Consider the following 57,671-nt stretch of genomic DNA (forward strand, 5'->3'; position numbering starts at 1 on the left):
GCCGATCTGGAGGGTGCCGCAGCCAGGCAGCGGAGTGACCCCGAACTGCCTGACCGCCGCCAAGTGGACGTCAGTAAGTCACTGTCTGGGTTTGCGACTCTGACGTCACAAAGTCGTACTCCGGCTTTTTCTCTACCTCATTCACCTCACTGCCCTCCGGCCGAATACGCTTTTCAAGATCTTCACACGCACGACCTTGAAACCCCTGAAAATCAGCACTCACATTTCCGCCTTTGACGTTCACGACAACACGCTTCACCACACCACCTCCTCGGCCACAACCTCAAGAGATCCATCGGTCTGAGCCACGATAGACACCTTGTAATTTTCCGCTTCCAGTTGCTTGGCGTAGTGATAGGCCAAGTAACGGTCCACAATTTGCGAACTCACGGAGTTGGTCCAGGCACCGGACGAACCGTAGTTCTCGACAAACTGATTGAAAACACCATTCTCAAGATTGAACCCCAGGCGATGCTGGGAGTTTGCTGGATCAACCAGTACCAATTGGTATCGTTCGGAAGTGAGCCCTACGCCAATTCGGTAGAGTTGCTCGTTTTGGTAGAGGTTACCCAGGCCTGATAAGGCCTTCATAAGAACATCGATGTCGGTGTAGGACACAGCGACTTTAGCTCTGACAATATGACTCACTGCAATCTCCTAATATCAATCGACGGTCAGTTGGCGTCCGTTGTGTAGCGGCTCGCTTTGATCCTGGGTGTTGGCTCTGTAGAAGCCCTGATCGCCCAATTTACGAATCGCGTCGATATCTGCCTTTCTCGTCTCGCTGGCAGGACTGATGTCTCCCAAAGCATCAAGGAGGTTTCCTTGGTTTAGCTGAGCATCCATCGACAACGCGAGGTATTGAGCATCGACCACCGCCTGCTCAATTTCAGCACCGGTGTAGCCAGTGCTTGCAGTCAACAATTCGTCCATCTTGAAGTTGGAAACGGTGACACCTGCTTTCTTCAAGTGAATCTGGAAGATTGCTACGCGTTCATCCTTGCTGGGTAGATCGATAAAAAAGCTGCGATCCCAGCGTCCAGCACGCATTAGCTCAGGCGGTAAGGCACTGATCCTGTTGGCGGAAGCGACAATGAAGACTTTGCTCTTTCGCTCTTGAAGCCAATAAAGGAAAGCACCTAGCAAACGACGCGATACCTCGTTGTCTCCTTCGCCTTGTGCAAACGCTTTGTCGATTTCATCCATGAGAACGGTAACGGGCGCAATCTGGTCGATTGTCTGAAGCGCACGCATGAATTTGGCCTCAGTCTCGCCCTGGTACTTCGAGTAGAAGCGGTTCATGTCGAGACGAACAAGAGTTGTTCCGAACACACCTGCAGCTGCCTTGGCCATCAGCGTTTTACCACCACCAGGAACACCCGCCAGTAGCACCCCCTTTAATGGCAAGTCCTTATCCCAACCTGCCTTACGGATGTTGAGGAATGACTTCAGTGGCTCGAGCCCACCAACAGTTTGAATGTCGATCGGTTCCAAAACATCCAGACCCACATCACGCAGAATATGGCCCTTCTCACGCCGAACCTCTGAAAGATAGTCAAGCGCTTTGTGTTTGCGATAAGCCGAAAGGATGAACACGTTACGCATTTGAGTGTGGCTCAAGCCCATGGCGTGGTTCGCAATAACAACCCGCTCACGCTCATCAAAAATAGTCGGCACTTGGGCAGATTTACCAATCGATCGCTCAACGTCTCGCTCGGCGCTCATCAGAACTTCAATAATTTCGGCCTGATCCATGGCTGGTAGATCGATGTGATAAACGAACTCTTCGGCCAAGGAGTCGCGGCCGGCAATAACGTAGGTAATGCCGTGTTGCTCAAGAGCGGCAAGGGAAGCTTTCAAACTGGGAAGGGTTTCTGCATTTAGACGCTGACGGTCAAAAAAATACTGGTCAAAAATAACGGCACCACGGCTGTCTTTGGGTGCTTCGCCAGCGACCTTGGCGATAAAACTTGGGTCCGGGACCTGTTTAAAAGGCATTGCTAAGAAATGCTTTTTCAGGTCAGTTGCTGCTGCAGAGATGACTTGAGCGGCCCTGGCCAACTCAAAGGTTTCGATTGCAACGACCGGAAATGCCAGCTTCAGTGGCGTATTTATACGGTCGTTTAAAGCTTCATTCTTGGACATGGCAATCCCTTACGATTTCGGCAAATTCATGGAATTAGTGTTTCACGAAGGAGCGCGCTGACCCTGCCCTATTGGGACCACGAACTGGGGCAAATAGGCTCAGTAAGCACCGCATTCGAGTGGAGACATGGCCGGTATCTGGAGCCGGCCAGGAGGAGCTCCCACGATCTATCTTCCGGAGATTTGCGGAGATGCAAGGTCTTGATCAGAAAAATGATCCGTCAATCAAGATGTAGTTTTCGGCTGCCAGTTTCCCCACTTTCTGAACCAGGCACCGATGCCGGCTGTTCCACAGTCGTGGGGGCAAGGACAGAACGGTGATCTTCTGTACCTGCTTTTGGAGCCTGCAGCACAGGCGGCGTTACGAGTGGGGCTCTCGGTGCCACTTCGTTGATCGGTCTAGACGAAGTTCCAGTGTTCATCGCTCTCACGATCTGAAGAATTACCATGAGGATCATTAACCCGAAGGTGTAAGGCATTATCTTGAACACCAGATCCATCATGTCATCGAGGTTATCAGCAGCGCTGTTAAAGTTGCCGGCCGCATGAGAGCACTGAGGCAGGATGAGCAAGCTAAGGCAGCTAAGTGTCAGCAGCGTTTGAAGGGATACATTGCGCATTTGATTCATTGATCTTCTCCTGGTGGGGATGATGCAATTCTCCCCAGACCAGGAGCAATTCAGCTCCGGATCCGCCCCCCAAAACGGGGCCAATCTCTGGTAAAGCGCCACAAAAAAGCCGCCCCAAGGACGGCTTCAATAACCAGTAGTTTAACTAAGTGGATGCTGCTACTTCAGCTGCTACTAGACCTCGCCTGTATTCCTTCAGAATGGGTTTGAGCAACGCCGCAGCTTCGATCGCGTCGTTCGCAACACGCTCATTTCGAGCCACCCAATACCCAAACACTGATGCCTTGCCCAGCGGATTTGTTGGTGTTTCTCGTCCTCGAATGAGCGCCTCGAGATCCCAGCCAAGTGTGTAAGTGCCATAGGTGTGCTTATCAACGTCGACCCAAAAGCTTGCAGAGTCGATTTTGAACATCATCGTCAGCACCTGAAGTGTGAGCGCCGCGAGCGGGTCACTTTCGGATTCTGAGGCCATTCGCTTCATCACCGGGCCCAATTTACGCAACTGCGCGATACGAACCCTGTTGCCCCAAGATATGAGATTTGGCGAACGGGAAACCAGTTTGGGGAGATCGACCTTATAGAAACCGGGCTCAGATTGTTCAAACCACACTCGAATCACACCAGCGCATTCTGGGCAGAGCGAGTTCGCAGCGTATCGATTTTCCTCGGCCTGCCCTTTGCGACCCGTATAGTGAAAAACGTGCATACCCACATGCCCACAGATTCGCTGAGCAGGGGAATGGTGATGGTTCTTTGCCATTGAATCGTCCTCGACAATTAATGACCCCATCATCCGCACGATCTTGAAAGTGCAAGCCCTGAAAGAATCTTTTTACCCCTGAGCCCACCCTGTCAGTAGCAACAGTCGAATATTGGAATAAACGAAACATCTGACTGGCGAAAGCCTCAAATTCCATATGGAACTTTCCACCGCTCCGTGCCTGCGAATAAGCTGATCAGTAGACCCAATGACAACTCTATCAGGATCGACCTCAATCTCTGCCAAATCCTGACTGAGTGCTGACGGGGGATCCGCGAAGCTGCATCCCTAGGTCCACGATACTCCGAACACCAGCGCCCCGACATTCGACTCCGACGCCTTTGAACGACTAACTGCTCCTTTGAGCGGGGCAGTCTTCAGGGTTGCATTATTTCTCCTCATGAGATGATTACATCAAAAGTGAAATCCTTCAGCCAAGTCCAAAGCCAACTGACCTCGAAAACCGCGTGGGAAAAGGGGTAAACCCATGAACGACTATCAGCTCATTCAATGCTCAGGTGAAGACCTGCAAGAACTCCAACGGCTTGCCCTCGCTGTCCGCGCAGCCAGCGACGATGATGATGCGCTGGGCAATGCTCTCGATAATTACGATGAGCACGCAAACCCCGACCAGGTTCTTTGCTTGTTTGAGGCAATTGATCAGGTAACCGCCGAGCGCGATACCCTGCGTGCCCAATTGACCGAGCTGGTCAATGCTGTGCGCTCGATCAGTCCTAGGCGACACTTTGAAGTCAAAGTGTCGGGCGACGATGAGCCTCAGTATCGGCAGCGCAAGGAGTGGGTGGACTGCGTGTTGAGCCTTTGCGATACGGCATCCGCCAGCGTAGAGCCCCGTAGTCCAGGCGTCGGCTGTGAGGCGCGCACCGGTACTGGCGTAAGCAAACCCCAATCTTGACCGCTGCCAATCACATGCCCGCCCAGTGCGGGCTTTGCTGTAGGAACAGGGCATTTTCTGATGCTGCCCGGTGGCGACTTTTCCGCACCAGGTCACGTATTGATGAATTGGCTGGGAGTGATCACATGGAAATCAATGTGCGACAGGGGAGCGTTTTCCCTATCAATCAACCACAACAGGTCTGGTATGGCTACCGCCCGGAAGTAGTGCAGGACGCACGGTTCGCGGGTCAGGAAATGGTAGCGATAACCGATAGTACCGAGTCGTTTGAGTTGCATTACTTAGGCCATATTGGCAGCGGTTTTTCCAGCATCGAGGATGCTAAAGCGGCAGCGCCTGAGTTTGCTCGGGCCGTGTTGGACCGGCTACGCAATCTCATTCAAGACGTTTAAGAAATCGCGGTACCGCCAAGCCCAGCCACCCTCAGTTGATTGAAACAGAATGCATATAGGCACTCACTATGAAATATCCAATTTATTCGACGCACGTCCTCTCATTAGCTCGGGCTTATGACCGCGCGCTCATGCTATGCGAGGCTGGTTTTTGGTATTTTCTCGAAATTAAAGAAGTCCATCCAAAGGATTTCGGTACGTATGAAAATGGGGATTACCCAGCTTGGATTAACCATCATCTAGAGATGTTAAATCAAAGCTTGGAAGGTATGCGTAGAGCTTTAGGTGCTTTAATCGTTCAAGAGACGCAATCACTCTGTCTCGTTGAATTAGATGAAAATGGCGATGTCGTGGTGCCAGATGCGGTAAGGGCTCTTTTGCCAGACCATTGGGATGATTCAGTGTATCTGGGGAAACTAAATGGACCCGTTGACAGATCGGTAATGGCATCGAGGGTGGCTGAGATAAGTGACGGCAGAAAAGCCATTGTTTGGGACGATGACGTTCACTTTTTTCCACACGACATGCCGGACGCCTTCATTGAGATTTGGTGGCGGCGATTATTTGGTGGGCCTGGGAAAGACGATACCTTGTACCCGCTTTACCTTGAGGCCAATAACTCCTACGGCTGGGACTGCATAGGCATTGAAAGGTAAGTTGCAGCTGCACACCAAGCCCCGGTAAACAAAAGCTGGGGGCGACGACGTTGAAGCACGTCCGGAGAGGCCAGCAGCGCAGGAACATACCAATGCACAACCGAGACAAAGCAGCGAAGTTGCCCGTGATCGATAGTCCCTGCAAAGGCCAGCGGATGGCCAATGCAGATGACCAGTTCACCTTTGAGATAACCAGTAGTCGGAGCAAAACAAAAGAGCAAGTCACGTACTGCCTGCGTCGCCATCGTCTGCTTGGCCTGGTTTGGGCTTTGCCGTCAAACAAAACCGTGTGCGGGTAAGAAAGGAGCGGCCGTGGCGCAACTGATCTAGGTACGCGCAACCGACACGAAGTGACGTACAGACAGCTGTAACCCCTCAAGCCAGCTCATACAGTCGTGTTTGTTGCAACAATTTCCATGATCTCGCATTTATTTCAAAGCCGAGATCAGCCCCTATTTCTACTGCCTTGACGGTGTCCAGAGCCCCAAGAGCTTGAGAAGCGCGCGCACGGCCCCGTCAGCCTTCTGTTCACTTGAGCTGGGAGAGGTAACATCACGGTATGTGGAACAAAGCGACGGATCTCGTCGAAGCAACCTGAGCACTGTCTGATTTGCATCAGGTGTTTCTTGCTTGAGGTCGTAACCATGTCGCTCGGAAATGTACTTGGCTACTGCGGCGCTGCGAGAGCGACCCGCCTGGCAGTTCACAACGATATCGAGCCCGGTTGCGGCTAATCGATCCACCAATGACCGTACTGAGTCAGCCTGAGGTGGTAACAGGTAGTCCTGAAATGAAACAGGAAATTTAGCGCCAAACATGAGCATCCGTGTCTCGTCGTACTCTCCATCGACGAAGTACTCGAAAGCTACGCTAGCCCACCGCGATTGGACGATTTGAGCCTGATCGTCCTCACCGTCTGAAATCGAAACCAGATGCGTCGGCGCCATTGGACAATGCGTTTCTACATCTCTTCGCCCCATGAATCGAACTGTAGGCATTTTGGCTCTCCCCCTAGGTTGGTAAGAGAATCATGTGGCCTAGCACCATTTGGATGTTCCCAATCCGGCCCACTTTTCGGGCGAGTTGGCGAGACTTGCATATTCACGTCTTCGTGGAGGATTCGTTTGCATCCATTACGAAAGGTTCGAGAACATGAGCTTGCAAACCTCCTCCACACTTCCGGCCAAAGCTGAGGCCGACATCAACAAAGAGCAGTGGCATCAGGCCTACCAAAGTGCGCGTATTGAGATGCGCCGCAACCCCGAACCTGACGCCACAAACCGCGGTATCAAATGGACGGCCTTGCTAATCATCAGTAATGGGCGGGCTCAATCCATTGATCCGCTCACCGCTCCCATTTCGCAACGACTTGCGGCATCACGAGTGGCTAACCAGTGTGCCGTCTCAAGCCTCAGCAGGGTATCCAATGGACGTTGCGCCGGCGGCGACCAGGCGGACAATGTTGAAACCATCCTCCAGGGTTAGGGGATATCAATTCGCGTCATGTTCTGCCAGATGAAAGGCACTTCCTGAACGGCACAGAACTCACTCCACTTATCAATGAGTATCAACTCCATGCCCGTACGACACGCGATAGTTCACCTGATCGAAAAGAAACCAGACGGCTCCCCGGCAATCCTGCACTCATCAAGCACTGAGTTGACCGAATCAAGTGCTCTTGACCATTTGATGTCTGACCTGAACGAAAACTACAACGCCAAACAGGGGAAGGCTTGGGGATTTTTCCATCCAGAGTCTGGAGCACATCCGCTGAGTGGCTGGCTCAAAGCATACCTCGGCGAGGGCAGGACCTTCACTGAGCTCAGCCTGATCGCTGTGGAGCATTTGCAGCAGCTGATGGAAGAAAGCAACCTCACGTCCGGTGGATATGTTGTATTCGCACACTATCAACAGGGGATGACTGAGTATCTGACGATCGCGCTTGTTCACCACAGTGAAGGCGTTGCGGTCAGTGAAAGCCTCGAAGTCATCCCGTCTCGGCATCTCGATCTCAGCCAGCTACACCTGGCAGCGCGGATCAACCTTTCGGAATGGCAAAATAACAAAAACTCAAAACAGTACATTTCGTTCATCAAAGGGAAGAACGGTAAGAAACTGTCTGACTACTTCCGCGATTTTATTGGGTGTCAGGAGGGTGTCGACGGGCCAGGTGAAACCCGGACACTTCTCAAAGCTTTCAGCGACTTCGTAGAGAGCGAGGACCTGCCGGAGGGAACCTGCAGATCGATGACAAACACCCTAGTCGACTATGCAGCGAGCCAGTCTAAATTGGGAGAACCCATTGGCCTGGAGGAGTTGTCCGAGTTGATTGATTCAGAACATCCAAAGGCTTTTTACGATCACATACGAAACAAGGACTACGGCCTGTCGCCAGAAATTCCTGCCGACAAAAAAACGCTCAACCAATTCCGTCGTTTCACAGGTCGCGCCGAGGGTCTTTCCATCAGCTTTGAAGCTCATTTGCTGGGTAACAAAGTGGTTTATGACGAGGCTAGCGGTCAACTGACGATTACTGGCCTGCCTACTCAGCTTAAGGACCAAATCAAACGCCAAGCAATGTGAGCTCGATACCTATTTCATGCGGCTGTAATCAGCCGCATTTTCATCATGCTCTGCATAGCTCAACTCCCCCTCTCAAGCTTTCACGCCAACCTCGACGTCAAGCCCCCCGTCAATCCGAGTATCAAAGCGGATCCTGTCCATGAATTTGGTGCCCATTTCAAGGGTCGAACTGCCCGCTCAAGTGACAATCAACTTGGTAATTTCGTATCCAATCAAATAACTCTGTTTGGGCATCGGAGCATTAAATGGATACGAAAAAGGAAATGGTTCGACGCCTAGTCGAACCCTTCAGACCATTTTTAGCCATTACGAAATTCTTTATGGCAGCGTCCATGCTGCTGATCAGTGCTTATTCATCCATCGCCCTGGCGGACAGTGGTGGTGGTGCTGGTAGCTGGACCTACACCGGCGCTTGCCCAGCGGGCCAAGTAGGTACCGCAAGATACGTTTGTCGATCCAACACGAGCGTGGATTGGTGCAACATGATTTCGCCAAGTGTTCCACTGCATCCGGAACGCTGGACGATGCTTGAAGGGAACTGTACCGCCGCAGTTTACTATGTTTCGACCCAGACTGAGACGCAGTGGCTTTCGTGCCCGGCAAACACACCAAGTGGCAGCATCAATCAGACTCGTACCTATCAACTTTGGTCCGATGGAAGCAAACGCAATTACTCAGGGTTCACCGTTAATAATAGTTGCTACAACATCACCCCAACTGCTAGCAACTTTACACTCACCACCGACGAGGACGTCACTGGCTACGCTGCTTTCGCGATCTCAGACGATGGACCTGGTCCATACACGTTCCAGATTCTTTCATCCCCTGCAAATGGCTCAGCGAGCATATCTGGTAACACGTTGGTATTTGTACCTTCTGCCAACTGGAACGGGACAACATCTCTCACCTATCGAGTTATGGACGCGGCCGGCGCTTGGTCCGGGGCTGCCACAGCAACCATAGTCGTACGTCCTGTAAACGATGCGCCAGTTGCCTATGCAAAAACCATGGTCATTGACGAGGATACGCCTGGTACCGTTACGCTCACCGCGACAGATATTGATTCACCTGTGCCTAACGTTTTTCAGATCGTTAATCCCTCACCAAATGGCACCGCTACGATCACAGGATCGACACTCTCCTTCACCCCGAACCTGAACTGGAACGGAACCACCACACTGACTTATCGCGCGCAGGATAGCGCTGGCGCATGGTCCGCACCGGTGACCGTCACAATTACCGTAAACCCAGTGAACGACGTGCCCACACTGACCGGCACGACGCTGACCATTAAAACCAAGGAGTCGACTCCAATAACCGTCCGCACGGCAGTTTCGCATTGAGGACTAGCGTTACAAACATCGCTGATAGAAGAACCTTTTAAAATGACCTCCTGCCCACACGGCGTTACCTCCTGTGGGCAGGTACCGTTCCAGACCTTGCATATCGACAATTCATGAAACGATCTTCCCAAACTTGCATTGGGAATGAGACATGTCTGAGAACTCCTCCTCCCCGGCCACTGCAGTGGCCGCGGTTGAACCCACCATTGAACGCATCGAACGATTCCAGTCGCTACAAGCCGGCCAATATTGGCGAGCGAAAGAGGCCATCCATGAAATGGCTATCGAGGAGCGAGATGTTCACCTTCTTCAATCGATTCGCTGGGTCGATAACTCTCCCCACACGATCATCATTCGGGCTCACCCATCCAAATACGACACCCAGGTTCGAGTTGAAATACCCAACGCTGAAGGAAACATCACCAGTCGCTACATCACCTGCAAAGAGCATCCATTCCTGCTCGCAGACTTCCTCGCAAAATTCGAATTCGAGCCCGACCACCAGCAAGTCAGAGCTGATGAGATCAAGCGCATTCAGGGTCGAGTGACAGAGCTCCAAAACGACCTAATGGAAGCTCAAGCTGATCCACAGATCCTCAATGGTATCGTCGAAGAGCGCATGGCAGCAGATCGCGCCAAAGAAACCTCGAGCGAGTCCGCCAGCGAACAGACCATGCTGATTTCGGCCAGCGAGGAGCGGTCGCTGGCCAGTGTAGCTACCGGTAGCGTCGCTGCCGCGATCGGCAGTGGAATTACCCCTGAAAAAATCCAAGCGTTGAAATCGGTGGCCGCTCGCGAGCACAAGGTAGCGACCATAAAATCGGATTGGATTCAGGCCAAGACCACCGCGATTGCAGCCACCGTTAAGGCGATGACGCCCTACTTTCAAGAAACTGCGGCCGCGGCTCTTGCTCAAACAGAAGATGTGCGCACCTACGTGGCCAGCCTAATAGAAGGGATCGAGTCATTGGATCTCTACACAGGGAAAGATGTTTCTGTGCAGACCATTAGTACTGGTAGGTCCGCTGACAGTCATATCCCCCTCAGCATCGTGCAGCGCAAGTTGATGATGGACGAGGAGCTGGCAATCTATGTCGATCTGGACGAATGGTTTGACTTCAGCAACGAAGATCTATTCTTTAAGGCGCTGACCAAACACGAAGAGCTGGTGAAGCAGGTCTTTCCCACCGAACGCTGCATTCTGGTCATGGCCACCAGTCGGCGAGCCATCGATTATGGCAACGCGGCGACGAACCTTAGTCGCAACCTGGAAAACCGGAAGGTGTTCCTCCTGGTGCGGGATGGCGAGAACCTCCATAGGGTCTGGTCACCCATTGAGTCCCATCTGGGCGCCAGCCGGCTCTTCCCATCCAAGGACGACCAGAACAACATTTTCAAGGGTGTTGACGGGTCCGATATCAAATTCCAAGACGTGGCATACACATCGCACCTCAAGGCTCATGAAAACTTCGCCCTGCACTACAAACGTTTCCTGCTAATGATCTGTGGCCTGGATCATCGTTTAGGGCTGTTTGGTAAGTTCTATGACGGAGAGCAGTCTCTAGAGTTCATGACACAGCCCTTTCAAGACCGGTGGCTCAAGTTCATCCACGACGACGATGGCGCGGGCATGCTTCCAACGCAGAAACGTAAGCCCTTGCATACATGGATCAGCGAGAAAAACGCTTATCTCAAGTCAGGCTCCCGCGTGTTATGCAACTGGAAGACAGTAATGAATCCCCATACTGCACCGGGCGCATGCAGGAAAGAGGATCACCGCCATAGTGGTTTCTCATTCAGGTTCCAGCCAACCGAGCGGATAGGCCTACGCGTTGCCGCTCGAGGGGGAGACTCTCTGCACGTGTTTGTAAACGTGCAGGGATATGGTCGAAGAAAGGAGCGTGAATTCAGCACCAAGGTTACGCTCAGCGCATTCCGACCTGGCTACTGGAGTCATGCAGAGCTGCCCTTCCTCGTACTGGATGCCGTTACACCCGAGGAGCTTCATTGGTACATCCATGATCGAGATACCCGCGTAGATCATGTCGAATATGTCCGATTCTTCAAGCATGCACTGAAGCACCTAGAAGTCGAGAGAGTACGGGAGGCAGCTACCCGAGACAAAATGCGCATGGCGTTGCTGGAAGGAGGATTGGCGACCGCATCTGAGGCTTCAATCATCGTTGACCAAGCTGTGGTGGCATGGAGATCCGTGAATCGAGGTAAGGAACTGCCAACTTTCGAGGGAGCCAAAATGGGCCCTGTTTGGAAAACCCTACTCGATCAGATGTACCTTCTCGCCGGCGCCGGCAAGGAAATGGCCAGCACTGTTCGAAGTCACTACGAGGCACTCGAATATGAGGTTCTACGCATTACTGTCACTGGCACCAGCAAATGCCATGTTTACCTGAGTCCGAAACCGGAGGAGCAGGACAATCGTTTGGAGCGGCACGCGTGGGTCCATCGTATCGTGTTGGAGCAGGATCACGAAAAACTCATTGAGAGGGATCGCAGCTGGGAAGCCTTACGCTCCCAGGACGCGTCGGAGACCGAGCTCTACCAGTCCGACAGCGTTAAAAATTGGCTAGCAAAATCTGTATTCGAATCATTTGAGGCGAAGCAACGACTGATGACAGTCTGCGAGGATTACTCAAGCGTTCTGGCGATGCTGCAGGGTAAACAAGAAATCAGCGCGGATCAGCACTGGGACCTCTTCGAGCAATGGATTGATGTCAGGGAGAAACTCTCGACGAGCCAGGTCGTAGATCCAAGCATTTCGGTCCCCTTTGGCCTGAAGTATCAGCGTGACCAAAATGTGAGTTTCTTCTGTGTGACCACGTCGGCTGCTTACGCCCTCCTTCACCGCCTCGCCCCCAACGAGCACGTGAAAGACAGAATGAAAGCCAAATTCCTCAGCACGTACAAACACGCTCATCAGGCGCTGTCATGCTATCGCGATGCCATAAACGAGGTTCCATCGTGGTACCTCGGCTACCGGGATGTAACGCCAAAGCGAAACGAATCAATCTTGACTGGCCGTCTGTACAAAGGTGACTTTTCACCTTCTATATCCGTTAACAATTTGCTCACCTATCACTTCAGTTCCTGGGCCGAAGGCGATGGCAAAGAGTCAAAATACTGGATTGCGGGCAACGCAGTATTTCCAGGTGCTCGTGAGTCTCTTGATGATTGTCTTGGATTGTCACTTCCAGAAAATTTTGATCCGGTGAACCTTGTCGAGGTCACGGCAGAGGATAACGGCAAACCAGTGAAGAACGGCCATTGGTTCGACGTCGCCCCAGTCAAAATTTCACTGCAAATGCGTGATGCCAGCCCGATTAAGGCATCACAATTTTCGTATCTGCGTATGCAGTTCGCCTCACCAGCGGAAGCCCACGAACACATTCGCGCTAGAGCCCGCACTCTTGGCCGAAAGGCCATTCCTGAGGCCGAGGTCAAAGACGTTCTACTGTCACCAGATGGGGTCGAACGGTGGTTCACAGTCGAAGCGAAAAACTAGACCTACTTTTGGGGTGTTGTCGAAACGCTCTAGAAGTACGATCCGGTCAGTCAAACCACTGTGATATAGGAGACCGCTGCATGAACGTTGCGAACGCCGATACAAACGAACAAACGCTGAGGGAGCGCTCAGTGACATTACTAGGCAAAATTGTCCAGGAGATCGCCAGTTCAGAAATTCAAGATGAGAGGCATGCCAAGCTGCAGCAGGCGAAAGGTATGGCCAGGGCATATCGTGAACTTCAAGTCGTGCCCGCAAAGCTGACCTTTTCGTTCGAAGGCCACGTCGAAAGGGTTTACCGCCGCCTGGATGCACCGCAGCACGTGCCAGCATCTGAGCTCGAATGGTAACAGTGCTCGGGGGCCGACAGCCCCTTGCGCTTTTGGTATCACCGGTATCGTGATCGGTGATTACTAAACGCAAGAGCTTCCAATGGAAAACCTGAACGAACTGAAAATACTCGATTTCCGCACTGCCCGAACCGGGACCTTGGTTCGGCGCAGTGCGCACTTTCTTCAAGACCGTTGCGGGCGAGCAAAGACACAACTCGGGGTGATAACTGGATTCGCAGTCTTCGAGGATAAAAAGAAAGCTCCCATCGTCTGGCCCGTTGTCTTCTGGGAGGGGAATGCATCTGAAAGCACCACGCATCCCGCGCTCATCTCACCGTTCCGCGCTCACACTCTGCCCACTATCAGCATGTTCGAATAATCTGCTACCTCATTGCCTATACGCTGAACACTCCCCCTCCTGTAGGTCGCGCACCTCAACTTCGTGCAGTACGACAGGCAAATCTATGCCCTCCAGTGGGCCCAATGTGGTGCCTATGATTCTTTTTGGAAAGCATCATTGGACCATCTACTAAACATTGAGGTCTGCGATGTCTACCAAAGAAACGGAACACCAGGTGCTTGGCGAATTGGTTGCCGACCTGATCAAAGAGCGAAGAGCAACCCGCCGTATGCGCTACATCAAATACGGACTTTTTGCCGTCATCGCTGTTGCCCTGGATATCGCAGTGTTCTCCTCAGCCACCGGACAATTCGGCGGCGATGATTCAAAAGACAAAGAAATCACTGCCGCAGTTAACGTTTACGGTGAAATTTCTGAAGGAGGGCAAGCAAGCGCCGAGGTGATCAAGAAAGGTCTACGCCAGGCGCTTGAGGATAAACGCACGAAGGCGGTTGTCCTGCGAATCAACTCGCCAGGTGGCAGCCCAGTGCAGGCTGGGGAGGTTTACGACGAAATCAAACGTCAACGCGAGCTACACAAGGACACCAAGATCTACGCTGTCATCAGCGATCTGGGGGCCTCTGGCGCCTATTACATCGCAAGCGCTGCAGATGAGATCTACGCCAACAAATCCAGTTTGGTCGGCTCGATTGGTGTGACTGCGGCTTCGTTCGGCTACGTTGATCTGATGCGTACACTGGGGGTGGAGCGCCGTGCTTACACGTCTGGCGAACATAAGGCCTTCCTTGATCCGTTCCAACCTCAAAATCAAGAAGAGGCCGCATTCTGGTCGAACGTGCTGAAGACCACGCATGCACAATTCATCAAGGCGGTGGTGGACGGCCGCGGACCGAAGCTCAAAGTCAGCGAACACCCTGAGCTCTTCTCTGGCCTCATCTGGTCGGGCGAACAAGCTCTGCAGCTTGGTCTTGTCGATCGCTTAGCTGACGTGGACTACGTTGCTCGTGAAGTGGTTGGAGCAAGCCATGTTGTCGATTTCACTGCCAAAGAAAATCCGTTCGATCGTTTCGCAAAAAAAATCGGCGCTTCAGTAGCTGAGCACGTTTCGATGACCATGGGATTCAGCGGTCCCAACCTTCGGTAAATACTCCTGGTCGAACAAGAGCCGGCGCTTACGCCGGCTTTTTCGTTTACGCCCCTACCCCATAGTCACCCTGCTGAAAAAGTTCTGCTTTTCCCTCCAAAGCTCTCGCCGATGAACAAGCGACGGGTTGCGCTTTTGTGAATCTCCGGATGATCGGCGGTATGTCCATTCGCCTTCCCTCATCAGATCACCGGTAGAGACCATGAGCGCTTTCAACAAAACCTTTCCCACCATTGATTACAAGACCCAGTACCAGCTTGGCCTTAATGAGTCGGATTACTGGCTGATCGTAGATCTCTTCTGCGGTGGAGGCGGCGGTTCTACCGGTCTGGAAATGGGGTTGGGGCGCCGGGTAGATATCTGCGTCAACCATGACGAGGCGGCCATCTCGCTCCACACTGCCAACCATCCATACGCAACTCACTACCAAACCGATGTATGGGGTGTTGACCCAGTAAGGGCCTGCGGAGGAAGGACTGTTGGCTGGCTCCACGCTTCGCCTGACTGTACTCATTTCTCTCAAGCTGCAGGTGGCCAACCTAGATCCAAGGAGATACGCGATTTGCCATGGGTAGTCGTGAAGTGGGCAGGCAAAGTGAGGCCGTTGGTCGTCAGCGCAGAAAACGTGAAACAGATTTTGGGTTGGACCAATCTAGTTGCCAAGCGCTGCGCTGAAACAGGCCGTGTTGTTAAACTTGATGGTTCAATTGCAGCACCGGGAGAAGTGGTTCCTCGGAAAGAGCAGTACCTGATTCCCGATAGTGGTAAACCCACTGGTAACGCCCTACATCGGCGTAAGCAACGCCGCAAATATAGCCGTCACGGGTCCCCAGTTAATCGCACCTGGAATAACTTTGTGCGAAGCCTGAAAGCACTGGGTTACAACGTTGATTGGCGGGTTTCCCGTGCCTGTGATGATGGGGCCCCTACCATTCGCGAGCGCATGTTCCTAATCGCACGATGTGATGGTCATCCAATTGAATGGCCCGAGGCATCTCACGCAAAGCATCCGAAAAAAGGACAGTTGCCCTATCGCACCGCCGCAGAATGCATCGATTGGAGCAATCTAGGCCTAAGCATCTGGGGGCGTAAGCGCCCTCTGGTGAAGTCCACCAATGTCCGGATCGCCACCGGCATCGAACGCTTCGTTGTAAATGGACGGCCTTTCATTCTCCCTGCTACCCATCAGGGAAGCGTGCGCCTTCACGATATTGACGAACCTATGCGGACTGTCACTGGCGCAAACCGCGGGGAGTTGATGGTTGGTACTCCGATTATTGCCCCATTCATCACAGAGCATGCCAACGCATCTCAGCAAAGAAGCATGTCCGCAGAGGAACCCCTTCGGACAATCTGTGCCCAGGTCAAAGGGGGGCACTTCTCTGTCGTGGCCCCTATCCTGGTACAGGCAAATGGCGGCAAAAACACCACGCCTGCTCACCCCGTTGTCGCGCCATTCAGCACCATTACCGGCTCCGGCAGCCAACAGCAGTTGGTAACGGCAAAGCTGGACAGCCATGACTTCCAAAACCAGCAGTTCAACAATGACCAGATCAACGCTGCGCTGCGCGTCGCTGACTTCATGCTTGAGCATGGTACACGCAGACCTGAATCAACAGCTCTTACCGTTGAGGAGAGGCTTGATCTGGTTACGGTTTCCGTTGACGGCGTCCGGTACCTGATCGTAGATGTATGCCTACGAATGCTTGATGCTCGTGAGCTATACCGTGCGCAGGGCTTCCCTGAAAACTACATCATCGACCGCGGCCATGATGGTCGGAAGCTGAATAAAACACAGATGTGTAAAATGGTGGGCAACAGCGTGTCGCCATTGCAGCTGGCAAGAATTGCGCGATTTAACGATCCATGGAAAGCACGACAGCAGGCTATGCTCGCCGCATAACAGGAGAACGAATGACCAATGTTGTGACGCTAAGTCGAGAGGAGCTTCACGCGGTGTCTGTGAAGTTCCGAGCAACCGTCGAGACGGTATTAAATGCTCTCCCTCGCATACCCGACTGCCTTGAGGAATTTCCACGTGGGTGCTGCGGTCGTCTGTCGAGTATGTTGGGCCAAATCCTCAATGACCGGCTTGCAGGCCAAGCTCTTTTCGTTAGCGCAGAGCTTTACGAAGACTGTCGTGAAACTCACGCCTGGCTCCGGTGCGGCAACATTGCAATCGACGTGACAGGCGATCAGTTCGCCGGCCGGCCAGCTGTTTTTGCTGATGAGCCAGACTCCTGGTTCGAGCAATGGGAAGTCGAAAAATCTGTGGGTGGTCCAGCACCAGCCATCTACGAAATGGGGCGGGATACTGACGCTGACAAGGTATACAGGACCATCCGCAGTCTGATGGAGTGCCCTGATGGCACTCCATAGCATTCAGGTCATACATCCAACTATTCAGCGAGCGGTTTGAACACAAAATCGCGACGGCATGCATGGCACGTCACACCGTAGGTGACAACGGCCGAATGAACGAATACACCATCGGTATTGATAAACGGCCATGATGAAGCGCTGTGAACTTCTACAGCTCTGCACAAGGGACATTCCAGCTCAACGGCTGCCGAGCCTCCCGGAATTAACTGGCGCACCTCCTGCAACTCCTCAGCCCCGTATATACCGAAGTCTACCGGCCGTTCCGACTCGCACTCGTCAGAATCGCGAGGTCCGGTGAGCCACAAGGCAGACTTCGATGCCCTGGTATCAAACTCCCACGACTCACCGGGACCGTAAACGACAGCTTCTTGCGTTGCTAGAGCATTTGAAGGCTCCACGAATTCTGGAAGACTCCCGCGGGGACACTCCCAGGCAGCGTCAAAGGTTTCGAACAGCTGCCGGTAAACTTGGCCACCAATGCCCTCCATGATCCCGAATAGCTGCTTGCCATCAGCAAATTGAACCGTGAAAACGTTGTGTGCCATAAGTCCAAACCTCCTATTTAGAGTGCGCTGAGCCGTTCAACTGAACTGAGGCCCGGAAATTCGCAAGCTCTTTGCGCTGTGCCTCCAATCGTGCCTTCACTTCATCAATCTGAAACAACGTAACAGGGCTCATCAGCAAAGCCACACCCGGCAGGGTGCTAGGAACTGGTGAAGCAACCGCGGCCTTGAAGCGAGCTCGTTCCGGCGCATACCAGGAGGCATAGATATCGCCTTTGTCCCAATCCTTGGCGGTTTCGCTATAGATCGACTTCGCACTCCCCACCGGAACGTCCAGCATCTTGCGGCACTCCAGTGACTGATACACGTAGCACCCAAGTCGTGCATCGCCAGTCAGAAGGCCTTGACGAAAGGCTGCGACTTCAGATGTCGCAAACACTGCGCAGCAAGCAATAAAAGCGCATAAGCCCCCCAACACGATATTTCGATTGACCAACTGCAGGAGCGCGAACGCGAGAAAGAGAGCTCCGAACAACATCCCGTGATATTGCAAGCCGAGGCGCTGCGACAGAAAAGAAACATCCAACATTTCTGCATCGGATATAGGTACTTGCACTGCGAGACTGATCGCGGAAAAGACGCAAATGATGAGATAGAGAAGGACCAGCATCAGCAGACCGGCAATAGCAATTCCGGCCTTTGATTCAGCCTGTGGTGTTTTAGACGTCTCATTGGTGGACGACTGGACAGTTACGCTCATTCGCAGCTCCTAGAGGTGGAAAGGAGCATTCATTTTCTGCTCGCGAGCCTCTAAGCAATGCCGAGTCGGACCCATGATTCGGTTTGGGCATTTAACTGCTTCGGGTTGTACGTCGGGCGCGTCGTGCAGCTTTACGAGCGCCCTTCGTTTTTGATTTGCCGCCACGCGTTCCAGCCAGCCTTTCACTGAGAATCTGACCTACAAGAGTCCCAGCAGCGGCAGTGGATCGAATCAAGGAGTCGGCAATCTTTCCATTGGTAATCATGCGACCTGAGCCTCTTCGTTCCCTGCAGCATTTTCACGAGCATTTTGAGCCGCTTTTTCTTCCGCTTTCCTGGCCTTCTCCTCAGCTGCCTTTTCTTTTTTCTCGATTTCGTCGAGCAGGCCCTGCAGTAGCGACCGATTTTCCTCACTCAATTGCTCGAACGCCGGATCCTTCGAGATGTTCTTGGCAGCTTCGTACAAGGGCTTTGATTGGCTTTTAACGACCTTGTCCAGTCGACCACCTGGAATATCTGCCTTGGTGACCTTTTTCTTGCCCTTCTTGACTGAGGTCGCCAGGCCTTCCTGCAAAATCTTCACAGCATCACCGCGATGTTTACGCATCACTTCCAGCGCCAACCCGACAGAGACTTCGCCCTTCTGAAGCATTTCAATAATGGAGAGAGGCGCGGCAACCACTTCGAGTAGTTGTTCGACATAGACCGGGCCAAAATGAAGCCGCTCGCCGATTCGCTCTGCCGACCACCCATAACTGAGCAGACGCTTTGCAACCAAGGCTGTTTCAAAGGTACTTAGACGACGACCTTCGTTGTTGGCCACCAGACCAGCAACAATGTCCTCAAGGCCGATCCCCTTTGTCGGAAGGGTTACAACCGGAAAGTTAGTAATCGGCGCCCCTTCGCTCAATGCGAGCTTAAGAGCCTCGATACGGCAGTGACCGTCGCTGACGTAAGCAACAGACCCTCCCTCTTCCTCAACGATGAAGACCTCAATCGGCTTGCTCGACTTGAAGCCGATTTGCTTCATGCTGTCGGCGAGCTCCCGAATGTGCTGGTCGAGTCCAGCGTCTCTGACTCGAACGTTGAGCCCCTCCATTACACGCAGCTTGCTGAGCTCAGATACCGCCGGCATCCACAAATCACGCGACTTGGCTCCCATGCCTTTCTCCATCGCGCCTTTGATAGAGCCGAAGAGAAAGTCAACGCGCAGTTCGCTTGGAGGGATATCGGCCTGGGTGAGCTCGATAGATTGCTGCGGCATTTGAGTCTGAGTCATGGCTGGTCTCTCATTCCTAAGATTATGGATGTGGGCGTCATCGCCTCTCATGTGACCCATAGTAAGGAAGCTCGTGATAATGCAACCCCTGCATTGAGCCGCAGTTTGGGCTCAATCCAACACAGTTCAGTGCAGACAGCCCATTGTGGGCTGGCGGCATCAGACACACCGGGACAATTACCGACAGGTCGCCGAAGGTGCATCGTTATAAGAGCTGACTATGGGGTAAGCCCGCCAAAAGATTCTTTTGAGTGGGGGATCGTCCCATTTGCAGGTACGGACCAACTATTTGCATGCCACGCATTTTGAGAGAATCAGTTCCTCATTTTTGTCGCCACAGAGCCCCCCTCCCATGCTCTACATGCTTTCCTGCTTGGTAATTTCCTTGTCCTGCCTTTTCGGACTGTTCAGCCATATGAACCGGCTGATTGAGCACGCCCAAAATAATGGGACCTCACGCCCCTCCCCTCTGACGACTCTTATCCTGGGCTTGATGCTTTTCGCGACGAGCGCACCGATAGCGCTGACAATTCTCTCCGACCAAACGATGACTTTGGATGCAAGTTACGGACGACTCTCAGTGCATCTTTTGGCAATGGGCGGCGCCGCGGCAGTCGGCTGGGGCGTTTGGAATCTCTATTTAGCCTTCAAGGTTCAGAGTGCTGGCTTCTGGAATGCCGGGCACATCATTTTGCTGATGACTGCTGGCGGCGTCTGCTTGATGTCGGCAGTTGAACATTTATCGTTCTATCGCAGTAGCTCAGATGGTTGGGCAAACCTCGAGCTCATCAAGGAGATTTCTCCGATTTCAGACATGGCAAACTGCGATGCTTCGATCGTCCTGGTACGAAACAGCGATAGCGGAGCAATGGAGTATCGGTGCCCAACGATCATGATTGTTAACCGTCATTCCTCTCAACCATTTGTGCCCTGGCCGGACTACACCGAGGGGAGCAGCCAGCAACTCGGCGATGCCATTCGAGATATCAAATCCCAAGCGACTGTGCCAGACCAATAGAGCTCCACCCAAAGCTGCAACGAACTCAAAATCCCAGCCCACCTCTGGGATTTTTATGGTTCGACCCGGTCATCTACCGCTGATAGAGCTACCTTTAATTGTCCGGATCGGACATAAGCGGGTCACTTAAAGATTTTTCGACGGCGGCCGATAACAAAAAATGCCTTTATCTAGCCAACCAAAAATTAAGGGCATTTATTTTAATAAAAACCCGCCTTGAGCGGGGTTGCATATAGCAAGACTGGATTTAAATTAGTTTCAAAAGCAGCGCCTAACAAGCTGCGAAGCTAGGAACCACCATAAAGGAGCTACATGGATGAATAACAAAGTAACGATCGCCTTGGCACTTCTCATTAGTGTTGCAGCATGCGGTGCTTCCGCAGGAACTGGAGGCAATGGCAGCGGTAACCCAAAAAATGACGCAGGCCACCCAACCAAGGAACCTGTCGCCCATTATATTTGGAAAGAAGGAAAACTCGTAACAAACCCTGAGCGGTCAGAAGACGCGGTTAAGCCAGTCGAACAACAATCGGCCAGCATTGATGTTGAGAAACCTTAAAATTCTTCAATGTGATGAAAGCAGCTTCGGCTGCTTTTTTCATTAACTGAATAAAGATTCATGAGCGTTAGACGACAGTGTTTTGTTGGTTAGTGATTGGGCTGTGCGAGATGTTGAAGGAGTAAGCGATGCAGAATAAGCGCCACCCTCTGTTGATTCATGGGCAGATTTATTCCCCTGAAGAACAATGGCAAGATGCGTTCGCACCTCACTTGGAAGCGCTGAGCGCTGCCGAGGGGATTGTTGAAGCGCTTTGCCTATGCCTTGAAGACCGCCATCAGGCGCCGAGCATAATTGTCAAGCGACGGTCAGACCGCTCCGGCTATGCGTACATTCGTGCCCCAGGTACCGGCAATCTTCATGCCCCAAGTTGTGTCTTTCATTCTCCGCATCAAAATCTCAACGGCCTTAATAGCTATAACTCAAACGCAATGAAAGAAACGCTTGAGGGAACTATTTGCATCAATCTCAGAAAAAAACTAAACCAATCTTCTGATGCGACTCATCAGTTGCTTGATGATGCCGGACAGACAAAATTGAGGGCTTTCGGTTTAAAGGGAATCCTCCACCTCCTTTGGTCAGAGTCGCGGCTCAACTTATGGTACGCCCATATTAAATGCCAACGACGCCTTGGCATGGTCAATTTAGCAATTAGGCAGGTAGCGGCTCGAATTATCAGCCAAGACACTCCTCTTGATAGAAATTTACTTTTACACGCGCCAATAGGCAGCCAGCAGCAACAACTCAACAACGACGTAATCAACTCGTCACTTGCAATCAAGAGCAAGACTTTACTGCTTGCGCCACTAAGGCCATACAACCCCAACAAATACGATTCTAAAGTCTCAAAACTTCCAGTAGTTGGAAACTTTGGTTTCTCAGCGATTTTTATTGGTACGCACCACTGGGAGCACTTCGTCAAAGAGTATCCAAACGAAGTTAAGCTTTGGAAAGAGGGGCACACTGTAATTGCGCTCGCGCGCCTTGCAACAAAAAACAACGGGACTTTTAATATCGCGCAGGTTCGAGATCTGGCGTTGATGGCTGTAAGCGAAGCGTGGATACCTATCACCTCACGTTCCGATCTAGCAAAGGAGTCAGCTCTCAGAGCTGAGCGCGTGAGTTTTATCAAACCTCTACGATACGACGCCCCTATCGACCTAGAAATACCGGATTTCCTTATCGCCGACGGTGACAGGTACCGACCGGTGAAAATCTGCAGCTAGCCCAAAAAAGAAACCCGGTCCTAAGACCGGGTTTTTTTGTCTACGTTACAAAGTTAAATGTATGAAGGGCAGCAGACCAACGCAGAATCCCAGAATCCCCAGTACCCCGCCCGTAATCCCTAAACGAATGGAGATACGAACGTTCAGGTCAGGGTGAAACCAAAACCACTTATAGATTTCCGCGGAGGATGCTCTCTTCAGCTCTAGCTCGACTTGATCATTAAAGCGGACGCCCAGGACGTCGATTGCATCGTAGTCGAGTGCTACAGCATTTTTAGTGATGGATATCCCACCAGGAGTGCCCATCACATATCTCAAGACGCTGGCACCATTTGCACTGTTGCAAATCATCACCGGCTCACGACGAAAAAATCTGTTCCGATCTTTTCGTTTCGAGTCGATGTTGCGGTTGTGTAGTCGAACAATGGAGTTTTGAAGCCCACTGTCCTCTGATGGCAGGCGAACCACGGTTAAGATCTTCATATTCACACCAGCCTGCCGGAAATACCCGTGAGGACGTAGTGCGTGAAGATGCTTGTCGGGCGAAATGTGTGAGCAAACCAAATCACTTGACCCGCCTCACCCTCAAATACCCACCCACCAGATGTGGCACGGTGTTGTAGAGCATCCTCAAGAGACAAGAACCCACAAAAGCATGGTTGATTCGACATAGGTTGTACCTCCAGTTCACCGAGGCACCCCCCCCCACCGGGAGAGAGCGCCCGGTAGGCTTTAATCCAGCTCTTGGCTGGATATCTGATCGCAGTCACTCACCTTAAAGGTAAGGCCGCGGACTTGAAGTGCTGACCAGGGTCAGCTCCTACAGGGCAACAAACATTTGATGTCCTGAATGGCAGATAAAATAGCTCGTGGATTCTAGGTATTCAATCCCTAGGATATCGGCACACGCTGAAGCTCTGCATACGTGCACCTCATCCAATACCTTTTTTTCCTAACGCTTTCGCGCCGATAGGATTACCACTGACACGGTGGTCCCGGCAAAAGCGTTCTCGATGACGCGTGACCACTCGAGATCGAACCCTGGGAGCACGTCCTTGTTCTTCGCACTGGCGGGCAACACGGCCGTAACCTGTCCGCCGGCCTTCAGCAGGCCCGCAGCCGCGGTCAGGTGGGAAAGCCAACGCCCTTCGCTAAATGGTGGGTTCATGGCTACACGGTCGAACCGATCAGCCGTTGAACCTGCCCAATTCAAGAAATCAGCTTGGGTAACGTCGAAGCCCTTTGCTTCCAGCACCTTACAATGCAGGTCGCTGATCTCGACGCATCGTGTTCTGTTCTTGGGCATGTGATCGGCTATGCCACCAATCCCGGCTGAAGGCTCCAGACAAGTATGCTCGTCGCCGATGTTGGCCAGCTCAGCGACTTGGATAGCTAGTTCATCAGGGGTCGGATAGAACTGATGAGCCCGCTGGTCTGGCACACAACCAGAGACGATAATCTCATCCAGTGCCTCGCGTGGACTGAACTCGAATTCAAACCAGACGTGTGCATTTTTGTTGTGACGCACCCCTCCAATGTTGGCCAGAATCTTCTCGGCCTCGGCCTGTACTGCCTCACTGCGATCGCCGTAGTCGAACTGAAGGGCATGAGGGTTGGCCGTCAGCGGAGGCCGTGGCTCCTCCCAGCGGTCATAGCGTACCGGTCTGTTTGGCTCCGAGCGCATCTTGGACAACATAGTAATCACCGCAAACGGAAGCGGACGACCGAACACTTTGTGGCGCTTGCCCTTGGCGTTGGGTTTCGTACGGAAACTTGCCGGAATCGCCGCTGGGTACAAGCTGGCCAGCACCGCATTTAGGCGCCAAGCCATGTCCGGATGCACCTCAATATGGCAGGTGCCCTTTTTGTACATTTTCATGCGTAAGGTGCCGCCATCAACTTCGTACCACTCCCCCGTTCGACGCCGGAACACCTCCAGCAGCGGCCCCGTGTCACCGTGGCGAGGCTCTTCGCGTCCCATGAACTTGGCTATGACGCAGCGCAGATCATTAAGATAGCCAGCACGCTCGTTATCAATGGAGTCGTAGCTGTTGATCATGTTGGCAACGATCATTCGCTTACCGAAAGCGGCCGGGCTGTTGGTTACGTGCTCACCCGATAACGCCCGGAATATACCGTCTACACCCAAGCACCGCGTTTCCCATACTATTTCCCGTGCAGGCCTTTAAACACGGGCATCTGTAAATAGTAACCATACTTAAAAACCATACTATTTTTTGTAAAAAATTTCGTTAATCCACCACAACATTTCTCCACCTGGAGTTTGCACTACTGCTTCGTCCCCAACCTTTTTCTTCAAAAGTGCGCGTGCCATAGGCGAATCGATCGAAATGTAATCGTTACGACCGTAAATTTCGTCATAGCCAACGACCCTGAATTTTTTGATTTCACCCGATTCGTTTTCAATCTCGACCCAAGCCCCGAAAAAAACCTTTCCGTCCTGCTCAGGCGAGTATTCAACAACCCGGACGTCTTCGAGCCGCTTGCGAAGATATCGCACGCGTCGATCAATTTCTCGAAGCAACTTCTTGTTGTATTGATAGTCAGCATTTTCACTACGATCGCCTAGTGATGCTGCCCAAGTAACCTTGCGCGTCGTGTCAGGGCGCTTTTCTCGCCAAAGGAAATCAAGCTCCTGCTTCAAGGCCTCGTGACCTTCCTTCGTGATGATGTTGGTGCTCAAAACAAGCCTCACTCATGACTGATACGAATGCTTGGTGCCTACATACATCCTCACAACGAATGCGTCGGCATTTCAGTGCACTCTAATGCATAGCTTCAGCGACTTGCTGATTAGATAAACGGCTAATGCCCACACGATCACAGTGCATACGCTTCTGCCATCTGAATCAACATCTCTACCATCATCAGTTCAGGATCATTCGACGGACGCCCAATCGGGCTATAGAAATCGGCGAGGTAATGGCGCAGGTCACTCAGATCGAGGCACTGATCAATGCTGCGTAGAAGGTGATTGGCTGGAATGTGATCTTCAAGGTTGAACGAGTAAAACAGTCGCTCCTGCCCACTCGATAACTGTCCCATCATGCTGTGTGCTCCCCTGCTGGCCAATGCAGAGATTTTGCCGCAGGCCCAACAGGGGTGCTCCTTTCCAACCGAATCGGCCAAATTCGGTCGATCAAAACATGAATCGCCGAGTCACAAACGACAAATTGTTAGCGCTGACGGAATTCTGACCCAAGCTGTCGGGATTCATTAACCCACCCGAATACTCAGCAGGCGATGGTCTTGTGCGGGATTTCAGTGCCTGCATATAGGTCAGTCAACATCAGCAACCCTGGGTCAAAATCGTGTCAGCGCCAACATAGTTAACGTTGGCCGGTACCGAAACGGATGGCTTTGTTGGCGCCGACGCCAAAGCAGAGCGGCTGAAAGAAAAGATAGAAACACTGAAAAAACAGATGCAAAAACTCAAGGACTCTCACACAGAGCCCACGAAGTAATGTCTTCCATGGCCAACGCTTTTTACCAGCGATCCACGTTTCGTTCTGCCCAAAAAGTTGCTGCTCCGACGGGATCCTTTATCCGACCCGGCTCGCTTTCAAAACGGCCGTTTTCAGGAATGACATGTTGCCCTCCATGCTTAGCGCACCAGGTGGTTTTCCCGCTGGCGCTGATACCTTCAACAACCAAAAGCATCGTTATGACTACTCCGCCAATTGCCATCCTTGTAAGTCCCAAAGCATCGCAGGGGGGTTACGTGGTTTCTGCGGCCACCCACTAATGCGGCAGCAGTTGCCCGATCTCGCTCGCTGTGTCGGCAGCCGCATCAGCACATTCTTAAGATAGGTATACAAAAGCTGCGCGTAACGCGACAGTGGGTTAGATCCTTTGAAAACCGCCGTTCAAAAACCTATGGCATCACTCTTGCTATCCAACACATCACATCAGCAGGATTCGCTCCTGCAAGGCAAAGGCGCCTGAACCCGCTGCGGATATTTCGCAGAGGCTTCAGGCGTTTTTTTTGGCTACCGCATTGGAGATTCAGACACATGAAGTGGCTCACCTACCCTGCGTTCTTGCTGCTGCGCGAACTGGGCATCCTCGGCATGATCCGCACGCTGTTAGCGATAAGCCTGGCGGGCGGCGCCCTGGCCGCTGCGACGCTGCCCACAGGGCCGCTGTGGGCAGTACTGGCCTACCTGGCCATTGCCAGCCTGTGGCTGCTGTTGCAGGAGATCGGGCAGTTGCAACGCTACTGTGAAAACTCCGACCTGCATGGCGCCCAGGAGCCTGTCAGAGCTGCCGACTGGCTGCTGCAGCCGATCAAACGAAGCTTTCAGCAGTGGCTGAACCGCGAACAACGCCAACAACAACTGTTACAGCAGCGTCTGGATGAAATATCCCACTCCTCACACGAACTAGAACAAAGCGCGGCGCTGGTGACCAGCAATGCCGAAGGGCAAAGCGAATCGGCCACTGTCGCCGCAGCGGCGGTAGAACAACTGAATGTGAGCATTTTGCAGGTGGCGGCACTGGCCGATGAATCGCGTCAGACCAGCATCGTGGCCAGCGAACAGTTGGCCGACGGGATCGACCAGCTCACCAATTTGGTGCGGCAGGTGTCCGAGATGGCGCAGCAAGCCATCACCACCAACGAACTGATCCTGCAGTTGAACACCAACTCGCGCACCATCAATGAAATGTCCGGCACCATCCGCGGGATTGCTTCGCAAACCAACCTGCTCGCCCTGAATGCCGCCATCGAAGCTGCCCGCGCAGGTGAGAGCGGCCGTGGCTTCGCCGTAGTGGCCGATGAAGTTCGCCGTTTGGCCTTACACAGCCAGGAGTCGGCGGCAGAAATCAGTCGCAACATCGAATCGGTGCAACAGCACATCAAGGATGCCACGGTGCAGGTGTCCGACTTGACCAATCTGGCGCATCGCAGCGCCGCCAGTTCCGAGGCGGTATGCGCGCTGCTCAATCAGGTGCAACAGCGCACCCTGCAATTGACCGGACAGGTCGACCAAGTGGCGGTCAGTACCGAACAACAGGGCAAGGCCGTTGCGGAAATCGCCGAACTGGCCGACCGCGTCCGCCAAGGCAATGCCGACAACCTACAGGCCGCCGATCAGGCGCGATCCATTGCCCACCATCTGGCTCATCTGACGGGGTAATCAACATGAATGGATCACACGGAATACCGCTCTTGCTCGCCGCTGCCCTGGCCACCCTGATCCTGCTGTTCTATGGCTTGCACCGGCGCCGGCAGCGGCAAAAGCGCCAACATATCCAGTTGAACATCCGCCAGTTGGCCTTGTTGCGTGCCCTGATATCCGGGTTTCAGCGCCATCGCGGCCTGAGCAATGGCGTGCTCTGTGGCGATGCCAGCCTGAGTCAGGATCTTGCGACCGCACGCGAGGGGGTCGACCAGCATATACGTGCCACCCAGGAGTTCGACAGCACGCACCGGGACGCCTGGAATAGCTTGATCGATCACTGGTCGCGTATGCGCGAAGGGCGCAGTAGCGATCGGGCAAACAATCTGGCTCAGCATCACTTGATCATTCGCAACAGCATCTTTCTGATGGAGGATGTAGCAAGCGAAATCGATCTGGCCGAGGGCCGCGCAGAGCTGGGCTACCTACCCTGCATCTGGCGCGAGGTAGTCCAGGCGGCAGAATGGGCCGGCCAGGCGCGCGCCCTCGGCACCGGCATCGCGGCGGCCGGTCAGAGCAGCGCCGAGCAGCGCGTGAGGATGCGTTTTCTCTACCAGAAGATCGAGCTGCTGGCCGGTACGGCCTTCGCAACTCTGCAACGCCACGCCACCAATCACCCGCAGGCTGACGTGTTCCGCCTGCAGCATCGCGAACAGGTAGTGGAGGATTTTCTACGCTGCACAAAAGAGGAGCTGCTTGACCAGGAACAGCCCTTGATTGCCGCCAAGACCTACTTCCAACGCGCCACCCAAGCCATTGATGAACTGCTGGCCCTGGTGGATTCGGCGCTGGCTCACTTACAGCCCCGCTAAGGAACTGCAGATGCGAAATGCCGTCCAGCCGCTGCGCTACGACCACAAGACGCCCGCCTGCCCGCCAGGCTACGGCCTGCCGAGCGACCCCATAGCCACCACCTGCTATCGTGGCCTATCACTGACCAGCCATTTCCAGCCGATTTTCAGTATCGCGCATGGCCGCGCCGTGGGCTACGAAGGGCTGATTCGCGCACACCATGCCGATGGCACGATAGAGCCCCCGGCAACCCTGTTGGCCATGCCGAGTAATAGCAGGGAAAGCCTGGAGCTGGACCGCACCTGCCGGAGCTTGCATGTGCATAACTTTGCGCGGCAGGCCACGGGTCAAGCCTGGCTGTTTCTCAATTTGAACTCACAGCACCTGGTCAGCGTACAACCGGACATTGGTTTTACCCACAACCTGCTGCAGACCACTGACATTGCTGCGCATCGACTGGTGATAGAGATCATTGAAAGCGAGGTCAGCGATCATGAGCAGTTGAAGCGCTTCATCAGCCATTTCCGCCAACTGGGCTGCCTGATCGCCATCGATGACTTCGGCGCGGGGCACTCCAACTTCGACCGCATCTGGGGTCTGCAACCCGACATCGTCAAGATCGACCGCCGCCTGATCCAGGATGCCGGTCATTCGCGCCGGGTGGAACGAATTCTTACCGGCATCGTCAGCTTGCTGCACGAGGCTGGCAGCCTGGTAGTGGTGGAAGGCGTGGAAACCGAACACGAGGCACTAGTAGCCATTGCGGCCAACGCCGACATGGTTCAGGGCTTCTACTTTGCCAAACCACAGGCCCGCATCGACGCCGAGCAGGGTTTGGTCAGTACCTTCGACAGCCTGCTGCGCGGCCAGCAGTGGCAAAGCGTCAAACGCAACGCCGACTTGCAACACTATGTGCGTGAAATAGAGGGCTTGTTTCAACAGGCCGTGGTGCACTTTGCCGCCAACCAGCAGTTTGACCTGAGCAGCGCTTTGCTCTTTAGCGACCCGCGTACGGTGCGCTGCTATCTGCTCAATGAAACGGGGTATCAGGTGTCGCGCAATGTCTATGCCCCGCACTACCAACAGCAGCTGAATGCGCGATTCTCACCCCTGCTGTGTGGCGACAACGCCAACTGGTCGCACAAGCACTATCACTACCGGGCACTGAAGCAACCAGGGTTCATCCAGATCAGTCGACCCTATCTGTCGGTGGCGGACTCGAGCATGTGTATCACGCTGTCGCAGACCGTCAGGGTTGGCGGCACGCTCTATGTCTTCTGCTGTGACTTGGATTGGCAGGAACAGTGATGCGCCTGCCCAGAGAGCGAAGCTGGCCGGATGAGCTGCGTCTTTAAAATGTCCAACGCCAGCGGCACGGATCAAAGGGATCGATTGATCCAGACGATCATCAGCCAGTACAAACTGCTCGACACAAACACCGCCGTGATGAACATAAGTGGCAGCAAAGACTCGATCGTCGACGAGCTTTCCGGCATGCGCGCCGGGCTCATACAACGACCTTTCGTCATGAAGTTGATCGGCGAGCGCAATCACTCATAAAGCGACTCATATCCCTAGAAAGGTTGATGAAAAATATCTCGAACTGCGAGCTATCCAGTTCATGAAGTTTGAATAGAAACTCGCAGGAAACTTTAAGCGCTATGCATTCGCCGGTCGTAGCGCCATTGAATAATCTGGGGCGCATCGCTAGCATTGCGGGAAAACCGACGCTTTCCCCCTCGGTAGTCGTTCGGATGACTTTACGGCCAGCTTCGGTGTCCTGATATATCTCCACGTGTCCTTTTAGAACGACATAGAAGCAATCTGCGCGTTCTCCTTGGCAATAGAGCTTCTCGTTCTGCGCTAACCTGAACAATTCACCGCCCGCCAGCACTTGCTCCACAAAATCGTCCGAGAGGGCTCCGAAAGCGGACATCTGTCGGAGCGCTTCGGCAGGAAGAATATCGCTGAGCAACGCTCGGTCGAGAGATTGCATGGATCTACTCCTGCTGTCCCTCCCCCATTGGAATAGCTGCAGTGCATGAATTGGTGACGTCACAGCCGTCATGAGCATCTGGCTGATAACCGGGCTCTAAGCCTCTGGGTGGTTGCCAATATGCATTCAAGCATTATAGACATAAGAGACTGCATGGGCCCATTGAACGAGCACCATGACTGACAGGACACTGCTCCCCCCTTTTTTGGTGGTCCTTGCGCTTTTCGGCATCGATGTAAGTCCAAACAAGGCGAATGCGACACTCAACTGATCACGAATTTCCCAGCGCTGTGACTCAATGTCTGGACCTGAATCGACAGGCCCTTGGTGTGCCCATCCAGGGTAAAGCGAAGTTTCTTGTTTCGCTCGTGTGGGCATTGATCTCCTCCATTTTTTTCGCGATGTTTCCGGTTGTGGTGGAAATGTCCTCGATGGCCACCACAACGTGATTCATATCGAAGGTGAGACGCTCCATCGACTGAGTGATGTCGTCGATAGCCTGGGCAGAGTCACCTGCATGGTGCCCACTCTCCGCGGCCAGGGTCAGGCTGCTTACCATCAGCTCGTCCATACGCTCTGTGTGCCGTTTAAGGTCATCGACGATGCTGGCAATGTCGGTGGTGGCCGAAACCGTTTTCCGCGCCAGCGAGCAGACTTCGTCTGCCACTACCGAAAAACCTCGGCCTGCTTCGTTGGCTCTGGCCGCTTCGATCGCGGCATTCAGCGCTAGCAGATTGGTTTGCGCGGCCAGACTTTTGAAGACCTCGATGATACCGGCGACCTTGATGCTCGACTGGTGAGCGAGTTGACCTGAACATGGGTGGTCTGGATCAGTTGCGACAGATTGCGCATGCTCGCGACGCTGGCGCCAATCACCTTGGCCCCAGTGCGCGCGGAAGTGTAAGCCATTTGCGTGGCACTCCCGACCTCTGAGGTCTGACGGACCATCCCGTTGATCGTTGCCGAGATCTGCTGGAAGGCGCAGGCCACTTGTTCGGTCTGCATTTCGACCTGGTTGCTGTTTTCACCCATGCGCGTCATTGCCTCGCATAGATAGCCGTGAAGTTGGGTCAGGTGCTGATTGCCACCAACGACCTGGCGAATCACATTAGCTATACCATCGGTCATCTGGTTCGAGGCGGTCCACATCTGATTGAAGTCATCCTTCGGGTTGCGGCCGATTGTCAGCTTGGCAGTGAGATTACCGGTCGCGGCCAGGGAAAACTGCTGGATCACATTGTTGAGTTGCGCCAGTGGGGTGCGCGAGGCCTACCTCAGGGTAACCAGCATTAATAGCGAGACGCTGACAAAAATTAACCCCATCAGCCAGCTTGCCGTGCTACAGGCCTGTACCGCTTGATGTGCGGCGCTAGAGAGTATGCCCTCCTGCAACATGAGGTTCTGCTCGTCTACCCGCACCAGATCGTTGCGAAAGGTGCTCCGACATCCATTCATGTCGAAGGAAGGCATAGTTAGCTTTTTTCGAGCCGTCCAGAAAGGAGCATTGTCTGCTTCGATCGCGCCGAAATCAGACGCTCACGAGATTGGAGATTGGAGATTGGAGATTGGAGGATTAGGAAGGATGAGTCAGATCTTTGGCTCATTGCTCACATGGCGCAGGTCACTCGTTCGCGTCCAAATGCAGTCCATTGATCAACTCCATGATCAGTTTCACTATTTCTCGAGTCACTTTCTTGGTTTGAGAAGATCGAGCAACAAATCCACGCCTTGACCTATGGCTGGCCAAACCCTTTTCAGATCTCAGTCTGGCATTAGCAGCCAGATTCAAGTCAAGCGCGCGATCAGACAAGCCTTTTCCGGTTTCGCTGGAAGATTAATCCCTGTGGTTCATCTCGTTCGTGTGATGGATGCCTTTGTTGCCAAGCTCGATCTCATACGGTTGGGGTTTGACAAGGCTGCGCCCAGAAACGCAGGCCGTGTGCTTACTTGAAGGACGTCGTCACGCGCCGACCGATGTAGCGGGCAAATGAGTCCGATCGGTGAGCACCCGGCTAACAAGCGCAGGTTGGTTTCGCTAGACGCTTAACAAAGGCTTTCATCAGTGAAGCAGTTTGAGAGTGGTGCGTTACATTACTTATTAATAGCCCGCAGGGTTGGGGAGCAGCAGCCATTTGGCTCAACCTCTTGGACTGTTGTGTGGTTCATCGTTCGCACCGGAATGCGTTGGGCGGGTTTGCAACTCGAGGAGCAAGAGCCACAGCCACTATTGCAACCTCCACTTCCGGACGGCGCCAAGCGTCGCCACAGGCTAATCACCGCGACAACCAGCAGCATAGCGATCACGCCGTATTGAACTACTAACCCCATTGTCATAAAGCTACCTCAGCTATTTGATAAGTCAGGAACGCAAGCGCATAAGCGACGGCGAACATGTAGCTGAACGCCAACACGACCTGCCCCCAACTGGCGGTCTCCTTGCGGATCACGGCAAGGGTCGACATACATTGCGGAGCGAAGGCGAACCAGACCATCAGAGATAACGCGCTGGCCAGCGGCACTTGAGCCGCCAAGGTATGGCTAAGGGAAGTGATATCGTCGGCGTTCGCCACCGAATACACCGTGGCCAGGGTGGCGACAGCAGTCTCGCGGGCGGCGAAAGCAGGAATTAACGCCAGAGTGATTTGCCAATTGAATCCCAATGGCGCGAACAGGTGCTGAAGCGCTTTGCCCAAATATCCGGCCAAGCTGTAATCAATCGCGGGATCGGTAGCGCCAACTGGCGGGTTCGGGAAGTTCGAGATGAACCACATGATGACGGTGAGTGCGAGAATGACTCCCGTCAGCTTCTTCAGAAATAGGTAACCACGCTCCCAAAGCTTCAATACGAGGTCACGTACGCGAGGTAGCCGGTAGGCCGGTAGTTCCATCATCAGCATAGGTTGCTGTATGGCTGTAGGTCTGAAGCGTTTGCAAATCCAGCCAACCGTCATTGCCCCGACGATACCCAAGATGTACAGGCCAAGCAACACGAGCCCCTGAAGCCCGAACAAGCCTGCTATACGAGTGTCGGGAATCACCGCGCCGATCAGAAGCGCGTATACCGGCAGCCGCGCCGAACAGGTCATCAGCGGTGCTACCAGTATAGTCGTGAGCCGATCGTACCGGTCGCTGATACTGCGCGCGCCGATGATACCGGGAATAGCGCAAGCAAAACTCGACAGTAATGGAATGAACGAGCGGCCAGTCAGGCCGACGGCACGCATCGGCCTATCTAGAATGAAGGCTGCGCGCGGTAGATAGCCAGACTCTTCCAATATGAAGATGAAAAAGAACAGCACCAGAATCTCGGGCATGAATCCAAGCACGGTTCCCAGTCCACTGATCAAGCCATCGCAAATCAACCCGCGCAATGGGCCATCAGGCAGATAGGTGGCCGCGAAGATGGCCAGCGCGCCGAAACTGTCGCCTATCCAGTCCGTGACAGGCTTGCCGATTAGATAGACTCCTTGGAACACCAGGAACATGATTGCAATCAGTGTCAACGGCCCTGCCACCGGGTGAATCATCCAGCGATCAATTACATCGACGCGATCATCTGATAGTTGAGGAGTTTTGACACACGCATCGAGGACTTCACGGACACGCGCGTGTAAGTCCGCCCCCTGTATAGGGGCCGGCGCGGGTTTGATGTCATCGCAACTATCAATGGCATTCAGCAACTGTCCGGCCCCATCGCGGCGAATGGCGACCGTTTCGATAACCGGCATCCCAAGCGCCGCCGACAGACTAGCAAGATCAATCCGGATACCTCGACGACGAGCTGCATCGGCCATGTTCAATACCAATACCGCCGGTAGTCCCAAGCCTTGCAACTCAAGCACGAAGCGCAGATGCAAGCGCAAGTTGGTGGCATCGACGACGCATAGCAGCAGTTCGGGGCGCTCTTCTCCTGGGTATTGGCCCTGCAGTACGTTCAAGGTGACCTGTTCGTCTTGGCTTACGGAAGCCAGGCTATAGGTACCTGGTAAATCCAGTACTCGGAATGTGCGCCCGGTGGCCGTGCGTGTGACCCCCTCCTTGCGCTCGACTGTGGCGCCAGCGTAGTTGGCAACCTTTTGTCTGGCCCCTGTTAGAAGATTGAACAGCGCCGTCTTTCCACAATTCGGATTACCGACTAAAGCCAAACGTAAACCAGGCATTCAGGCACTCACTTCGACAAGGATCATTTTGGCCTCATCGCGACGCAGCGCAAAGCGACTACCACCCACTTGGATAAGGACTGGATCGCCTCCCCAAGGTGCTCTTGCCACCACCGCTACGCACTCACCGGGAACGAAGCCAATATCCTGCAAACGCTGGCTAAGCGGATCATCTTCGCCGGATCGTTCCACATGGGTTACACACGCTTTTTGGCGGCTAGGCAGGTCACACAAACGCATAGTGATGTCCGATATAGATCGTAATGATTACTGTTTGCATGATGCTATGTCCCAGCCTGAGCAGTTACAAGCAAATGACAAACTCTTCATCTTTAGCTTGTCTGGCCAGCAACTGGGCGGAACGCGTAAGAAGGGGAAAAGCGGATGGGGGCCTGACCACATTAGATCGGCAGCCATTGACGGACGAAGTTTGAGTTGTTGCCTTGGTACATACACCTCTGATCCCCAACGCGCCGGCTTGCAGGCATACCCTATCGATTTTGGCTGTGCAGGACTTAGGCTAAGAATTTGCGCATGCCCCCGTAGAGGACAACTTCCATTGGTGCCAGATGATACAGCGAAGTTTATGTCGCACGCAGTCGCCCAGCTTCTGAAACGACCACTTGCTCTGCCTTAGCTTAAAGCAGCCAGCCCAACCGCGAACTACAGGGTTTTCCTGTTATTTGTCCGGACTGTCGATGGTCAGTGTTTGCTGCGCAGTGGTGTTGCTGGCCAGAGGCTGGCTGCGACCGATCCATTCGCCGGCAGTCGGTTGGCCGGCGCGGGAGATGCGCGCAACCAGTTGGACTTCAGGGAAGTTCGACAGTTTCAACTGCGGCATCATTGCATCGGCGTCGCCCAGCTCGACGGTCGCTGGCAAGTCGGCCACGGTCAGGCGCTTGGCGGCCAATGGCGCAGGAGGCCCTGCGGTGGCGCGAGCGAAGATGAATACGCTGTCGCCCGGCTGGACCTTGGCTTTCAGCTCTGGTGCCAGATCCACTCGCACCTTGAGCAGGGCCGCCACCTTGGCAGCGGGCGCCTGGGCCACCTTGCCACCGCTGGCTTCGAGTTTCTCGGTGGCCCGAGTGATGCCGCCTTGCAGCGCGGCCCGGGAACTGTCCTCCGGTGGCAGTTGCACCAGCAGGTGATTCCAGTAGTCGATGGCGTCCTGATAACGCTGACTTTCAAAGGCAGCAATACCGAGCAAGCCAAGGCTGGTGACTTCTTTCGGATCGGCTTTCAGTGCTTCATCGGTCAGGGCCTGAACCTTGTCCGACCACTTCTTGCCGTCGGCGAAGTACTGGGCCTGCGCCCATTGGCCCAGCAGCTCCGGCTGACGACCGGCCAGGTTCACCGTGCGTTCGAAGATCTTCGCCGCATCGCCAGGGCGATCCTGAGCCATGTACGTACGACCGAGGAAATACAGGCCTTCAGCCGAATCCGGCTGAGCCGCGACCGCACGCTCCAGGCGACGGGTCATCTCTTCCATCGACTGCGGCGCCTGAGAAAATTCGCGGGTCAGTTCAACCTTGTCGCTCGCCCCAAAATGCAGATACAGGCCAAGACCCAGCACCGGCACCAGAATCGCCGCCAGCAAGGGCCACGGTTTGCCCAGGCGGGACACGCGTGGCGCCTCGACGCCTTCAGTGTCGGCGAGCAACTCACGGGCGGCTTCGGCGCGACCGGTGTCCATTTGTGCGGCGTCCAGAACGCCTTCTTCCTGCTGAGTCTGCAACTCAGCCACGCGCTCCTGATACAGCGCGACGTTCAGGGCCGTACGATCCTCTTCAAGCTGAGCGCGGCGACCACGCAAAACAGGGATCAGCAGAAAACTCAGGGCCACCAGAAGTAGCAGACCTGCAGCGAGCCAGAAATCAATCATTCTTGGTTTTATCCAACAGGTGGTCAAGGCGCTCACGCTCCTCGGCGGAAAGCTCATCCTTGGTGTCAGCGCGTTGCACGCGACGACGGCGGATGATCACGGCGATGATCACAAAACCGCCCAGTAGCAGGCCGGCAGGGCCGAACCAGAGCAGTGCAGTCTTGGCGTTCAGGGCTGGTTTGTAGCGGACGAAATCACCGTAGCGATCGACCATGAAATCGATGATTTGCTGGTTGTCCTTGCCCTCGCCCAACATGCGAAAAATCTCTTTGCGCAGGTCGGCGGCGATCGGTGCGTTAGAGTCGGCGATGTCCTGGTTCTGGCACTTGGGACAGCGCAGCTCCTTGGTCAATTCACGAAAACGCTCACGGTCGCTTTCTTTGGCGAACTCGTAGGTGTCGATGGCCGCGTGAGCGACACCGGCCATGCTCAAGCCTAAAACGACGGCGGCGATCCAACGCTTCATGGCTTGACCTCATCGACCAGCGCCTGATACTTGGCCGCCAGTTTTTCGCGCCAGACCTGCTCGTCGATCACGCCGACGAACTTGTCGCGGATGATGCCCTTGGCATCGATGAAGAACGTCTCTGGCGCGCCATACACACCGAGATTCAGGCCCAGGGTGCCTTCGTCGTCGCGAATGTCCAGTTGGTACGGGTTGTGGAATTCGCTCAGCCACTTCAAGGCGTCGGCGTTGACGTCCTTGTAGTTGATTCCGTAGATGACCACGCCCTTCTCCGCCAGTTTGTTCAGCACCGGGTGCTCGACCCGGCAGGAAATGCACCAGGTGCCCCATACGTTGACCAATGCCGGTTTACCGAGGATGTCGGCGCGGGTCAGGGTCTTGTCGCCCTGCACCGCCGGCAGGGAAAACTCCGGGAACGGCTTGTTGATCATGGCCGAAGGCAACTCGGCCGGGTCCAGGTACAGACCGCGATAAAGGAACACGGCGACCACCAGAAAGATCGCCAGTGGCAACAGCATCAACCAACGTCTCATGCAGTGGCTCCCGTCATGCCCAGTGCTTCGCGCACGCGGCTTTTCACTTTGACTCGATAACGCCGATCCAGCGCCGCCAGCAATCCGCCGAAACCGGTCAGCAGACCGCCGAACCAGATCCAACGCACGAACGGCTTGACGTGCACGCGCACGGCCCAGGCGCCATCGCCCAGCGGCTCGCCCAGGGCGACGTAAAGGTCGCGGGTGAATCCGGCGTCGATCCCGGCTTCGGTCATCACCGAGTTCTGCACGGTGTAGAGGCGTTTTTCCGGGTGCAGCACGCTGACTTCCTTGCCGTCGCGGATCACCCGGATGGTGCCCTTGTCGGACGTAAAGTTCGGACCTTCGAAGTGCTTGGCGCCTTCGAACACGAAGTGGTAACCGGCCAGGTCCATGGACTCGCCCGGCGCCAGACGCAAATCGCGCTCGGCACTGTTCTGGCTCGACAGCACGACACCGAGGGCACACACGGCGATGCCGAGGTGAGCGACCTGCATGCCCCAATAACTGCGGGTCAGGGTCGGCAGGCCTTTGATCAGGCCTTTGTGGCGAGTCTTGTCGAAGATGTCACGCATACCGGCCAGCAACACCCAGGCCGCGAGCATGAACGTCGCGATCACCGCCCAGTTGAAATCGCCATAAGCAACACCCGCTACCACGGCCAACGCGGCACTGCCGAGCAACACCGGGGTCAGCATGCTCAACAGCCATTTGACCGGGGTGTCTTTCCAGCGCACGAGCATGCCGATCGCCATCACCACCATCAGCAACGCCATCAATGGAATGAACAGCGCGTTGAAATACGGTGGGCCGACCGACAGCTTGGCGCCGGTCATCGCATCCAGAATCAGCGGGTACAAGGTGCCCAGCAGGATCATCGAAGCCGCCACCACCAGCACCAGGTTGTTGCCCAGCAGCAGGGTTTCCCGGGACCAGAGGTTGAAGCCGACCTGGCTCTTGACCACCGGTGCGCGCAGGGCGAACAGGGTCAGCGAACCACCGACCACAAACAGCAGGAAAATCAGGATGAACACGCCGCGCTCAGGGTCGGAGGCAAAGGCGTGCACCGAAGTCAGTACGCCGGAACGCACCAGGAATGTCCCGAGCAGGCTCAGCGAGAACGCGGCGATAGCCAGCAACACGGTCCAGCTCTTGAACACGCCACGTTTTTCCGTGACCGCCAGCGAGTGAATCAACGCCGTGCCCACCAGCCAAGGCATGAAGGACGCGTTTTCCACCGGGTCCCAGAACCACCAGCCGCCCCAGCCGAGTTCGTAGTACGCCCACCACGAACCGAGCGTGATGCCGATACCGAGGAAGGCCCAGGCGACGATGGTCCACGGACGCGACCAGCGTGCCCACGCTGCATCAAGTCGACCGCCGAGCAGCGCGGCGATGGCGAAGGCGAAAGCCACGGAGAAGCCGACATAACCCATGTACAGCATCGGTGGATGCACGATCAGGCCGATGTCTTGCAGCAGTGGATTGAGGTCACGACCGTCTGCCGGAATCTGCGGCAGGATCCGCGCGAACGGGTTGGACGTGAGGATCAGGAACAGCAGGAAACCCGTGCTGATCATGCCCATCACCGCCAGCACGCGAGCCAGCATCACTTGCGGCAACTGCCGGGAGAACACCGACACCGCGAAGGTCCAGCCGCCGAGTATCAACGCCCACAGCAGCAACGACCCTTCGTGCGCGCCCCACACCGCGCTGAACTTGTAGTACCACGGCAACGCGCTGTTGGAGTTGCTGGCGACGTAGGCGACAGAGAAATCGTCGGCCATGAAGGCGTAAGTCAGGCAACCGAAGGAAAACAGCAGCAACGCGAATTGCCCCCAGGCGGCCGGTTGGGCGAGGCTCATCCACAAGCGGTCACCGCGCCAGGCACCCAACAACGGCACCACGGCCTGAACCAGCGCGAAGCACAGCGCCAGAATCATGGCCAGATGGCCCAGTTCGGGAATGAAGATGGTGGAAGTCATGGATCAACCCTCCTTCGCAGGTGTTGGAGCGGTTTGACCACTGTCTTTGAGGGCCTTGGTCACTTCCGGCGGCATGTATTTCTCGTCGTGCTTGGCCAGCACTTCATCGGCCACCACCACGCCGTCGGTGTTGAGCTTGCCCAGGGCGACGATGCCCTGCCCTTCGCGGAACAGGTCCGGCAGGATACCGCGGTAGCTGATGGTGACGGACTTGTTGAAGTCGGTGACCACGAATTTGACGTCCAGGGAATCGTTGGAACGTTGCAGCGAACCCTTCTCGACCATGCCGCCCGCGCGGATACGCGTGTCTTGCGGAGCTTCGCCGTTGGCGATCTGGGTCGGGGTGTAAAACAGATTGATGTTTTGCTGCAGGGCGCTCAGGGCCAGGCCGACGGCAGCGCCGACACCGACCAGGATCGCGAGAATGATGATAAGACGCTTTTTACGCAGCGGATTCACTTGCCGTTCTCCCAGCGCAGACGACGCGCCTCTTGTTGCAGATACCGCTTGCGGGCCAGGATCGGCGCTGCCACGTTGAGGGCCAGCACTGCCAGGCAGATGCCATAGGCTGACCAGACATACAGGCCATGATGGCCCATGGCGATGAAGTCGCCGAATGAAGCAAAACTCATCGAACGGCCTCCAGGCTGTTTTCCACTTCGGCCTTGACCCAACTGGCCCGTGCTTCGCGCTTGAGCACTTCGAGGCGCATGCGCAGCAGCAACACCGCGCCGAAGAAACAGTAGAACCCCAGCGCCGTCAGCAGCAGTGGCAGCCACATCTCGGCGGGCATCGCCGGTTTCTCGGTTAGAGTGAAGGTGGCGCCCTGGTGCAGGGTGTTCCACCACTCCACCGAGTACTTGATGATCGGGATGTTGATCACGCCGACAATTGCCAGCACCGCGCAGGCCTTGGCGGCACTGTCACGATTGCTGATGGCGTTGCCCAGCGCAATAAGACCGAAGTACAGGAACAGCAGAATCAGCATGGACGTCAGGCGCGCATCCCAGACCCACCAAGAACCCCAGGTCGGTTTGCCCCAGATCGCGCCGGTGACCAGCGCCACGGCGGTCATCCACGCGCCGATGGGCGCCGCGCATTGCAGGGCGACGTCGGCCAGCTTCATCTTCCACACTAGCCCGACGATGCCGCACACGGCCAGCATCACGTAGATGGATTGCGCCAGCATGGCGGCCGGAACGTGGATATAGATGATGCGAAAGCTGTTGCCCTGTTGGTAGTCCGGTGGCGCGAAGGCCAGGCCCCAGACCACGCCAACGCCAATCAGCAGCAACGCCGCGACGCTCAGCCATGGCAGCAGTTTGCCGCTGATGCCGTAAAACCATTTGGGTGAGCCGAGCTTATGAAACCAGGTCCAGTTCATTACTGTTTCCATCACGGTTGCTCTTCGCTATGAAGAAAAAAGGCCGTTACCCAGAGAACCCAGTGGAATACAGGCGAGGATGATGGCGAGACGGCGAGATATAGAGCTCAACAAGTTGACCTCCCACTGTTACTGATCAGCAATCCGCTCCAACGACTGAGGAGCCAGCCCTGTAGACCCGGCCCTTCTTGTGGCTGCAGGACCGAAAGCCAAAAAATTTACGCACAAACGCAATCTTTAAGACTCTGCACGCCGGGTTGAATGTTGATATACAGCTTTGGGTTTGACTATGAATCGGTGCTATGGCGTATGAAGTTGCTCACACATCGACCTTTCAACAGCAGTCGCTCATTGCGATGCCACGATCAGGATTTCAGCAGACCACGAATAAAAAGAAGGGGCATCAGAAAGTAAGAGTTGGATGCCCCTCCGAAAGAAAATGTTTTATCAGCTGTTCTGAACACTACTCAAGTTGATCTTTCGGCTCAAATAGTACCCATTGTTGACACCATCTTGCGAGACACTCCTAGCTATAGAGCTCGTGGCAATTTTGTTAAACACCGATTGTTCAAGAATTAGAAACCGCTATGGCTGATCCATCTGACAAGCGACAGAAAATCATCGAACTGATCTGCTACGACACTAGCGACACTGTCACACCCGCGATTCAAAACCCACACGAAACGGCCATCAACGGACCTATCAACCACTGCGCAAGGCAGGGAAAACGTGGTCTGCGGGCCATCGTCAAACGTCAGCGTTCGAGCTGACGCTCGATGACGGCCAAAGGTCATGATCGACTCAGAAGACCCGTTACTATTGAAACTTCAGCAAACACACCTCAGCCTAAATGTGCCAAGGTACTCACTCCATCCACTAGCCGTTGAATCCCCAGCGGATTGGCATTCTGTAGCGCCTCGGGCAACAACGCATCCGGGTAATTCTGGAAGCACACCGGCCGCAGGAAACGGTCGATTGCTAGCGTCCCGACCGACGTCCCGCGTGAATCGGACGTTGCCGGGTACGGCCCGCCATGCACCATCGCTTCACACACTTCGACCCCGGTCGGATAGCCATTGAGCAATATCCGCCCTACCTTTTCCTGCAGCAACTCAGCCAGCCAGCGGTACTCCAGCAATTCATCGGACTCGCCAATCAGCGTCGCCGTCAGTTGCCCGCGCAGACCGTGCAGCGCCTCCGCCATCTGGGCCCAATCTTCAACTTCAATGACGATGGTGGTCGGCCCGAAGACTTCTTCCTGCAACAGTTCGTCGCCCTTGAGCAGCAGGCTGACATCGGCTTTGAACACCTGAGGTTGCGCCTGATTACCCTGTTGCGACTGACCCGCCAGGTGCGTCAGCCCCGGGTGTTCGTGCAGTTCACCCAAACCCCGGCTGTAGCTGACCAACGCGCCAGCATTGAGCATGGTCTGCGCCGGTTGCTCGATCATGTTGGCGCAAAAGGTTTCCAAAAACAGACTGAACTGTGGCGAGCGCAGCCCGATGACCAAGCCCGGATTGGTACAGAACTGACCGCAACCCAGCGTCACCGAACCCGCCAGTTGCGCAGCGATCTGCTCACCACGCACCGCAAGCGCTTCGGGCAACAGGAACACCGGGTTGATGCTCGACATCTCGGCAAACACCGGAATCGGCTGCGGCCGGGTCGCGGCCATGTGACTCAGGGCATTGCCACCCTTGAGCGAACCGGTGAAGCCGACAGCCTGAATCGCCGGGTGCTTGACCAGCCACTCGCCGACGCCCCCGCCATAAATCATGTTGAACACGCCGGCCGGCATACCGGTGCGTTCGGCGGCGCGGATGATCGCGTCCGCCACCCACTCGGCGGTGGCCATGTGACCGCTGTGGGCCTTGAACACCACCGGACAACCGGCGGCCAGGGCCGACGCGGTATCGCCACCCGCGGTGGAAAACGCCAGCGGAAAATTGCTGGCGCCGAACACCGCCACCGGCCCCAATGCGATGCGATACTGGCGCAAATCCGGACGCGGCAATGGCTGGCGATCCGGCAACGCGCGATCAATCCGTGCGCCGTAGAAATCACCACGGCGCAGGACTTTGGCGAACAAGCGCATCTGGCCGCTGGTGCGACCGCGCTCCCCCTGAATACGTCCAGCGGGCAACGCGGTTTCGCGGCACACGGTGGCGACAAAATCATCGCCCAATGCATCGATTTCATCCGCGATGGCATCAAGGAACAACGCACGCTTTTCCGCACTTAGGTTACGGTAGATCGGATACGCAGCAGCGGCAGCTTTGGCCGCAGCATCCACTTCGGCTTCGGTGGCCTGGAAGAAAGTACCGGGCAATGCGTCACCGGTGGTGGCATCCAGACTTTGCATCTGCAGCGTGCCATTGGCACTGCGGCCGCCACCGATGTAGTTGTGTCCAAGCAGGGTTGTCATGACTGATTCCTTGACCCGAAAAGCTCACCAGATATTGAAGGTTTAAAGCGCGCGAATCTGGCCGATGGCCAATGGCTGGGCGCTTTCGCCGATACCGTTTTCCAGCGGTGCGCCGAACTCGTCGAGGCTGATCTGGAAGCGATCGCCCGGCTGGGTTTTCACCCCGTCGGCAAACGACAGCGTGGCGGTGCCGAAGTAATGCACGTGGACATCGCCCGGACGTAAAAACTGCGCGTATTTGAAGTGATGGAATTCAAGATTGGCGAGGCTGTGGCACATGTTGTCTTCGCCGCTGAGAAATTCTTTTTCCCAGAGCGTTTCGCCGTTGCGTTTGATCCGGCTGGTACCGGCCAGATGCTTGGGCAACTCACCGACACGTAGCTCCGGACCGTAGGCGCAGAAACGCAGCTTCGAATGGGCGAGGTACAGGTAATTGCGCCGTTCCATCACATGGTCGGAAAACTCGTTGCCCAACGCATAACCGACGCGATACGGCTGGCCGTCGTCGCCAATCACATACAGCCCAGTCAACTCTGGCTCTTCACCGGCGTCTTCGGCAAACGGCGGCACCGGGAAGTCCGCGCCGGGGCGCACGACGATGCTGCCGTCACCTTTGTAGAACCATTCCGGTTGTGCACCGACCTGCCCAGCCGCCGGCTTGCCACCCTCCAGGCCCCATTTGAAAATGCGCATGGTGTCGGTCATGCCGGCGTCCACGTCACCTTCCTGCTGGTGCATTTTGTCCCGCGCCGAGGCGCTGCCCAAATGGGTCAGGCCGGTGCCGCTGATCAGGCAATGCGCCGGGTCTTCATGGTCTAACGGTGGCAAGACTCTGCCCGACTGCAACAGCTGGGTGTAATCAGGGCCGGGCTCGGTGCCGCGCAGGGCCACTTCTTCTTGCAGGCTGCGTTGGGCGCGGATTGCCGCGAGAGCCAGTTCACGGGTGCTGCGGGTGTCTTTCAGCACCTGGACCTGTGAGCCTTCGACGAGGCCGACCTGGCGTTCACCGGCAGTGTTTTCAAATTGAATCAGGCGCATGACGGCCCTCCAGAAAGTCGTGGATGGCGCCGCCCGTAAGCGGCACCTCAAGCTCACTCGATGATGTTGAAGTCGCTCAGGTACTCATCGGAGATTTCCAGGCCCAGACCCGGCTTGTTGTCATCGAGCTGGATGTAGCCGTTGACCGGTTGTGGCTCGCCCTTGAACACGTAGTAGAAGAGTTCGTTGCCGACTTCGACGTCGAACACCGGGAAGAACTCGGCCATCGGCGAGGCAGTGCTGGCCATGGTCAGGTGGTAGTTGTGCATCTGCCCGGCGTGAGGAATTACCGGTACCGACCAGGCTTCGGCCATGGCGTTGATCTTGCGCGCGGCGGTGATGCCGCCGACGCGGTTGGTGTCGTACTGGATCACATCGACGGCGCGGCGTTCCAGCAGGTCTTTGAAGCCGTAGGAGGTGAACTCATGTTCGCCGCCGGAGATCGGCATGATCCCCATTTTTTTCAGCTCGATGTAACCCTCGATGTCATCGGCGATTACCGGTTCTTCGAGCCAGCGAGGTTCGAACTCAGCCAGTTTCGGCAACATGCGACGGGCATATTCCAGGGTCCAGCCCATGTAGCACTCGAGCATGATGTCGATGTCAGGACCGGCCAGATTACGCAACGCGCGCACTTGCTCGATGTTCTTGCGCATACCCGCCGGGCCGTCTTTCGGGCCATAGCCGAAGCGCATTTTCAGCGCGGTGAAACCCTGGTTCAAATAGCCCTGGGCTTCTTCGAGGAACAGGTCGAGGTTGTCGTTGGCATAGAGCTTGGAGGCGTAAGTCCAGATCTTTTCCTTGGTGCGGCCACCGAGCAGTTTGAACACAGGCTTGTTGACCGCTTTTCCCATGATGTCCCAGAGGGCGATGTCGATTGCCGAAATCGCCGCCATGCCGATGCCTTTACGGCCCCAGGCGTGGCTTTGGCGGTACATCTTCTGCCAGATGTATTCGTTGTCGAACGGGTCTTCGCCAATCGCAATCGGCGCCAGATAGGTGTCGATGATTTCTTTGGCCACACGCGGTGCCAGGGCACAGTTGCCGATACCGACAAGACCGGTGTCGGTCTCGACTTCAACCACCAGCCAGCCGTGGAAACGGAACGAGCCCATGGCGTCGCCACGCTCGAAGAGGATGTCGCTGGCGTTGGTGCAGAAGTGCGCTTGAGGGGGGACGACTTTGCCTTTCCACTCGAAAACGCGAGTACGGATTGCTTTGATTTTCATGAATACAGTTCCTTCACTGTGGTCAGTTGAATTGAGTCGAGTACTGGCTGCTCGCCTTGACGAAGTTGCGCTCTTTTGATGGTCTGACTTTATCTGCGGTGTACCGACCTGGATAATCACTTATGCTTATCCAGCGATAACCTGTAGTAATTCCTTTGCGAAAATGCCAAACCATGGGTTATAGACAAATAGGCACTATCAGATCGTCCCCCCTTCCTCTTGAGAAAAAGGGAGGCACAGAAGCCCGTTCGATCAGAGCAGCGAGATCGGGTAGTTGAAGATCAGGCGGTTCTCGTTAAAACCGTCGTTGCTGAAATCGTGACGCAGGCTGGTGTTGCGCCATGTCACCGAGAGGTTCTTGAAGGTGCCGCTTTGCACGACATAGGCCAGTTCGGCATCTCGAGTACTTTCCTCACCGTCGGTGATGGCGCCGACATGTACATTGTCACCGTGGATATAGCGGTTCATCAGGGTCAGACCAGGAATCCCAATGGCGGCAAAGTTGTAGTCGTAGCGCACTTGCCAGGAGTGCTCCTGAGCGTTGTCGAAGCTGGCGTTGAAGCTGTCGTTGCCCAGGCTGCCGCCGCTGGTGCCGTTGACGCGCATCCACTTGCCGTCGCCAGTCAGTTTTTGCAGGCCAACGTAAAAGGTACTGCCGCCAATCTTCGCGGAGAACAGGCCCGAGTAAACCTTGTTGTCGAGTTTTCCGGCGAGAGCGCTGCCGTCATCGTTGTCCTGGAAGTAACCGAGGTTGGCGCCCAGGGTCCAGTCACCGATTGGCTGGCTGTGCACCAGGTTGACGAACTGCTGGTTATAGATGTTTTCGAGCTCGGCATTCCACAAGCCGATCTGGGTACGATCCTGGTTGAAGCGGTATTCGCCGCCAGCGAAGTTGAAGCGATCCGACTGCGCTGCGCCGACGCCCATGTCTTCCATACTTGCGTCGTTCCGCAGGCTGGTGCCACGGAACTGGCCGCCATAAAGGGTCAGGCCGGCGATCTCTTTAGAAGTGATCTGGGCGCCTTGGAAGGTCTGCGGCAATGAACGTCCGTCATCAGCTCTGAGGACCGGCAGCACCGGACGCCATTCACCTACCTTCAGCTCCGTGTTCGACAATTTGACCTTACCGGCGACAGCCAGGCGACCGAAATCATCGGCCGGACGGCCGTCGTCATGGATAGGCAACAGGCCCGTACCGCTTGTGCCTTTGCCTCCGTCTAGCTTGAGCGCGCCCAAGCCCAGAACATCCACACCAAAGCCGACTGTACCCTGGGTGAAACCGGAGCGCGCATCGAGGATTAAGCTCTGGGTCCATTCCACCGCCTGATTCTGCGGATGGGAAGGGTCGATGAAGTCGCGGTTCATGTAGAAGTTGCGCAGCCCAAGATCAACCTTGGCGTCTTCTACAAAACCATGCTCTTCGGCCAGCGCCGATGACGCGCAGATAGCCAGCGCCAAGCCGAGAGCGACGCTCGACAGTACGGGTTTCGGGAAGTCATCCGCTACGGTTACGGGGTAAGACATTATTGTTGTGCTCCCATCTTTTTATTGGACAAAGCCGTCCCCCTTCAGGCGGTGAAGCCCGATGACGTGATGTACCGAAGGGGTCAGGCAAGTTGATCGACCGAAGTCGGCCGTTAATCACGCAGCCACTTGCATGGAGCGTAAAAAGCGTTAAGCAGCTCGGATGGATCGCCCGCTAAATAACGGGCGGCCGCTCATGTTCGCCAGCTTCACTGCGACCCATGGGGAAATGGCCCGAAACGTGCCAGACGATAGCCCTCAGGGTCAGCAGGGAAATGCTCTGGAATGGCAAATCCTGCTGGTCGGAACGCCGGATTGGGGTAAAGGCCGGTCCGCTGGGGAACATGCCGGCGCGGCAACTCACTGTTAATGTAAGCCGCGATATCGTATGCCTCGTCTATCTTCAGCTGTGGAGCAGAAGCACTACTTCCAAAAGGCATGTTGGCGTAGATGAAACGGGTGAGCAGCGGCACCATGTACATATGCCCGCTATCGTCGTAAGTGTCATCTCCGGCGATAGGCGGGAAAAGATAGCCGCCACCTTTGGCGAAGTCGGGCGCTGGCGTGCCTTCACCTTTAACGCCATGACATTGGGTGCAATGCGCGGCGAACAGTCCCTGCCCCTGCTTGGGGTCGGCAGCGCGATCTGGCATGACAATTGGCAACAAGCCGGTGCCCGTCATGGCCATGCCCGGCTTAGCCTGGTCACCCAACCAATGCAGGTAAGCGACAATGGCCTGCATTTCAGGCTTTTGTGCCGTTAGTTCGACTTCGCCTTTGCCAAACATCCCGGCAATCCGCTGTTCCAACGAAATAACCTTCATGCTCTTCGGATCCAGCTTGGGGTATTCGTTAACGGCATTAACCAGTGGCAGTGCATAGGGTTTGCTGCCCGGCAAACCGGAAGGCCCAGCCTCGTGACAGTTGGTGCAGTTGAGGTTATTACGCGAATAACGCTTGCTGTGATCCTCCGCGAGCGGCCCGGTCAACTGAGTGGTCTGCTGCATCAGCTTCATGCCATAACGAATCATCTCGCCCTCGGCACCCTGCGGAATAGTGTCCATCTGCGGAACGGCCCAGGGTTGCACCGGACGCGATGCAAAGCGCTGGAACAATGCAGCCGCCTGCTTGGTATCTGGCATGCTGCCAGGGATCAAGGCAGGCAATTCATCAGCCATGCATGGCATGGCTATCAGGCCGCAAAAAAGCCCTGGCCAAAGGGCGCATTTAAGGAAATCTCTAATCATGGTTGGTCCTCTTATTATTGTCGTTCAGCATGGATGGCACATCAGATCCGGCATCCCCGAGTGTTCAGCGTGATGGCGTAGAGCGAAGTGGATGCCGTGATGAACAAACGGTTGCCTTCAGCGCCCCCAAAGGTGCAATTGGAGACTTTCTCCGGCACCAGGATCTTGCCCAACAGACATCCATCGGGGGCATAGACCTGGATGCTGTCCTGCGAGCTGACGTACAACCAGCCCTGCTGATCGACGCGAAATCCATCGGGCAATCCTGGTTCGATCACTGCAAACAAACGGTCATTGACCAGACGCCGACCGTCGAGCACATCGAACACACGGATGTGATGGCAACCGTCTGCGGCATGGGATGCCGAGGTATCCGAAACGTAGAGCAATGTCTCGTCAGGTGAGAAAGCCAGGCCATTGGGTTTCTCGAAGTCATTGGCCACCCGGCTCAGCTCATTGCTCAGAGGATCGAAGCGGTACACATGGCAACCGTCCTGCTCGCTTTCGGCCCGATAACCTTCACGATCACTCATGATTCCGTAGGCCGGGTCGCTGAACCAGATGCTGCCATCGGACTTGACCACCAGATCATTCGGGGAATTGAGCCGGGCGCCTTGATAGCGGTCGACCAGTACCTCCACCCGGCCGTCGCGCTCGGTGCGCGAAATGCAGCGCCGGCCGTGCTCGCAAGTGACCAAACGCCCCTCACCGTCGCGGTAGTTACCGTTGCTGAAATGCGCTGGCTGACGGAATACGCCGAGGCCATCTTCAGCCGACCAACGCAGCATGCGGTTGTTGGGAATATCGCTCCAGACCACGCAACTATGTTCACCGATCCAGACCGGGCCCTCTCCCCACTCCGCCCCCGTGCAAAGCTGCTCAAGGAGACTGTCCGGGTTCAGGATGCGCTGCAGCCTCGGGTCGAGTATCTCGATGTCTTTCATGACTCAATGCTTCCAGATCTTGCTGTAAGCCGCGGCGTAGCCATTGTCGGGGTCGAAGGTGTTGCGTTCCCCACCGTCGAACTCTACGTTCTGCTGTGTGACCAAGTGCACCGCGGTTACATAGCCGCTTGGCTGCTCGCCGGCGAAGGCGCGGTTCAGTTCGTCAATCAGCTGCCAACCATGCAGGTTGAGCGGCTCGGGTACGGTCGCCGCCTGATAGCGAGATTTTCGGATACGCTGGAACGCCGACTCACTGCCATCTCCTGCCGACAAGCTGAACGGTGGCTGATCAGGTTTGCGCCCCAATCGACTTAGGGATGGGCCGATGAAGTCGAAATACAGGTCATTGATGCCCAGCGCGTAGTTCCACTTATCGCCATAACGCTGCAGCAGCGAGGTGGTCAGTTGTGGCATGCGCGTCGAGGTTTCTGCCAATGGCGTGTCCTGCACTTCCAGCAACGTGCAGCCGGAGCATTGCTTGATCACTTCAGCCATGGCGTCCGACTTAGCAGTGGCTACGGTGTACAACGAGTCGGTGAAGATCACTACGCCGGCCTTGCCGTCGGATTGCGCCACGGCGTAATAAGCCGCAATTTTGGCCACCTCGTTCGGGTCGGTGGTGACATTGACGAACAGTCCCTCGGCAGGCATTGGGCCAGCTCCTGGCCCGGCATGCCAGCCCACCATCGGGATGTTTGCCGCACGGACCTTGCTGATGGCAGCAGCCTGTTCATGGGCATCGAAGCCGCCAAGGATGACGCCATCAGGCTTCAGCGCGAGGGCCTGGTTCAGCGCAGCCGTGCGCCCGGAAATGCTGCCCTGGCCGTCCAGCACACGCAGTTTCCAGCCAATCGCCTTGGCAGCTTCCTCCACACCTTCACTGACGCCCAGCACGCCGCTGTTGCGCAGGTCCGAGGCAATAAACAGTATCTGCTTATTGGCTTGAGCGGCCGGACCACTAATTGGCCCGCTCCAGTGGTGCCAAGGCTGCGTTGCATCGGCGACCCGCTGCTTGGCCTGTTCGACGAAATCATCGGCAAACGCCGACGTCATTACTGAGAGGGCAAACAGCCCAGAGACCAGGGCACGGCTGAAAATAGGCAAAGTCATAACGTTCTACTCCGGCAGGTGGAATATATAAACTGGAGGTTGCTGACGCGCGCCAGTCGAGGCGCGCCAAATCATTTCTCGGCGCTAGACGTATTGCGCACACGTGTGCGTCGACGACCCGCATAACCAGCAATACCGATTGCCAGCAACAAGGTGACGCCATTGAACAGTGGCTCGACGAAGAAGGCCCCGCCCAATTGCTGGATGCCCGCGATACCCACGGCCAAGACACCCACACCAATTAACGTGCCCCAGACATTGACCCGTCCTGGACGAATGGTAGTGGAGCCGAGAAAAGCACCGACCAGTGCTGGCAACAGAAACTCCAGACCTACGCTGGCCTGGCCTATTTGCAACTTGGAAGCCAGCAGAACGCCAGCCACCGCAGTCAGCAGGCCCGAGCCCATGAAGGCGCCGACTACATAACGGCGGGCAGGAATACCGTTCAATTCGGCCGCGCGCGGGTTTGCGCCGATGGCATAGAGAAACCGACCGATAGGCAGAAATTCGGTCACCACCCACAGCACCAGCGCCAGGCCCATGACGTAAAAGGCACAGACCGGCAAACCAAACAGTGTGGCGCCGTTGAGCTGGATAAAACCGTCGGGCAACTCGCCGAACACCTGGCGTCCACCGCTGTGCCATAGCGCCAGGGCATAGATCACCGTGCCAGTGCCGAGCGTGGCGATAAACGAGTCGATTTTCGCCATTTCCACCAGCAGGCCATTCAGGAAACCGAACAGCAGGCCAGCGGCCAAGACCACCAAGACCGCAGCAGGCCAGGAAAAGCCGTAGCGGGTTTGCAAACTGATCACCAGGATGTGCCAGAGCACAATGCCGTAGCCGACGGTCAAATCGATCTTGTTCGTCAGCATGGGGATCATCGCCGCAAGGGCGAGGATAGCGATGATCACCTTGTCGCTGAGGATCGAGTTAAGGTTAAGCAATGTAGGAAAGGTATCCGGCAGCAGCACGGAGAAGAACAGGATCAGCAACAGCATCAATACCGGCATACCGTAAACCGGCAATAGGCGAGAAAAGTCCCGGGACAGCACGCTCGGATTTATCACCGGAGCGGGGTTATCAGTTTTCATGGCAATCCTTCTATTGTTATTGGCATTTACAAAGGGCTGAGGCGCTCGGCCAGATAAAGCCAGCCCACCATTCAACGAACGTCAGTGGCCTCCTGGTTCACTGGCGGAGGCAAACTGCAGCAGACTGTTGACCGACAACTGATCCTTGCCGAGGCTGGCAACCACTTTCGCGCGACTGAATACCAGCGCCCGATGGGCAATGTTGGCCACCTCCTCGAAGTCGGTGGAAATCAGCAGCACTGCCAGGCCTTGCTCCAGCGCACACTGGATCAACCGGTAAATATCGGCCTTGGCGCCCACGTCCACCCCAGCCGTCGGTTCCTCGAGAATCAACAAGCGATCGGTGATCTTCAGCCAACGCGCCATCACCACCTTTTGCTGATTTCCACCACTGAGGGTTTCAACTGGACACTCGGTTTCGTTAGGGCGTACTCCAAAGCGACGAACCAGCTCGTCCGCTTGTTGCCGCTCGCCCTGTGGATCAATCCAGCCGAAGAGTCCGCGACCACTGGCCACGGGATTCAGGTAGAGGTTTTCACGCACTGACATTGGCATCGTAAGTGACTCGCCACAGCGATCACCGGCGACCAGGCCGAGGCCACGCCGCATGGCCGCCTGAGGGGATGCCGGACGCAGCAGCGCGCCATCAAGCAGGACTTGACCAGCCTCTATGGGGTGCAGACCGAACAAGGCGCGACCGATCAACTCCTGCCCCGCACCACGCAAACCGGCCAGCGCGAGGATCTCGCCAGCATGCAAATCAAAGGACAACCCGCACACCGGACCGGACTGCAAGTCCCGCACCTGCAGCACTAGCGGGCCATTGCTCACCGGAGCGGCCAGATAGAGCTGTTCAGGCTCACGACCGACAATCTGTCGCACCAGGTCCTGCGGGTCGGTATTACTGATAGCTTTGCTGCACACCAACTGGCCGTCACGCATCACTGCCACCTGATCGGCTACACGAAAAATCTCGTCCAACCGGTGGGATACATAAATCATCCCCACACCGCGCTCGCGCAACCGCTTGAGTACCTCAAATAGACGCTCGGAATCGTCCGCCGGCAGGCTCGCTGTCGGCTCGTCAAGGACCAATAATTCGGCGTTCATGGCCAGCGCCCGGGCGATGGCGATCAGGGATTTTTGAGTACGCTCCAGCTCACCGACAGGCGTGTCAGGATCGATACTGCCATCCACCAACGCCAACGCCTCGCGCGCCTTGCGCCGCACCTGAGCCCAGTCGATCAGGCCAAGACGGCGAGCAAAACCGCAACTGAACGCAATATTTTCGGCAGCGCTAAGCGAGTCGATCAGTCCAAGATCCTGATGGATGAAGGCAATACCGTGGCGGTCCGCCTCACTCTCGATCGGCCGTCCCTTGAACAGGATGCGACCGCCGTCCAGACCATGTACTCCCGCGAGCATTTTGATCAGAGTGGATTTACCCGCGCCATTCTCACCAAGCAGGGCCAGTACGCTGCCGGCCTCCACCTGCAGGCTGACATTATTGACTGCCAGGGTTCTGCCAAAACGTTTGCTGACATTTTCGTAATACAGGAGCGGCAAGCCGCTAGACCGCAGTGATTCACTGATCATTTTCTTATTTTCCTTATTCTGAATTTTACATCCCGCTACAGCGCAATCCGGTAAAAACGCTGGGCGTTTCGCCAGAAGAAAGCCTCGCGCTGTACTTCGTCGTAACCCTCGAGCATGGCATCCATGGCCCGCACCAACTGGTCATAGCCAATCCGTAAACCGGCCACCGGAAAGTTACTGGCAAACAGGCAACGCTCGATGCCGAACAGCTCCAGGGTTTCGCGCACCACCGCGCGGTTGCCTTCCAACGTCCAGGGTTGATCACGCAACCCCAGCTCGGACACTTTCACCCAGACATTCGGCTGCGCCGCCAGCGCGCGCATGCCACTGCGCCAGCCTTCAAGACCGGCGGCGCTACGGTCCCAGGGAAACCCCATATGGTTGAGCACTATCCGCACCTCGGGAAAAGCCGCCGCAACCTCCGCGGCCTCAGCCAGATGCCAGTAAGGCACGCGCAAGTCCCAGCTCAGTCCGTATTTGGCCAGTAGAGCGAAACCACGCAACCATGCCGGGTCCTGCATGCTGCCCGGCTGGCCACGCACACTGGCAGCCAGCTCGGGGCTGGTCGCTGTGAGCGGCTTGCTGCGGATACCCCGCAGCAGCGGGTAGTCCAGGTGACGGTTGAGAATCTCCTCGCAGTTGTCGTGGTGAAACCAGACATGCGCCACTACCGCATTGGGAAAGCCAAACCGCGCATGTTGCTCGTGTACCCAACGGGTCTCCGCGACCTGAAAGCCACGATCATGCTCAGCCTCACAGTGCACCGTAGCCAGTACCCGGTGTCCTGCGCTGTCGGCGAGATAGTCCTGCGCCAGATAGTTGCGCCGCAGCGCGCTGTAATCACCCAGAAAGAACGCCGGGTCCGCAGGGCCTTGTAGCCAAGGGTAACAATGACTGTCCAGATCCCATAAGTGGTGGTGAGCGTCGATAAGGGTGATGGGAGATGCGCTCCCAACCTCCAAACCCAAGCGCTCGTGCAGACTGCATGGCATTTCATTGTCCCCTGCGAGTGCTGTTGTCCGACCTACAACAGCGCAACGAAAAATTCGTCACTGCGGTCATGGCTTTTTCCTTCCCGGCTCAGCGAACGATGACCTGGGAAACATCCGGCTCCAGCAGGGTTTCGAAGTAGCGCTCGAAGGTCCAGTTCTCCAAATTGAGCATGCCGACTCGCTGATCCTTGAGCGTGACGAACGCCAGATCGCGGGTCGGGTGCAGGCTCATGGCGATAGCCGCGCTGTCCAGTTCGATACGGCGGACTTCCTGCAGATCCGCGCTGAACACCGAGATCGACTGTTCGCCGTAGTTGGTCACAAAGAGGCGATCCTGGCGATCACGGTAGATCCGCGTCGGGTCCGTGCCGGTTCGGCCGCGATGGGTCACCTGCAGGGTCTCCACATCGATGGCGACGATGCTGTTATCGCCACGGGTGGTCACGTAAAGCGTGCGCTCGTCCTGGCTGAAGCAGTTGCCCTCCGGCTGACTGCCGGGCTGTAGCGGCAGCGGTGCGACGGTCGGATCCTGGGGCTTGAGGCGGGTCACGGTGTTGCTCAACAGATTGAGCGCAAAGCCCGTTTCACCGTCGCGAGTCAGTGCCACCAGGTGACTCTTGTAGCCACCAGAAGGAATTGCCCGGTCAGGCACATCACGCAGGTGCGGTTGGTCGAAAATCAGCAGGGTCGAATGCCCTTCGCTGAGCACGTAGAGACGGTCCTGTTGGTCCATCGCCAAACCGTGCGGACGAAAATACGGCCAGATATCCAGGGTGCGCACGTGCTCACCCTTCTCCAGATCGATGACAAATACCGAACAGCCGCCCTCGCCTTTGTGGCTGGAAGTCTCGATGCCGTAATGGCCGACATAGGCAAAGCGGTTGTGCGAGTCGACGACGAACTCGTGGGGGAAGTCCGGCAGGCGAATGTGCTTGATGGCCTCACCACTGGCGACGTCGTAGAAGCTGAAGGTATGGGCGCATTTCTGCACCAGCAAGAGAATTTCCTGACTCATGGTTTGACTCCTCAATTTGTTATTGGCAGGTATCAGGCGTGGGCTTTTTCGCATTTGGCCGGCAGGAGCCACGCCAGCAATGCAGCCAGTGCCACCGATAGCGCCAGACTGTAGACACCGACACTCTGGTCATACTGGCTGATCAGAACGCCTACGATGTAAGGTCCGCAGAAGCCGCCCAAGTTACCCAGGGCATTGATCAGACCGCGTGCACCTCCGGCCGCTTCGGCACTGAACAGCTTCGCTGGAATGGTCCAGAACACCCCGGCTGCCGACTGCAGAAAGACCCCACAACCGACCAAGGCAGCAAAGGACCACCAGATGTGTTCCCGCAGAGTGACGGAGAGCAGAAGGCACAGCGCGAAGCACGCCAGCGGCACGACGATGAAGACTTTTCGCTTGCCGCTGCGATCAGATAGGTTGGAGAACAGCAGCATGCCGAACATGGCCCCCAGATACGGCAGGATGGCCAACATGCCCACCATGCCCATGCCGCTGTGGGTCAACTCTTTCAGGATGGTCGGCAACCACAAGGTGTAACCATAAATGCCCGCCTGATAGAAGAAATTCAGCGCGATCAGATGCCACATGGTTCTGTCGCCCAGTATGGTTTTCAGCGAAACGCTCTCGACCTGCTTGCCTTGGATAGCACGCTGTTCTTCGCGCAATGTCGTGACCAGATAGTCCTGCTCTTCTCTGGAAATCCATTTCGCCTCTTGCGGACGGTTACTGACCGTCAGCGACCACAACACCATCACCACTGCCGACAGCAGTCCTTCGATGATGAACAGCATGCGCCAGTCCAACGTGGAGATGATCCAGCCTGATAAAGGAGCGGTGATGATCCCGGCCAACGGAACGAACATGATCACGATGGCATTGGCACGCCCGCGCTCCTTGTCCGGGAACCAATTACTGATCATTGTCAGCACCACCGGCAGCATGCCACCTTCGGCCACGCCCAGGGCAAAGCGCAGGAACAGCAGTTGATAGTGATTGGTAACTAGACCGGTCAATATCGAAATGACGGCCCAGGCCAACAATGACCAGCCAATAAATTTCTTGCCGCTGCCGTGCACGGCCAGCTTTCCACCGGGCACCTGTAGAAACAGATAACCGATAAAGAAAATGCCACCGGCCAATCCCATCATGCTGGCAGTAATACCTAACTCAGTCCCCATACCTCCGGGCATGGCAAAGGCAATGTTGATCCTGTCCATGTAGGAGATGATGCAGGTGATCAATATAGGCGGGATAACCCTGAGCCAACGACTATTAGGAATTGCCCGACTATCTGAGGCGGCAAGCGTGGTGGTGTTCATCAACAGTTACCTTTTATTGTTTTAGCGGATCAATGGAGCATTACGCTGCGCTTTCGGTTTAATGCCGGGCACTCCCCATCCGACAGGCGATTTCGAAAGCTTGGCGAATGGCTCCGACATTGGCCTTGCCCTGGCCTGCTATATCAAAAGCGGTTCCGTGCGCCGGCGTGGTGATAGGGATCGGTAATCCACCCTGCACCGTCACGCCACGGGAGAACCCCATCAACTTGATCGCGATCTGCCCTTGGTCGTGGTACATGGTCACCACCGCATCAAAGGCTCTGGCATCGCCTTGAACCTTGAGAAAAATGGTGTCGGCCGGATAAGGGCCATCGGCGTCGATGCCCTGCTCCCGTGCGGTCTTCACCGCAGGGCCAATGATGTCGAGTTCCTCGCGACCGAAACTGCCGTTGTCACCGTTGTGTGGGTTGAGGCCACAAACGCCGATACGCGGTTTGGCAAGGCCGTTACGCTTGAGCGCCGTGTCGATAAGCTCGATGGCTTCCACGACCCGGGCCTGAGAGAGCATTCCCGGAACCTCGGCGAGTGCCACATGAGAGGTCACTCGCGAAGTCCAGAGGTTTTCTAGCACGTTGAACTCGCAGAACGGCCCGTGGAAATCCAGGTACTCGGCGAACCAATGCAGCTCGTCGCTATGGGTCATGCCCGCCATATGCAACGAGGTCTTGTTCAACGGGCCAAACAGCAGTGCGTCAGTGAACCCCTGCTGAGTCAGGCGCAAACCTGTTTCCAGAGTGTCCAGACAGTACTGACCACCGATAGCACTGGCCTCGGAACGCGGGAATTCGCCCTGCGCTGCGCCGCGGTATTGATAGAACAGCGGGGTGTCATCACTGAAGTCCAAGGTCTCCAGTGAATCGATGGTGCGATAGGGAAAGGTGCAACCGGCGATGTGCATACCAAGGCACATCTGCGCCTCGTCGGCGATCAACAACAGATGGGCTTTGGACCGCACGTCCGGCTCGGCGAGCAAGCGGGCGATCAGTTCCGGACCGATACCCGCCGGGTCACCCAGGACCAGGGCGATCTTTGGTTTGTACGATTGCAGGTCGTCTGACAGCTCGCGCTGATCAGCACTTGAATGGGCCATGACGCACACCTCAGCCTTTGTTTTTATAGTTAAGGCGAATGAAGGCATAACTGCTTTCCCGCCTCCCGGTAGGACGAACTATCGGAGAACAGGCGATAACCGTCTAATCAAAGATTCT

At 55.5% G+C, this 57,671-nt stretch carries 54 protein-coding genes and 3 pseudogenes; 19 read left to right on the forward strand and 38 right to left on the reverse strand.

Translation table 11 applies throughout. From position 1 onward, the window contains the following. Nucleotides 1-70 precede the first annotated feature (70 nt). The 5 genes from ACODSV_RS02890 to ACODSV_RS02910 form a co-directional block, all read right to left on the reverse strand. Nucleotides 71-259 (reverse strand): hypothetical protein, encoded by a 189-nt coding sequence (locus ACODSV_RS02890; protein WP_218538956.1) that lies wholly within the window; start codon nt 257-259, stop codon nt 71-73. Next, on the reverse strand, nt 256-648 hold the full coding sequence (locus ACODSV_RS02895) for a hypothetical protein (protein ID WP_185709523.1): 393 nt from the start codon (nt 646-648) through the stop codon (nt 256-258). The genes ACODSV_RS02890 and ACODSV_RS02895 overlap by 4 nt, the downstream gene beginning before the upstream one ends. Nucleotides 649-663: 15 nt before the next feature. Next, entirely contained in the window at nt 664-2,145 is a 1,482-nt protein-coding gene (locus tag ACODSV_RS02900) for an AAA family ATPase (RefSeq protein WP_489044796.1), read from the reverse strand. 221 nt (nt 2,146-2,366) lie between these two features. Then, nucleotides 2,367-2,774, reverse strand: coding sequence for a hypothetical protein (locus tag ACODSV_RS02905; RefSeq protein WP_218538958.1), 408 nt, complete (start codon nt 2,772-2,774; stop codon nt 2,367-2,369). A 145-nt stretch (nt 2,775-2,919) separates the two neighbouring features. Further along, a complete protein-coding gene (locus tag ACODSV_RS02910) occupies nt 2,920-3,534 on the reverse strand; it encodes a hypothetical protein (RefSeq protein ID WP_185709520.1) in 615 nt (204 codons plus the stop codon). Nucleotides 3,535-4,021: 487 nt separating this feature from the next. On the opposite strand from ACODSV_RS02910, the gene ACODSV_RS02915 reads away from it, so the two are divergent. From ACODSV_RS02915 to ACODSV_RS02970, 12 genes are all read left to right on the forward strand, one after another. Then, entirely contained in the window at nt 4,022-4,450 is a 429-nt protein-coding gene (locus ACODSV_RS02915; protein ID WP_489044799.1) for a hypothetical protein, read from the forward strand. Between the two features lie 125 nt (nt 4,451-4,575). After that, nucleotides 4,576-4,842 carry a hypothetical protein gene (locus tag ACODSV_RS02920; protein ID WP_489044801.1) on the forward strand — a complete coding sequence of 89 codons (267 nt, stop codon included), beginning with the start codon at nt 4,576-4,578 and terminating at the stop codon, nt 4,840-4,842. Between the two features lie 68 nt (nt 4,843-4,910). Then, nucleotides 4,911-5,498, forward strand: coding sequence for a hypothetical protein (locus tag ACODSV_RS02925; RefSeq protein WP_489044803.1), 588 nt, complete (start codon nt 4,911-4,913; stop codon nt 5,496-5,498). Nucleotides 5,499-6,650: 1,152 nt separating this feature from the next. Then, nucleotides 6,651-6,983 (forward strand): hypothetical protein, encoded by a 333-nt coding sequence (locus ACODSV_RS02930; RefSeq protein WP_489044805.1) that lies wholly within the window; start codon nt 6,651-6,653, stop codon nt 6,981-6,983. Nucleotides 6,984-7,073: 90 nt separating this feature from the next. Further along, nucleotides 7,074-8,081 carry a nucleoid-associated protein YejK gene (yejK, locus tag ACODSV_RS02935; RefSeq protein WP_489044807.1) on the forward strand — a complete coding sequence of 336 codons (1,008 nt, stop codon included), beginning with the start codon at nt 7,074-7,076 and terminating at the stop codon, nt 8,079-8,081. A gap of 245 nt (nt 8,082-8,326) precedes the next feature. Further along, nucleotides 8,327-9,424 carry a tandem-95 repeat protein gene (locus tag ACODSV_RS02940; protein ID WP_489044809.1) on the forward strand — a complete coding sequence of 366 codons (1,098 nt, stop codon included), beginning with the start codon at nt 8,327-8,329 and terminating at the stop codon, nt 9,422-9,424. A gap of 151 nt (nt 9,425-9,575) precedes the next feature. Next, complete coding sequence (locus ACODSV_RS02945; RefSeq protein ID WP_489044811.1) at nt 9,576-12,944, forward strand: hypothetical protein; 3,369 nt, start codon at nt 9,576-9,578, stop codon at nt 12,942-12,944. Nucleotides 12,945-13,024: 80 nt separating this feature from the next. After that, entirely contained in the window at nt 13,025-13,294 is a 270-nt protein-coding gene (locus ACODSV_RS02950; protein WP_489044813.1) for a hypothetical protein, read from the forward strand. 82 nt (nt 13,295-13,376) lie between these two features. Beyond that, on the forward strand, nt 13,377-13,655 hold the full coding sequence (locus ACODSV_RS02955) for a hypothetical protein (protein ID WP_454838492.1): 279 nt from the start codon (nt 13,377-13,379) through the stop codon (nt 13,653-13,655). 169 nt (nt 13,656-13,824) lie between these two features. Then, nucleotides 13,825-14,781, forward strand: a complete 957-nt coding sequence (gene sppA / locus ACODSV_RS02960) for a signal peptide peptidase SppA (RefSeq protein ID WP_218538970.1) — start codon at nt 13,825-13,827, stop codon at nt 14,779-14,781. 202 nt (nt 14,782-14,983) lie between these two features. Beyond that, complete coding sequence (locus ACODSV_RS02965) at nt 14,984-16,684, forward strand: DNA cytosine methyltransferase (RefSeq protein ID WP_489044816.1); 1,701 nt, start codon at nt 14,984-14,986, stop codon at nt 16,682-16,684. A gap of 11 nt (nt 16,685-16,695) precedes the next feature. Beyond that, the gene (locus ACODSV_RS02970) at nt 16,696-17,160 is read left to right on the forward strand and encodes a hypothetical protein (protein ID WP_489044818.1); all 465 of its coding nucleotides are present in this window, start codon (nt 16,696-16,698) and stop codon (nt 17,158-17,160) included. Between the two features lie 20 nt (nt 17,161-17,180). On the opposite strand, the gene ACODSV_RS02975 is transcribed toward ACODSV_RS02970, so the two are convergent. The 3 genes from ACODSV_RS02975 to ACODSV_RS02985 all read right to left on the reverse strand — a co-directional run bounded on the left by ACODSV_RS02975 (nt 17,181) and on the right by ACODSV_RS02985 (nt 19,704). Further along, nucleotides 17,181-17,708, reverse strand: a complete 528-nt coding sequence (locus tag ACODSV_RS02975) for a hypothetical protein (protein WP_489044820.1) — start codon at nt 17,706-17,708, stop codon at nt 17,181-17,183. Nucleotides 17,709-17,721: 13 nt separating this feature from the next. Continuing rightward, a complete protein-coding gene (locus ACODSV_RS02980) occupies nt 17,722-18,426 on the reverse strand; it encodes a hypothetical protein (protein WP_489044822.1) in 705 nt (234 codons plus the stop codon). Between the two features lie 261 nt (nt 18,427-18,687). Further along, nucleotides 18,688-19,704, reverse strand: a complete 1,017-nt coding sequence (locus ACODSV_RS02985) for a ParB/RepB/Spo0J family partition protein (RefSeq protein WP_489044824.1) — start codon at nt 19,702-19,704, stop codon at nt 18,688-18,690. Nucleotides 19,705-20,056: 352 nt separating this feature from the next. On the opposite strand from ACODSV_RS02985, the gene ACODSV_RS02990 reads away from it, so the two are divergent. From ACODSV_RS02990 to ACODSV_RS03000, 3 genes are all read left to right on the forward strand, one after another. After that, complete coding sequence (locus ACODSV_RS02990) at nt 20,057-20,722, forward strand: hypothetical protein (RefSeq protein WP_489044826.1); 666 nt, start codon at nt 20,057-20,059, stop codon at nt 20,720-20,722. A 316-nt stretch (nt 20,723-21,038) separates the two neighbouring features. Further along, nucleotides 21,039-21,281, forward strand: a complete 243-nt coding sequence (locus tag ACODSV_RS02995) for a hypothetical protein (protein ID WP_489044828.1) — start codon at nt 21,039-21,041, stop codon at nt 21,279-21,281. Nucleotides 21,282-21,409: 128 nt separating this feature from the next. Beyond that, nucleotides 21,410-22,507 (forward strand): DUF1173 family protein, encoded by a 1,098-nt coding sequence (locus tag ACODSV_RS03000; protein ID WP_489044830.1) that lies wholly within the window; start codon nt 21,410-21,412, stop codon nt 22,505-22,507. A gap of 45 nt (nt 22,508-22,552) precedes the next feature. On the opposite strand, the gene ACODSV_RS03005 is transcribed toward ACODSV_RS03000, so the two are convergent. The 4 genes and pseudogenes from ACODSV_RS03005 to ACODSV_RS03020 form a co-directional block, all read right to left on the reverse strand. Further along, nucleotides 22,553-22,990 carry a hypothetical protein gene (locus tag ACODSV_RS03005; protein WP_489044832.1) on the reverse strand — a complete coding sequence of 146 codons (438 nt, stop codon included), beginning with the start codon at nt 22,988-22,990 and terminating at the stop codon, nt 22,553-22,555. 469 nt (nt 22,991-23,459) lie between these two features. Beyond that, nucleotides 23,460-24,656, reverse strand: coding sequence for a DUF4942 domain-containing protein (locus ACODSV_RS03010; RefSeq protein ID WP_489044834.1), 1,197 nt, complete (start codon nt 24,654-24,656; stop codon nt 23,460-23,462). An 81-nt stretch (nt 24,657-24,737) separates the two neighbouring features. Further along, on the reverse strand, nt 24,738-25,211 hold the full coding sequence (gene greB / locus ACODSV_RS03015) for a transcription elongation factor GreB (protein ID WP_489044836.1): 474 nt from the start codon (nt 25,209-25,211) through the stop codon (nt 24,738-24,740). A gap of 164 nt (nt 25,212-25,375) precedes the next feature. Continuing rightward, nucleotides 25,376-25,576, reverse strand: a pseudogene (locus ACODSV_RS03020) (transposase); the annotation flags it as partial. 1,022 nt (nt 25,577-26,598) lie between these two features. Here ACODSV_RS03020 and ACODSV_RS03025 point away from each other — a divergent pair. Genes ACODSV_RS03025 through ACODSV_RS03040 form a run of 4 tightly spaced genes read left to right on the forward strand, consistent with a single transcriptional unit; the run spans nt 26,599 to nt 30,060 of the window. Next, entirely contained in the window at nt 26,599-27,666 is a 1,068-nt protein-coding gene (locus ACODSV_RS03025; RefSeq protein WP_489044932.1) for a methyl-accepting chemotaxis protein, read from the forward strand. A 5-nt stretch (nt 27,667-27,671) separates the two neighbouring features. Further along, nucleotides 27,672-28,520: a nitrate- and nitrite sensing domain-containing protein gene (locus ACODSV_RS03030; RefSeq protein ID WP_489044838.1), complete on the forward strand. Its 849-nt coding sequence runs from the start codon at nt 27,672-27,674 to the stop codon at nt 28,518-28,520. Between the two features lie 10 nt (nt 28,521-28,530). Further along, nucleotides 28,531-29,808 carry an EAL domain-containing protein gene (locus tag ACODSV_RS03035; protein ID WP_489044840.1) on the forward strand — a complete coding sequence of 426 codons (1,278 nt, stop codon included), beginning with the start codon at nt 28,531-28,533 and terminating at the stop codon, nt 29,806-29,808. 48 nt (nt 29,809-29,856) lie between these two features. Beyond that, nucleotides 29,857-30,060 carry a hypothetical protein gene (locus ACODSV_RS03040; protein WP_489044842.1) on the forward strand — a complete coding sequence of 68 codons (204 nt, stop codon included), beginning with the start codon at nt 29,857-29,859 and terminating at the stop codon, nt 30,058-30,060. Here the strand turns inward: ACODSV_RS03040 and ACODSV_RS03045 are convergent. From ACODSV_RS03045 to ACODSV_RS03170, 26 genes and pseudogenes are all read right to left on the reverse strand, one after another. Beyond that, complete coding sequence (locus ACODSV_RS03045; RefSeq protein ID WP_489044844.1) at nt 30,026-30,496, reverse strand: cyclic nucleotide-binding domain-containing protein; 471 nt, start codon at nt 30,494-30,496, stop codon at nt 30,026-30,028. The genes ACODSV_RS03040 and ACODSV_RS03045 overlap by 35 nt on opposite strands. 295 nt (nt 30,497-30,791) lie before the next feature. After that, nucleotides 30,792-31,253: pseudogene (locus ACODSV_RS03050) on the reverse strand (methyl-accepting chemotaxis protein); the annotation flags it as partial. After that, on the reverse strand, nt 31,223-31,732 hold the full coding sequence (locus ACODSV_RS03055; RefSeq protein ID WP_489044846.1) for a hypothetical protein: 510 nt from the start codon (nt 31,730-31,732) through the stop codon (nt 31,223-31,225). The pseudogene ACODSV_RS03050 and the gene ACODSV_RS03055, both read right to left, overlap by 31 nt. Nucleotides 31,733-32,826: 1,094 nt before the next feature. Next, entirely contained in the window at nt 32,827-34,656 is a 1,830-nt protein-coding gene (gene feoB, locus ACODSV_RS03060; protein ID WP_489044848.1) for a ferrous iron transporter B, read from the reverse strand. After that, the gene (locus ACODSV_RS03065) at nt 34,657-34,896 is read right to left on the reverse strand and encodes a FeoA family protein (protein ID WP_489044850.1); all 240 of its coding nucleotides are present in this window, start codon (nt 34,894-34,896) and stop codon (nt 34,657-34,659) included. It abuts the gene before it with no gap. Between the two features lie 295 nt (nt 34,897-35,191). After that, nucleotides 35,192-35,329: pseudogene (locus ACODSV_RS03070) on the reverse strand (group II intron maturase-specific domain-containing protein); the annotation flags it as partial. A 6-nt stretch (nt 35,330-35,335) separates the two neighbouring features. Then, entirely contained in the window at nt 35,336-36,538 is a 1,203-nt protein-coding gene (gene ccmI / locus ACODSV_RS03075; protein ID WP_489044852.1) for a c-type cytochrome biogenesis protein CcmI, read from the reverse strand. Beyond that, a complete protein-coding gene (locus tag ACODSV_RS03080) occupies nt 36,531-37,004 on the reverse strand; it encodes a cytochrome c-type biogenesis protein (RefSeq protein WP_489044854.1) in 474 nt (157 codons plus the stop codon). The genes ccmI and ACODSV_RS03080 overlap by 8 nt, the downstream gene beginning before the upstream one ends. Then, nucleotides 37,001-37,537: a DsbE family thiol:disulfide interchange protein gene (locus ACODSV_RS03085; RefSeq protein WP_489044856.1), complete on the reverse strand. Its 537-nt coding sequence runs from the start codon at nt 37,535-37,537 to the stop codon at nt 37,001-37,003. The genes ACODSV_RS03080 and ACODSV_RS03085 overlap by 4 nt, the downstream gene beginning before the upstream one ends. After that, entirely contained in the window at nt 37,534-39,522 is a 1,989-nt protein-coding gene (locus tag ACODSV_RS03090) for a heme lyase CcmF/NrfE family subunit (RefSeq protein ID WP_489044858.1), read from the reverse strand. Before ACODSV_RS03090 ends, ACODSV_RS03085 begins: the two co-directional genes overlap by 4 nt. A 3-nt stretch (nt 39,523-39,525) precedes the next feature. Then, nucleotides 39,526-39,981: a cytochrome c maturation protein CcmE gene (gene ccmE, locus ACODSV_RS03095; RefSeq protein ID WP_489044860.1), complete on the reverse strand. Its 456-nt coding sequence runs from the start codon at nt 39,979-39,981 to the stop codon at nt 39,526-39,528. After that, nucleotides 39,978-40,154 (reverse strand): heme exporter protein CcmD, encoded by a 177-nt coding sequence (gene ccmD / locus ACODSV_RS03100; protein ID WP_489044862.1) that lies wholly within the window; start codon nt 40,152-40,154, stop codon nt 39,978-39,980. Before ccmD ends, ccmE begins: the two co-directional genes overlap by 4 nt. Beyond that, nucleotides 40,151-40,906 carry a heme ABC transporter permease gene (locus ACODSV_RS03105; protein ID WP_489044864.1) on the reverse strand — a complete coding sequence of 252 codons (756 nt, stop codon included), beginning with the start codon at nt 40,904-40,906 and terminating at the stop codon, nt 40,151-40,153. Before ACODSV_RS03105 ends, ccmD begins: the two co-directional genes overlap by 4 nt. Before the next feature lie 841 nt (nt 40,907-41,747). Then, nucleotides 41,748-43,331 (reverse strand): aldehyde dehydrogenase (NADP(+)), encoded by a 1,584-nt coding sequence (locus tag ACODSV_RS03110; RefSeq protein WP_489044866.1) that lies wholly within the window; start codon nt 43,329-43,331, stop codon nt 41,748-41,750. A gap of 42 nt (nt 43,332-43,373) precedes the next feature. Further along, on the reverse strand, nt 43,374-44,369 hold the full coding sequence (gene araD1 / locus ACODSV_RS03115) for an AraD1 family protein (RefSeq protein ID WP_489044868.1): 996 nt from the start codon (nt 44,367-44,369) through the stop codon (nt 43,374-43,376). Nucleotides 44,370-44,422: 53 nt separating this feature from the next. Next, nucleotides 44,423-45,598, reverse strand: coding sequence for an L-rhamnonate dehydratase (locus ACODSV_RS03120; RefSeq protein ID WP_489044870.1), 1,176 nt, complete (start codon nt 45,596-45,598; stop codon nt 44,423-44,425). A gap of 252 nt (nt 45,599-45,850) precedes the next feature. Further along, nucleotides 45,851-47,122, reverse strand: coding sequence for an OprD family porin (locus tag ACODSV_RS03125; RefSeq protein ID WP_489044872.1), 1,272 nt, complete (start codon nt 47,120-47,122; stop codon nt 45,851-45,853). 209 nt (nt 47,123-47,331) lie between these two features. Next, nucleotides 47,332-48,300 carry a c-type cytochrome gene (locus ACODSV_RS03130; protein WP_489044874.1) on the reverse strand — a complete coding sequence of 323 codons (969 nt, stop codon included), beginning with the start codon at nt 48,298-48,300 and terminating at the stop codon, nt 47,332-47,334. A gap of 110 nt (nt 48,301-48,410) precedes the next feature. Further along, nucleotides 48,411-49,313 carry an SMP-30/gluconolactonase/LRE family protein gene (locus ACODSV_RS03135; protein WP_489044876.1) on the reverse strand — a complete coding sequence of 301 codons (903 nt, stop codon included), beginning with the start codon at nt 49,311-49,313 and terminating at the stop codon, nt 48,411-48,413. Nucleotides 49,314-49,316: 3 nt separating this feature from the next. Further along, entirely contained in the window at nt 49,317-50,423 is a 1,107-nt protein-coding gene (locus ACODSV_RS03140) for an ABC transporter substrate-binding protein (RefSeq protein ID WP_489044878.1), read from the reverse strand. Between the two features lie 71 nt (nt 50,424-50,494). Next, nucleotides 50,495-51,517, reverse strand: a complete 1,023-nt coding sequence (locus tag ACODSV_RS03145; protein WP_489044880.1) for an ABC transporter permease — start codon at nt 51,515-51,517, stop codon at nt 50,495-50,497. Between the two features lie 81 nt (nt 51,518-51,598). After that, nucleotides 51,599-53,113, reverse strand: coding sequence for a sugar ABC transporter ATP-binding protein (locus ACODSV_RS03150; RefSeq protein ID WP_489044882.1), 1,515 nt, complete (start codon nt 53,111-53,113; stop codon nt 51,599-51,601). 35 nt (nt 53,114-53,148) lie between these two features. After that, nucleotides 53,149-54,105 (reverse strand): amidohydrolase family protein, encoded by a 957-nt coding sequence (locus ACODSV_RS03155; RefSeq protein ID WP_489044884.1) that lies wholly within the window; start codon nt 54,103-54,105, stop codon nt 53,149-53,151. Between the two features lie 88 nt (nt 54,106-54,193). Further along, nucleotides 54,194-55,120 (reverse strand): YncE family protein, encoded by a 927-nt coding sequence (locus ACODSV_RS03160; RefSeq protein WP_489044886.1) that lies wholly within the window; start codon nt 55,118-55,120, stop codon nt 54,194-54,196. A gap of 32 nt (nt 55,121-55,152) precedes the next feature. Next, nucleotides 55,153-56,442 (reverse strand): MFS transporter, encoded by a 1,290-nt coding sequence (locus tag ACODSV_RS03165; protein WP_489044888.1) that lies wholly within the window; start codon nt 56,440-56,442, stop codon nt 55,153-55,155. Nucleotides 56,443-56,500: 58 nt separating this feature from the next. Beyond that, nucleotides 56,501-57,553: a 4-hydroxythreonine-4-phosphate dehydrogenase PdxA gene (locus ACODSV_RS03170; protein ID WP_489044890.1), complete on the reverse strand. Its 1,053-nt coding sequence runs from the start codon at nt 57,551-57,553 to the stop codon at nt 56,501-56,503. Nucleotides 57,554-57,671 lie beyond the last annotated feature (118 nt).

Source organism: Pseudomonas sp. FG86 (assembly GCF_057808775.1).

Bases quoted from the DNA above. Each gene is read 5' to 3' on its own strand.
- ACODSV_RS02900 (WP_489044796.1), bottom strand. From the start codon at position 2,145: ATGTCCAAGAATGAAGCTTTAAACGACCGTATAAATACGCCACTGAAG.
- ACODSV_RS02905 (WP_218538958.1), bottom strand. From the start codon at position 2,774: ATGAATCAAATGCGCAATGTATCCCTTCAAACGCTGCTGACACTTAGC.
- ACODSV_RS02910 (WP_185709520.1), bottom strand. From the start codon at position 3,534: ATGGCAAAGAACCATCACCATTCCCCTGCTCAGCGAATCTGTGGGCAT.
- ACODSV_RS02915 (WP_489044799.1), top strand. From the start codon at position 4,022: ATGAACGACTATCAGCTCATTCAATGCTCAGGTGAAGACCTGCAAGAA.
- ACODSV_RS02920 (WP_489044801.1), top strand. From the start codon at position 4,576: ATGGAAATCAATGTGCGACAGGGGAGCGTTTTCCCTATCAATCAACCA.
- ACODSV_RS02925 (WP_489044803.1), top strand. From the start codon at position 4,911: ATGAAATATCCAATTTATTCGACGCACGTCCTCTCATTAGCTCGGGCT.
- ACODSV_RS02930 (WP_489044805.1), top strand. From the start codon at position 6,651: ATGAGCTTGCAAACCTCCTCCACACTTCCGGCCAAAGCTGAGGCCGAC.
- yejK (WP_489044807.1), top strand. From the start codon at position 7,074: ATGCCCGTACGACACGCGATAGTTCACCTGATCGAAAAGAAACCAGAC.
- ACODSV_RS02940 (WP_489044809.1), top strand. From the start codon at position 8,327: ATGGATACGAAAAAGGAAATGGTTCGACGCCTAGTCGAACCCTTCAGA.
- ACODSV_RS02945 (WP_489044811.1), top strand. From the start codon at position 9,576: ATGTCTGAGAACTCCTCCTCCCCGGCCACTGCAGTGGCCGCGGTTGAA.
- ACODSV_RS02950 (WP_489044813.1), top strand. From the start codon at position 13,025: ATGAACGTTGCGAACGCCGATACAAACGAACAAACGCTGAGGGAGCGC.
- ACODSV_RS02955 (WP_454838492.1), top strand. From the start codon at position 13,377: ATGGAAAACCTGAACGAACTGAAAATACTCGATTTCCGCACTGCCCGA.
- sppA (WP_218538970.1), top strand. From the start codon at position 13,825: ATGTCTACCAAAGAAACGGAACACCAGGTGCTTGGCGAATTGGTTGCC.
- ACODSV_RS02965 (WP_489044816.1), top strand. From the start codon at position 14,984: ATGAGCGCTTTCAACAAAACCTTTCCCACCATTGATTACAAGACCCAG.
- ACODSV_RS02970 (WP_489044818.1), top strand. From the start codon at position 16,696: ATGACCAATGTTGTGACGCTAAGTCGAGAGGAGCTTCACGCGGTGTCT.
- ACODSV_RS02975 (WP_489044820.1), bottom strand. From the start codon at position 17,708: ATGGCACACAACGTTTTCACGGTTCAATTTGCTGATGGCAAGCAGCTA.
- ACODSV_RS02980 (WP_489044822.1), bottom strand. From the start codon at position 18,426: ATGAGCGTAACTGTCCAGTCGTCCACCAATGAGACGTCTAAAACACCA.
- ACODSV_RS02985 (WP_489044824.1), bottom strand. From the start codon at position 19,704: ATGACTCAGACTCAAATGCCGCAGCAATCTATCGAGCTCACCCAGGCC.
- ACODSV_RS02990 (WP_489044826.1), top strand. From the start codon at position 20,057: ATGCTCTACATGCTTTCCTGCTTGGTAATTTCCTTGTCCTGCCTTTTC.
- ACODSV_RS02995 (WP_489044828.1), top strand. From the start codon at position 21,039: ATGAATAACAAAGTAACGATCGCCTTGGCACTTCTCATTAGTGTTGCA.
- ACODSV_RS03000 (WP_489044830.1), top strand. From the start codon at position 21,410: ATGCAGAATAAGCGCCACCCTCTGTTGATTCATGGGCAGATTTATTCC.
- ACODSV_RS03005 (WP_489044832.1), bottom strand. From the start codon at position 22,990: ATGAAGATCTTAACCGTGGTTCGCCTGCCATCAGAGGACAGTGGGCTT.
- ACODSV_RS03025 (WP_489044932.1), top strand. From the start codon at position 26,599: ATGATCCGCACGCTGTTAGCGATAAGCCTGGCGGGCGGCGCCCTGGCC.
- ACODSV_RS03030 (WP_489044838.1), top strand. From the start codon at position 27,672: ATGAATGGATCACACGGAATACCGCTCTTGCTCGCCGCTGCCCTGGCC.
- ACODSV_RS03035 (WP_489044840.1), top strand. From the start codon at position 28,531: ATGCGAAATGCCGTCCAGCCGCTGCGCTACGACCACAAGACGCCCGCC.
- ACODSV_RS03040 (WP_489044842.1), top strand. From the start codon at position 29,857: ATGTCCAACGCCAGCGGCACGGATCAAAGGGATCGATTGATCCAGACG.
- ACODSV_RS03045 (WP_489044844.1), bottom strand. From the start codon at position 30,496: ATGCAATCTCTCGACCGAGCGTTGCTCAGCGATATTCTTCCTGCCGAA.
- feoB (WP_489044848.1), bottom strand. From the start codon at position 34,656: ATGCCTGGTTTACGTTTGGCTTTAGTCGGTAATCCGAATTGTGGAAAG.
- ACODSV_RS03065 (WP_489044850.1), bottom strand. From the start codon at position 34,896: ATGCGTTTGTGTGACCTGCCTAGCCGCCAAAAAGCGTGTGTAACCCAT.
- ccmI (WP_489044852.1), bottom strand. From the start codon at position 36,538: ATGATTGATTTCTGGCTCGCTGCAGGTCTGCTACTTCTGGTGGCCCTG.
- ACODSV_RS03080 (WP_489044854.1), bottom strand. From the start codon at position 37,004: ATGAAGCGTTGGATCGCCGCCGTCGTTTTAGGCTTGAGCATGGCCGGT.
- ACODSV_RS03085 (WP_489044856.1), bottom strand. From the start codon at position 37,537: ATGAGACGTTGGTTGATGCTGTTGCCACTGGCGATCTTTCTGGTGGTC.
- ACODSV_RS03090 (WP_489044858.1), bottom strand. From the start codon at position 39,522: ATGACTTCCACCATCTTCATTCCCGAACTGGGCCATCTGGCCATGATT.
- ccmD (WP_489044862.1), bottom strand. From the start codon at position 40,154: ATGAGTTTTGCTTCATTCGGCGACTTCATCGCCATGGGCCATCATGGC.
- ACODSV_RS03105 (WP_489044864.1), bottom strand. From the start codon at position 40,906: ATGAACTGGACCTGGTTTCATAAGCTCGGCTCACCCAAATGGTTTTAC.
- ACODSV_RS03110 (WP_489044866.1), bottom strand. From the start codon at position 43,331: ATGACAACCCTGCTTGGACACAACTACATCGGTGGCGGCCGCAGTGCC.
- araD1 (WP_489044868.1), bottom strand. From the start codon at position 44,369: ATGCGCCTGATTCAATTTGAAAACACTGCCGGTGAACGCCAGGTCGGC.
- ACODSV_RS03120 (WP_489044870.1), bottom strand. From the start codon at position 45,598: ATGAAAATCAAAGCAATCCGTACTCGCGTTTTCGAGTGGAAAGGCAAA.
- ACODSV_RS03125 (WP_489044872.1), bottom strand. From the start codon at position 47,122: ATGTCTTACCCCGTAACCGTAGCGGATGACTTCCCGAAACCCGTACTG.
- ACODSV_RS03130 (WP_489044874.1), bottom strand. From the start codon at position 48,300: ATGGCTGATGAATTGCCTGCCTTGATCCCTGGCAGCATGCCAGATACC.
- ACODSV_RS03135 (WP_489044876.1), bottom strand. From the start codon at position 49,313: ATGAAAGACATCGAGATACTCGACCCGAGGCTGCAGCGCATCCTGAAC.
- ACODSV_RS03140 (WP_489044878.1), bottom strand. From the start codon at position 50,423: ATGACTTTGCCTATTTTCAGCCGTGCCCTGGTCTCTGGGCTGTTTGCC.
- ACODSV_RS03145 (WP_489044880.1), bottom strand. From the start codon at position 51,517: ATGAAAACTGATAACCCCGCTCCGGTGATAAATCCGAGCGTGCTGTCC.
- ACODSV_RS03150 (WP_489044882.1), bottom strand. From the start codon at position 53,113: ATGATCAGTGAATCACTGCGGTCTAGCGGCTTGCCGCTCCTGTATTAC.
- ACODSV_RS03155 (WP_489044884.1), bottom strand. From the start codon at position 54,105: ATGCCATGCAGTCTGCACGAGCGCTTGGGTTTGGAGGTTGGGAGCGCA.
- ACODSV_RS03160 (WP_489044886.1), bottom strand. From the start codon at position 55,120: ATGAGTCAGGAAATTCTCTTGCTGGTGCAGAAATGCGCCCATACCTTC.
- ACODSV_RS03165 (WP_489044888.1), bottom strand. From the start codon at position 56,442: ATGAACACCACCACGCTTGCCGCCTCAGATAGTCGGGCAATTCCTAAT.
- ACODSV_RS03170 (WP_489044890.1), bottom strand. From the start codon at position 57,553: ATGGCCCATTCAAGTGCTGATCAGCGCGAGCTGTCAGACGACCTGCAA.